46 protein-coding genes (2 of these 46 cut by a window edge) are annotated in these 57,671 nt (G+C 66.7%); 20 read left to right on the top strand and 26 right to left on the bottom strand.

The genetic code is table 11. The features are described from left to right. The 3 genes from acnA to QI450_RS05310 all read right to left on the bottom strand — a co-directional run. A protein-coding gene (gene acnA, locus QI450_RS05320) for an aconitate hydratase AcnA (protein ID WP_226773222.1) crosses the window boundary here: on the bottom strand, positions 1 to 2,717 show its 5' portion. Its footprint begins 109 nt before the window's first position; 2,717 of the gene's 2,826 nt are visible here — the first part of the coding sequence; it begins with the start codon at positions 2,715 to 2,717; its stop codon lies off the left edge, out of view. A 171-nt stretch (positions 2,718 to 2,888) separates the two neighbouring features. Beyond that, positions 2,889 to 4,262, bottom strand: a complete 1,374-nt coding sequence (locus tag QI450_RS05315; RefSeq protein ID WP_226773223.1) for a TRAM domain-containing protein — start codon at positions 4,260 to 4,262, stop codon at positions 2,889 to 2,891. Beyond that, positions 4,259 to 6,235, bottom strand: a complete 1,977-nt coding sequence (locus QI450_RS05310; protein ID WP_226773224.1) for an APC family permease — start codon at positions 6,233 to 6,235, stop codon at positions 4,259 to 4,261. Before QI450_RS05310 ends, QI450_RS05315 begins: the two co-directional genes overlap by 4 nt. A gap of 166 nt (positions 6,236 to 6,401) precedes the next feature. Here QI450_RS05310 and QI450_RS05305 point away from each other — a divergent pair, with 166 nt between their 5' ends. Then, complete coding sequence (locus QI450_RS05305; protein WP_226773225.1) at positions 6,402 to 7,073, top strand: TrkA family potassium uptake protein; 672 nt, start codon at positions 6,402 to 6,404, stop codon at positions 7,071 to 7,073. Next, positions 7,074 to 7,817 (top strand): TrkA family potassium uptake protein, encoded by a 744-nt coding sequence (locus QI450_RS05300; RefSeq protein ID WP_226773226.1) that lies wholly within the window; start codon positions 7,074 to 7,076, stop codon positions 7,815 to 7,817. A gap of 36 nt (positions 7,818 to 7,853) precedes the next feature. Here the strand turns inward: QI450_RS05300 and QI450_RS05295 are convergent, their stop codons facing one another. The 4 genes from QI450_RS05295 to dut all read right to left on the bottom strand — a co-directional run bounded on the left by QI450_RS05295 (position 7,854) and on the right by dut (position 10,390). Next, positions 7,854 to 8,603, bottom strand: coding sequence for a DUF3159 domain-containing protein (locus QI450_RS05295; RefSeq protein WP_226773227.1), 750 nt, complete (start codon positions 8,601 to 8,603; stop codon positions 7,854 to 7,856). Next, on the bottom strand, positions 8,600 to 9,010 hold the full coding sequence (locus QI450_RS05290; RefSeq protein ID WP_226773228.1) for a hypothetical protein: 411 nt from the start codon (positions 9,008 to 9,010) through the stop codon (positions 8,600 to 8,602). Before QI450_RS05290 ends, QI450_RS05295 begins: the two co-directional genes overlap by 4 nt. Next, positions 9,003 to 9,734, bottom strand: coding sequence for a DUF3710 domain-containing protein (locus QI450_RS05285; RefSeq protein ID WP_226773229.1), 732 nt, complete (start codon positions 9,732 to 9,734; stop codon positions 9,003 to 9,005). Before QI450_RS05285 ends, QI450_RS05290 begins: the two co-directional genes overlap by 8 nt. Before the next feature lie 167 nt (positions 9,735 to 9,901). Beyond that, on the bottom strand, positions 9,902 to 10,390 hold the full coding sequence (dut, locus tag QI450_RS05280) for a dUTP diphosphatase (RefSeq protein ID WP_226773249.1): 489 nt from the start codon (positions 10,388 to 10,390) through the stop codon (positions 9,902 to 9,904). Between the two features lie 170 nt (positions 10,391 to 10,560). On the opposite strand from dut, the gene QI450_RS05275 reads away from it, so the two are divergent. Together QI450_RS05275 and sepH are read left to right on the top strand one after the other, a co-directional pair. Then, the gene (locus tag QI450_RS05275; protein WP_226773230.1) at positions 10,561 to 11,046 is read left to right on the top strand and encodes a DUF3093 domain-containing protein; all 486 of its coding nucleotides are present in this window, start codon (positions 10,561 to 10,563) and stop codon (positions 11,044 to 11,046) included. Between the two features lie 161 nt (positions 11,047 to 11,207). Next, entirely contained in the window at positions 11,208 to 12,548 is a 1,341-nt protein-coding gene (gene sepH, locus QI450_RS05270) for a septation protein SepH (RefSeq protein ID WP_226773231.1), read from the top strand. Positions 12,549 to 12,598: 50 nt separating this feature from the next. Here sepH and QI450_RS05265 read toward each other — a convergent pair whose 3' ends face one another. The 3 genes from QI450_RS05265 to QI450_RS05255 all read right to left on the bottom strand — a co-directional run bounded on the left by QI450_RS05265 (position 12,599) and on the right by QI450_RS05255 (position 17,364). Then, positions 12,599 to 13,825, bottom strand: a complete 1,227-nt coding sequence (locus QI450_RS05265) for a nucleotide pyrophosphatase/phosphodiesterase family protein (protein WP_226773232.1) — start codon at positions 13,823 to 13,825, stop codon at positions 12,599 to 12,601. Position 13,826: 1 nt separating this feature from the next. Next, complete coding sequence (locus QI450_RS05260; protein WP_226773233.1) at positions 13,827 to 14,570, bottom strand: DUF5998 family protein; 744 nt, start codon at positions 14,568 to 14,570, stop codon at positions 13,827 to 13,829. Between the two features lie 103 nt (positions 14,571 to 14,673). Beyond that, complete coding sequence (locus tag QI450_RS05255) at positions 14,674 to 17,364, bottom strand: GNAT family N-acetyltransferase (protein WP_226773234.1); 2,691 nt, start codon at positions 17,362 to 17,364, stop codon at positions 14,674 to 14,676. A gap of 67 nt (positions 17,365 to 17,431) precedes the next feature. Here QI450_RS05255 and QI450_RS05250 point away from each other — a divergent pair, with 67 nt between their 5' ends. After that, positions 17,432 to 19,951 (top strand): DNA topoisomerase IV subunit A, encoded by a 2,520-nt coding sequence (locus QI450_RS05250; protein WP_226773235.1) that lies wholly within the window; start codon positions 17,432 to 17,434, stop codon positions 19,949 to 19,951. Positions 19,952 to 20,000: 49 nt separating this feature from the next. Then, positions 20,001 to 20,519, top strand: a complete 519-nt coding sequence (locus tag QI450_RS05245; protein WP_226773236.1) for a DinB family protein — start codon at positions 20,001 to 20,003, stop codon at positions 20,517 to 20,519. A gap of 43 nt (positions 20,520 to 20,562) precedes the next feature. Here the strand turns inward: QI450_RS05245 and QI450_RS05240 are convergent, their stop codons facing one another. The 4 genes from QI450_RS05240 to QI450_RS05225 are packed head-to-tail and all read right to left on the bottom strand — an operon-like array spanning position 20,563 to position 27,774. Next, positions 20,563 to 21,555, bottom strand: a complete 993-nt coding sequence (locus QI450_RS05240; protein WP_282359844.1) for a GNAT family N-acetyltransferase — start codon at positions 21,553 to 21,555, stop codon at positions 20,563 to 20,565. Between the two features lie 21 nt (positions 21,556 to 21,576). After that, a complete protein-coding gene (cydD, locus tag QI450_RS05235; RefSeq protein WP_226773237.1) occupies positions 21,577 to 25,092 on the bottom strand; it encodes a thiol reductant ABC exporter subunit CydD in 3,516 nt (1,171 codons plus the stop codon). Positions 25,093 to 25,098: 6 nt separating this feature from the next. Next, positions 25,099 to 26,148 (bottom strand): cytochrome d ubiquinol oxidase subunit II, encoded by a 1,050-nt coding sequence (cydB, locus tag QI450_RS05230; protein ID WP_226773238.1) that lies wholly within the window; start codon positions 26,146 to 26,148, stop codon positions 25,099 to 25,101. 36 nt (positions 26,149 to 26,184) lie between these two features. Beyond that, positions 26,185 to 27,774: a cytochrome ubiquinol oxidase subunit I gene (locus tag QI450_RS05225; RefSeq protein WP_226773239.1), complete on the bottom strand. Its 1,590-nt coding sequence runs from the start codon at positions 27,772 to 27,774 to the stop codon at positions 26,185 to 26,187. Between the two features lie 331 nt (positions 27,775 to 28,105). Here QI450_RS05225 and QI450_RS05220 point away from each other — a divergent pair, with 331 nt between their 5' ends. Further along, entirely contained in the window at positions 28,106 to 28,492 is a 387-nt protein-coding gene (locus tag QI450_RS05220) for a BlaI/MecI/CopY family transcriptional regulator (RefSeq protein WP_226773240.1), read from the top strand. A gap of 6 nt (positions 28,493 to 28,498) precedes the next feature. After that, the gene (locus QI450_RS05215) at positions 28,499 to 29,488 is read left to right on the top strand and encodes a M56 family metallopeptidase (RefSeq protein ID WP_226773241.1); all 990 of its coding nucleotides are present in this window, start codon (positions 28,499 to 28,501) and stop codon (positions 29,486 to 29,488) included. A gap of 57 nt (positions 29,489 to 29,545) precedes the next feature. On the opposite strand, the gene QI450_RS05210 is transcribed toward QI450_RS05215, so the two are convergent. Continuing rightward, positions 29,546 to 31,654, bottom strand: coding sequence for a DNA topoisomerase IV subunit B (locus tag QI450_RS05210; RefSeq protein WP_226773242.1), 2,109 nt, complete (start codon positions 31,652 to 31,654; stop codon positions 29,546 to 29,548). Between the two features lie 237 nt (positions 31,655 to 31,891). On the opposite strand from QI450_RS05210, the gene QI450_RS05205 reads away from it, so the two are divergent. Continuing rightward, on the top strand, positions 31,892 to 32,113 hold the full coding sequence (locus tag QI450_RS05205) for a hypothetical protein (RefSeq protein ID WP_160666415.1): 222 nt from the start codon (positions 31,892 to 31,894) through the stop codon (positions 32,111 to 32,113). 197 nt (positions 32,114 to 32,310) lie between these two features. Here the strand turns inward: QI450_RS05205 and QI450_RS05200 are convergent, their stop codons facing one another. The 4 genes from QI450_RS05200 to QI450_RS05185 form a co-directional block, all read right to left on the bottom strand. Further along, entirely contained in the window at positions 32,311 to 33,639 is a 1,329-nt protein-coding gene (locus QI450_RS05200) for an RNA polymerase sigma factor (protein WP_226773243.1), read from the bottom strand. A 327-nt stretch (positions 33,640 to 33,966) separates the two neighbouring features. Then, positions 33,967 to 35,286 carry a DUF4192 family protein gene (locus tag QI450_RS05195; protein WP_226773244.1) on the bottom strand — a complete coding sequence of 440 codons (1,320 nt, stop codon included), beginning with the start codon at positions 35,284 to 35,286 and terminating at the stop codon, positions 33,967 to 33,969. Positions 35,287 to 35,378: 92 nt separating this feature from the next. Continuing rightward, entirely contained in the window at positions 35,379 to 36,710 is a 1,332-nt protein-coding gene (locus tag QI450_RS05190; protein WP_226773245.1) for an MFS transporter, read from the bottom strand. Positions 36,711 to 36,745: 35 nt separating this feature from the next. After that, positions 36,746 to 37,684 carry a PAC2 family protein gene (locus QI450_RS05185; RefSeq protein WP_226773246.1) on the bottom strand — a complete coding sequence of 313 codons (939 nt, stop codon included), beginning with the start codon at positions 37,682 to 37,684 and terminating at the stop codon, positions 36,746 to 36,748. 292 nt (positions 37,685 to 37,976) lie between these two features. Between QI450_RS05185 and QI450_RS05180 the strand changes: the two genes are divergently transcribed. The 5 genes from QI450_RS05180 (at position 37,977) to QI450_RS05160 (ending at position 44,253) form a co-directional block, all read left to right on the top strand. Beyond that, positions 37,977 to 39,503 (top strand): leucyl aminopeptidase, encoded by a 1,527-nt coding sequence (locus QI450_RS05180; protein ID WP_226773247.1) that lies wholly within the window; start codon positions 37,977 to 37,979, stop codon positions 39,501 to 39,503. Positions 39,504 to 39,760: 257 nt separating this feature from the next. Further along, positions 39,761 to 41,146 (top strand): dihydrolipoyl dehydrogenase, encoded by a 1,386-nt coding sequence (lpdA, locus tag QI450_RS05175; protein ID WP_226773248.1) that lies wholly within the window; start codon positions 39,761 to 39,763, stop codon positions 41,144 to 41,146. Positions 41,147 to 41,272: 126 nt separating this feature from the next. Further along, on the top strand, positions 41,273 to 43,021 hold the full coding sequence (sucB, locus tag QI450_RS05170; protein WP_282468115.1) for a 2-oxoglutarate dehydrogenase, E2 component, dihydrolipoamide succinyltransferase: 1,749 nt from the start codon (positions 41,273 to 41,275) through the stop codon (positions 43,019 to 43,021). Positions 43,022 to 43,189: 168 nt separating this feature from the next. Continuing rightward, the gene (locus tag QI450_RS05165; protein WP_226773299.1) at positions 43,190 to 43,540 is read left to right on the top strand and encodes a hypothetical protein; all 351 of its coding nucleotides are present in this window, start codon (positions 43,190 to 43,192) and stop codon (positions 43,538 to 43,540) included. A gap of 284 nt (positions 43,541 to 43,824) precedes the next feature. After that, positions 43,825 to 44,253 carry an OsmC family protein gene (locus tag QI450_RS05160; protein WP_226773300.1) on the top strand — a complete coding sequence of 143 codons (429 nt, stop codon included), beginning with the start codon at positions 43,825 to 43,827 and terminating at the stop codon, positions 44,251 to 44,253. Positions 44,254 to 44,338: 85 nt separating this feature from the next. Here QI450_RS05160 and QI450_RS05155 read toward each other — a convergent pair whose 3' ends face one another. Then, the gene (locus QI450_RS05155) at positions 44,339 to 47,896 is read right to left on the bottom strand and encodes a S41 family peptidase (protein WP_226773301.1); all 3,558 of its coding nucleotides are present in this window, start codon (positions 47,894 to 47,896) and stop codon (positions 44,339 to 44,341) included. A 74-nt stretch (positions 47,897 to 47,970) separates the two neighbouring features. Between QI450_RS05155 and QI450_RS05150 the strand changes: the two genes are divergently transcribed. Further along, entirely contained in the window at positions 47,971 to 48,873 is a 903-nt protein-coding gene (locus QI450_RS05150; RefSeq protein ID WP_226773302.1) for a TIGR01777 family oxidoreductase, read from the top strand. Positions 48,874 to 48,887: 14 nt separating this feature from the next. Here the strand turns inward: QI450_RS05150 and QI450_RS05145 are convergent, their stop codons facing one another. Beyond that, positions 48,888 to 50,540 (bottom strand): serine/threonine-protein kinase, encoded by a 1,653-nt coding sequence (locus tag QI450_RS05145; protein WP_226773303.1) that lies wholly within the window; start codon positions 50,538 to 50,540, stop codon positions 48,888 to 48,890. A gap of 107 nt (positions 50,541 to 50,647) precedes the next feature. Between QI450_RS05145 and lipB the strand changes: the two genes are divergently transcribed. The 4 genes from lipB to QI450_RS05125 all read left to right on the top strand — a co-directional run bounded on the left by lipB (position 50,648) and on the right by QI450_RS05125 (position 53,665). Then, the gene (gene lipB, locus QI450_RS05140) at positions 50,648 to 51,316 is read left to right on the top strand and encodes a lipoyl(octanoyl) transferase LipB (RefSeq protein ID WP_226773304.1); all 669 of its coding nucleotides are present in this window, start codon (positions 50,648 to 50,650) and stop codon (positions 51,314 to 51,316) included. Next, positions 51,313 to 52,320 carry a lipoyl synthase gene (lipA, locus tag QI450_RS05135; protein ID WP_226773305.1) on the top strand — a complete coding sequence of 336 codons (1,008 nt, stop codon included), beginning with the start codon at positions 51,313 to 51,315 and terminating at the stop codon, positions 52,318 to 52,320. The genes lipB and lipA overlap by 4 nt, the downstream gene beginning before the upstream one ends. 89 nt (positions 52,321 to 52,409) lie before the next feature. Next, positions 52,410 to 53,171 (top strand): DUF4191 domain-containing protein, encoded by a 762-nt coding sequence (locus tag QI450_RS05130; protein WP_226773306.1) that lies wholly within the window; start codon positions 52,410 to 52,412, stop codon positions 53,169 to 53,171. Positions 53,172 to 53,302: 131 nt separating this feature from the next. Next, positions 53,303 to 53,665 (top strand): DUF3817 domain-containing protein, encoded by a 363-nt coding sequence (locus tag QI450_RS05125; protein WP_226773307.1) that lies wholly within the window; start codon positions 53,303 to 53,305, stop codon positions 53,663 to 53,665. A 93-nt stretch (positions 53,666 to 53,758) separates the two neighbouring features. Here the strand turns inward: QI450_RS05125 and QI450_RS05120 are convergent, their stop codons facing one another. Next, positions 53,759 to 54,196 (bottom strand): RDD family protein, encoded by a 438-nt coding sequence (locus QI450_RS05120; protein WP_226773308.1) that lies wholly within the window; start codon positions 54,194 to 54,196, stop codon positions 53,759 to 53,761. 297 nt (positions 54,197 to 54,493) lie between these two features. On the opposite strand from QI450_RS05120, the gene glnA reads away from it, so the two are divergent. Then, positions 54,494 to 55,918 carry a type I glutamate--ammonia ligase gene (gene glnA, locus QI450_RS05115; protein ID WP_226773309.1) on the top strand — a complete coding sequence of 475 codons (1,425 nt, stop codon included), beginning with the start codon at positions 54,494 to 54,496 and terminating at the stop codon, positions 55,916 to 55,918. 88 nt (positions 55,919 to 56,006) lie between these two features. Here glnA and QI450_RS05110 read toward each other — a convergent pair whose 3' ends face one another. From QI450_RS05110 to QI450_RS05095, 4 genes are all read right to left on the bottom strand, one after another. Continuing rightward, entirely contained in the window at positions 56,007 to 56,207 is a 201-nt protein-coding gene (locus QI450_RS05110; RefSeq protein ID WP_226773310.1) for an AsnC family protein, read from the bottom strand. Between the two features lie 74 nt (positions 56,208 to 56,281). Next, positions 56,282 to 56,797 carry a GNAT family N-acetyltransferase gene (locus QI450_RS05105; RefSeq protein WP_226773311.1) on the bottom strand — a complete coding sequence of 172 codons (516 nt, stop codon included), beginning with the start codon at positions 56,795 to 56,797 and terminating at the stop codon, positions 56,282 to 56,284. A 51-nt stretch (positions 56,798 to 56,848) separates the two neighbouring features. Further along, positions 56,849 to 57,265, bottom strand: coding sequence for a VOC family protein (locus QI450_RS05100; RefSeq protein WP_226773312.1), 417 nt, complete (start codon positions 57,263 to 57,265; stop codon positions 56,849 to 56,851). Positions 57,266 to 57,329: 64 nt separating this feature from the next. Further along, positions 57,330 to 57,671, bottom strand: partial view of an amino acid ABC transporter ATP-binding protein gene (locus QI450_RS05095; RefSeq protein ID WP_226773313.1) — the end only. Its footprint extends 408 nt past the window's final position; 342 of the gene's 750 nt are visible here — the last part of the coding sequence; the start codon falls outside the window, past its right edge; its stop codon occupies positions 57,330 to 57,332.

Below are 57,671 nucleotides of genomic sequence, written 5' to 3'. Positions count from 1 at the left end.
GTACCGTCCTCGGCCGTGGCAGTGACCTTCAGCGTCTTGGGTGTGGTGCCCTCGTTAAGGGCTGTGACGCCCTCAACGGCGAAGGTTTCCATGCCGGTCAACCCGAGGCTGGCCGCGTTCTGGCCGGCCGGGTACTGCAGGGGCAGGACGCCCATGCCGATCAGGTTGGAGCGGTGGATGCGCTCGTAGCTTTCGGCAACTACAGCCTTGACGCCCAGCAGCGCAGTTCCCTTGGCTGCCCAGTCACGCGACGAGCCGGAGCCATACTCCTTGCCGGCGAGGACCACCAGCGGGATGCCGGCCGCCTCGTAGTTCTGCGCGGCGTCGTAGACGTAGGCCTGCGGGCCGTCGGCCTGGGTGAAGTCACGGGTGAAGCCACCTTCGACGCCGTCCAGGATCTGGTTCTTGATCCGGATATTCGCGAACGTACCGCGGATCATCACCTCATGGTTGCCACGGCGTGAGCCGTAGGAGTTGAAGTCCTTGCGCTCCACACCGTTGGCCAGCAGGTACTGACCGGCAGGGGTGTCCGACTTGAAGGAACCCGCCGGTGAGATGTGGTCGGTGGTGACGGAATCGCCAAGCTTCAGCAGCACCCGGGCGCCGGTGATGTCCTTGACGGGCTCCGGCTCCGCCTTCATGCCGTCGAAGTACGGGGGCTTGCGGACGTAGGTGGACTTAGGGTCCCAGGCGAATGTGTCGCCGGCCGGCGTGGAGAGAGCTTTCCAGCGGTCGTCGCCGTCGAAGACGCCCTCGTAGCCGCGGGCGAACATTTCCTTGTCGATCGAGGAATCGATTACCTGCTGGACCTCAACCGGGTTCGGCCAGATGTCCTTCAGGAAAACGTCGTTGCCGGCCTCATCCTGGCCCAGCGGGTCAGCATCAAAATCGAAGTCCATGGTGCCGGCGAGGGCGTAGGCGATGACCAGCGGCGGGGACGCCAGGTAGTTCATCTTCACGTCCGGGTTGATCCGGCCCTCGAAGTTGCGGTTACCGGACAGCACAGCTGCAACGGAAAGATCGTTGGCCGCGATGGCCTCGGAGATTTCGGCGTCGAGCGGGCCGGAGTTTCCGATGCAGGTCGCGCAGCCGTAACCGACGATGTAGAAGCCGAGCTTCTCCAGGTAGGGGGTCAGGCCCGACTTGTTGTAGTAGTCGGTGACAACCTTGGAACCGGGAGCCACGGAGGTCTTGACCCACGGCTTCGAGGTCAGGCCCTTGTCGACGGCGTTGCGGGCCAAAAGCGCGGCGGCCAGCATCACGGACGGGTTGGACGTGTTGGTGCAGGAAGTGATCGAGGCGATCGACACTGCGCCGTGGTCCAGCTCGAACTCGCGGCCGTCAGCGGTCTTGACACTGACTTTCTTTGACGGCCGGCCGTTGGACTTCGGCCCGTGCGCGTGCGGGGCCTCGTCTGTCAGGTGCGTCTTGGTGGCGGTGAAGGACGGGGTATCGGACGCCGGGAAGCTCTCGTCAATGGCCTCATCGACGCTGCCGCCGACGAGGTCTTCCTTCACATAGTTGCGCAGGTCCTGGCGGAACTGGGCCTTGGACTCGGTGAGGATGATGCGGTCCTGGGGGCGCTTCGGGCCGGAAATCGACGGAACAACCGTCGACAGGTCCAGTTCGAGGTACTCGGAGAACTTGATCTCACGTGACGGATCGTGCCAGAGGCCCTGTTCCTTAGCGTAGGACTCCACCAAGGCGACGTTCTCGTCCGAGCGGCCGGTGAGGCGCAGGTAGTCCAAGGTAACGTCGTCGATCGGGAACATGGCGGCCGTGGAGCCGAACTCCGGGCTCATGTTGCCGATGGTGGCGCGGTTGGCCAGCGGCACGGCCGCAACGCCTTCGCCGTAGAACTCGACAAACTTGCCGACCACTCCGTGCTTGCGCAGCTGCTCGGTGATGGTCAGGACGACGTCGGTGGCGGTCGCGCCGGCCGGGATGGACCCGGTCAGCTTGAAGCCCACAACGCGCGGGATCAGCATGGAGACGGGCTGGCCAAGCATGGCTGCCTCGGCTTCGATGCCGCCAACGCCCCAGCCCAGCACACCCATGCCATTGACCATGGTGGTGTGCGAGTCGGTGCCGACGCAGGTGTCCGGGTAGGCCCGGACGACTGAGCCGGACTCGGTGTCGACCTCGCGGGTCATGACCGTGCGGGCCAGGTATTCGATGTTGACCTGGTGCACAATGCCGGTCCCCGGCGGGACAACCTTGAAGTCATCAAATGCGGTCTGGCCCCACCGCAGGAACTGGTACCGCTCGCCGTTGCGCTGGTACTCGATCTCCATGTTGCGCTCCAGTGCGCCGGAGTTGCCGAAGGCGTCGATCTGCACGGAGTGGTCAATCACCATCTCGGCGGGAGCCAACGGGTTGACCCGCTTGGGGTCCCCGCCAAGTTCCTTGACGGCCTCACGCATGGTGGCAAGGTCCACTACGCAGGGCACGCCAGTGAAGTCCTGCATGATCACGCGCGCCGGCGTGAACTGGATTTCAGTGTCGGGCTCGGCGCTGGGGTCCCAGCCGGCCAAAGCGCGGACGTGGTCGGCCGTAATGTTCGCGCCGTCCTCGGTCCTCAACAGGTTTTCAAGCAATACCTTGAGGCTGAACGGAAGGTTTTCTGCACCTTCGACGGAGTTCAACCGGAAAATTTCGTATTCGGTACCGGCAACATTAAGTTTGCCTTTTGAACCGAAGCTGTCCACAATGCTCATCACAGGACTCCTCTCGCAACAGTTTCATCTTTGTCGCGCCGCAGACCCCTTGCTAGTTAGGTGGCCCTAACTAATGCTTGGCCTTGCTCGCACAAGGATCGGTACAGGGTGCAGGAGGTCAGCCGTGGGTACGGAGCGCGACGTCGGACTACTTCGCCCATCCTAGTGGCCTCAGCCCCGCGGAGTCAGTAGCGCCACAGTCTCCATGTGGTGGGTATGCGGGTACAGGTCAAAGGCCCGCAGCCCTGCCAGCTCCCAGCCGGATTGCTGGAAGTAGCCGACATCGCGGGCAAAGGACGCCGGATCGCAGGACACGTAGGCAACGGCGCGGGGGCCGGCTCCGATCAGCTGGTTTACCACGGCCTTGCCGGCACCGGCCCGGGGCGGGTCCAGCAGGATCGCGTCGAAATTGCGCGCCTTTTCACGCAGGACGCGTTCCACCCGGCCCTGGACGATCTCAACCTGCGGTGCATCATGGAGGTTCTTGCGTGCGTCCCGGCTGGTCCCGGGAGCCCCTTCGACTGAGAGCACCGAACCCGTGGCGCCGACGGCGTCCGCGAGCGGGGCGGTGAACAGGCCCACCCCGGCGTAGAGATCCGCAACAACGGCCCCCGGTTCCAGGAACCCGCCGTTGTGCAGGAATCCGGTCACGGCCCCCACGAGGGCGGCGGGGGCCTCGCGGTGGATCTGCCAGAAGCCGTCGCCGGTCACACGGTAGTCGTGCCCCGCCGCGGTCTCCTGCACATAGGTGCGGCCGCGCAGCCGCAGTACCTCGCCTTTGACCGGATCAAAGCTCGCCACCGAAACATCGTCGGGCAGCTGGGCCAGGACCGCGCTGAGCCGCTTGGCCCGGGTGCCCGCGGCCGGGACCAGGAGCACCAGCGGCCGGGAGCCGTTCGCCGGTGCGGCGACCTCAATGCGTTCAATGCCCTGCAGGTCGATGTCCCAGAGCCGGAGGTTGTTGATGGCGTCAACGGCCAGCGGCATCTCCCGGACCGGAAGGACGGTATCGGAGCGGTGCGCGTGCATTCCAAGTTTGCCGGCCGGGGTCACGGCGAAACCGGCGCGGGTGCGCCAGCCCAGGCCGGCCGGCGCCGTCGTTCCCTCCTCCCCCACGGCTTCGACCAAGGAGCCTGCGGCGGTGTCCGTCCCTGCCAGCGGCAGTTCGACGCCGGCCAGGCGGTGCAGCTGCTCGGCCAGCACCTCGGCCTTGAGGCTGCGCTGGCGTGTCAGTGCGATGTGGCCGAGTTCTGCGCCTCCGACGGGCGGGTGACGGTGCGACCAGGAACGCGCGGAATCGGCCAGGTCCCAGAAGTGCGCCACCCGGTCCGGGGATGCGTCAAGGACTTCCACGACGTCGCCGCGCCAGAACTTGGCGTCCGCGCCGGACTCGGTGAGACGGACCTTGACTCTCTCGCCGGGAATGCCGTGCCGGACAAAGACCACCCGGCCCTCATGCCGGGCGACGCAGTGCCCGCCGTGGGCGACCGGCCCGACGTCGACGATGAGATCGGTGCGGTTTGGGGCCTGGGTGTCGGAGTTCATTGGATGTCCTGCAGTCTCTTGGCTTCTTCGGAGGATTTCAGCTGCCACGGCACACTGGCCACCATCACGCCGGGCTCGAAATGCAACCGGGTTTTGATGCGAAGTGCGGTCTGGTTGTGCACCAGTTGCTCCCACCACTTACCCACGACGTACTCGGGGATGTAGACCACAATCAGGTCGCGGGGCGAATCGCGCCGCATGTTCTTGATGTACTCCATGATGGGGGTGACCGTTTCACGGAACGGACTGGCCAGCACGGTCAACGGTACCGGGATTTCCAGTTTCTCCCAGTCCGCGACCGTCTGTTCGGTCTCTTCGCTGCTGATGTCCACGGTGATGGCGTCCAGCCGGGAGGGCCGTGACGCGCGTGCATAGGCGAGGGCGCGAAGGACCGGCTTGCGCACGTGGGAGACGAGGAGGACTGCGTGCACCCGGGTGGGCAGGGCCCGCGGCGAGGAATCCTCATCGACTGCGAGTTCCTTGGCCACGTTGTCATAGTGCGACCGGATGCTCCACATGATGAGGAACAGCGCGAACATTGCCAGCAGCGCGATCCACGCGCCCTGCTGGAACTTGGTGATCAGCACAATCACCAGGACCAGCGCGGTCATGCCGAAGCCGATCGTGTTGATGGTGCGCGACTTGAGCATACGCAGCTTGACGGCGGGGTCCTTCGCGAGCTTCAGTTCCCGGCCCCAGTGCCGGATCATGCCGAGCTGGCTGATCGTGAAGGAGATGAAAACACCCACAATGTAGAGCTGGATGAGCTTGGTGACGTCGGCGTTGAAGGCGATGATCAGCACCAACGCGCCGGCTGCCAGCGCCAGGACGCCATTGCTGAAGGCGAGCCGGTCCCCGCGGGTGCGCAGCTGCCGAGGCAGGTAACCGTCCTGGGCCAGGATCGAGCCAAGCACCGGGAAGCCGTTGAACGCCGTGTTGGAGGCGAAGACGAGGATCACGCCGGTGGCGGCGACCACAATGAAGAAGGGGATGGAGCCGGCTCCAAAAATGGTCTGCGCAATCTGGCTGATCGCCGGACTCTGGATATAGCCCTCCGCCAGCGGCTTGCCATCGAGCAGGAACTCGGTGGCAGGGTCCAGCACAATGTGCACCTTCGTGGCGTTGGCCAGGTAGATGATCCCGGCCAGCATGGACGCCGCGATCACGCCGAGCAGCAGCAGGGTGGTGGCCGCATTCTTGGACTTGGGCTTCTGGAAATTCGGCACACCGTTGCTGATGGCTTCAATCCCGGTCAGCGCCGCTGCGCCGGAAGAGAAGGCCCGGAGCAGCAGGAAGGCGCCGGCGAGGCCGACCATTCCCTCGTCGAAGCCCGCCGCAGGCACGATCGTGAAGGCTGCCGAGGGCGCTTCGCCCAGTTGGCCGGTGGCCGCCTGGAAGATGCCGATGGCCGTCATACCCAGGATGGAGGCCATAAAGATGTAGGTGGGGACGGCGAAGACGCTGCCGGCTTCCTTGATGCCTCGCAGGTTAACGAGGGCCAGGATCACGACGCCGATCACCGCGATGGCGGCCTGCTGGCCGTGCAGTGCGGGCACCGCGGAGGTCAGGTACGTCGCGGCCGAGGACATCGACACCGCAACGGTCAGCACGTAGTCGACCAGCAGCGCGGAGGCGACGGTGAGCCCGGCATATTTGCCCAGGTTCTCGTTTGCGATCTCGTAGTCGCCGCCGCCGGAGGGGTAGGCATGGACGTTTTGCCGGTAGGAGGCGACAACAGTCAGCAGCACCACCATGACGGCCAGCCCCACCCAGGGCGAGAACGCCACGGCGCTGACGCCGGCCAAGGCCAGGGTCAGGAGGATTTCGTCGGGCGCGTAGGCCACTGAGGACAGCGCGTCGGAGGCGAAGATGGGAAGCGCGATCCGCTTCGGCAGCAGGGTGTGGGCCAGGCTGTCGTTCCGGAAGGGCTTGCCTACCAGCACCCGCTTCACGGCATTGAATATTGTCGGCACTCCACAAAGCTAGTCGCATTCGGACCCGATGTCATGACGGCGACCGGGCGCCGCGCGGCGGCGGCTCCAGGTCGCCGGGGCGCGGCAGCGGCGGGGCTGGCTCCAGGTGGCGCCGTGGCCGGTAGAGTTTTCCGCAGTAGCAGTCACAAAGCTTGAGGAGGCACGGTTGGCGCACTTCGTGATTATGGGTTGCGGCCGCGTGGGGGCAACCCTCGCGCACACGCTCGAGGATGCGGGCCACTCCGTGGCCATCATCGACCAGGACGACCGCGCCTTCCGTCGGCTCCGAACGGGCTTCACCGGCCGCAAGGTCACCGGCGTCGGCTTTGACCGCGAGACCCTCAAGCAGGCCGGCGTTGCGGAGGCCTATGCCTTCGCGGCTGTCTCCAGCGGCGACAATTCAAATATCCTGGCCACCCGTGTGGCACGCGAAACCTTCCACGTCCCGCACGTGGTCGCCAGGATTTACGACCCGGGCCGGGCTGAGATCTACCAGCGGCTCGGCATCCCCACGGTCGCCGCAGTGCGCTGGAGCGCGGACCAGGTGCTCCGGCGGATCCTGCCCGAACAGCACCTGGCCGGCGACTATCGCGACCCCTCGGGCCGCCTTGTGCTCGCCGAAGTGGACCTGAACACCGCGTGGATCGGCCACCCGGTCACCTCGATCGAGAAGGCCGCCGGGATCCGCGTCGCGTACCTGACACGGTTCGGTGAGGGGATGCTGCCCGCGGCCGGAACCCTGTACCAGGATGGCGACACCGTGCACGCCATGCTGGGCGTGGACCGCAGCAGCGAAGTCGGCCATGTTCTTGCCCAGCCCCCCGCCAAGGAGTCCTAAGTGAAAGTCGTTATTGTCGGGGCGGGAAGCGTCGGTTCCTCGATCGCGCGCGAACTGCTGGCCCACAAACACGAGATCCTGCTGATCGACCTCAAGCCCGAGGTAATCGGGCGAAGCGGACTGCGGGGCGCCCACTGGCTGGTTGGCGATGCCTGCGAACTGAGCACCCTCCAGGACGCGAAACTGGAAGACGCCGACGTCGTGGTCTCAGCTACCGGTGACGACAAGGTCAACCTGGTGGTCTCGCTGCTGGCGAAGACCGAGTTCGGCGTCGGACGCACGGTAGGCCGGGTCAACAACCCCAAGAATGACTGGATGTTCGACGATTCCTGGGGCGTCGACGTTGCGGTGAACACCCCGCAGCTGATGACTGCCCTGGTCGAGGAGGCCGTGGAGATCGGCGACCTCGTCCGGCTGCTGACCCTGCAGACCGGGGTGTCATCGCTGGTCGAGTTCACGGTCCCGCACGATTCACACGTCGTCGGACTGACCGTGGGCGGCATCGAATGGCCCGAGGATTCGACCCTTGTGGCAATCCTGCGGGATCAGGCACCAATCACGCCGAGCCGGGATGACGTGATTGACGGCGGGGACGAGCTGTTTTTCGTCACGACAATCGCAGCAGAGGACGAGCTGCGTGCCCTGCTCTCGCCGGAGTCCCAGGGCGAGCTGCCGGCGGAACCGCAGGGCGAAGACTCGCACGCCCACGAAGTCTTCGACGGCTTCGACGGCTTCGACGGCTAACCGGCTGTTGCCGGCAACCCCCGGTTGCCGGCCGGTTCAGTTGGGGGTTGCGGCTGGGGCGGGCCGGGTCAGCAGCCAGGCAACCCAGATGCCCAGGATGTACAGCGGTGCTCCCATCAGCAACCGCGTTGTGGCGAGGGCCGCGAAGCCCGCCTCGCCCATAAAGTACAGCGGAAGCTGGACCAGCAGGCGAAGGGCCAGGACCCCGATGATCACCCAGGTGCCGATCCGGTAGGCCCTGACCCGGGCTGGCTGCTTCCGCCAGTCCAGTCCTTCGTTCCGGATGAAGCCGAAGAGCAGCCCCGCAAACGGCCAGCGAACGGCGATCGAGATCGCCATCACCACGATGTAGGCGGCGTTGGTGAAGAATCCGGGGACGTAGAAGTCCTCGGCCTTGCCCGTGGTGTTGGCCAGCCACGCGGACAGCCCGACGCCGGCAATTCCCGCCAGCGCCTGCGTCAGCGGCTTGCGCTGGATGAGTCGGGCGACGGTAAACGCCGCCGCCACGGCCAGCGCGGAGACCAGCGCCAGGGGCAGCTCGCGCGCGATGGTGAAAGCGACCAGGAAGACCAGGCCGGGGAGGATGCTCTCGGCAATGCCCTGAATGCCGCCCGCGCTCTTGAGCACGTCGATGTTGCCGTTGCCGGACCGGTGCAGACCGGCCTTGGCGGCGTAACCTTCGGCGAGCTGCGCCGCCGTTGGCTGAACTGCTGTTGGCTGAACTGCTGTTGGCAGCGGCTCAGCGGGTTCCCGCCCTGCCGCGCCGGGATTTTCGGGAACCGTCATTGCTCCTCCTGCGGGGAGAGTATTTCGTAGCGGGGATTGAACATGGTCGGCAGTCCGTCCCGGACTGTGACCATGCCCTGCAGGCGCAGTTCGGTGCCGGCATCGACACCGGGTATACGGCGGCGGCCCAGCCAGACCACCCGGAGCCGGTCCTTGGGAACGGCGGACCGCTGGCGCCATAGGCCGGAGGCCGGCGTGGCGGCTGCGGCGCCGGATGCCACGGGGACGGAGCGTTTTTTGACCGGCGGCACGTTGTGGTCGACGACGATCGCGGTAAAGGCAGCGACCTGGCTCGCCGGTGCGTAGGTGACCGATTCGATGAAGCCATGGCATAGCACGCGGCCGCGGTCCGGCAGTTCCCGGACGGAGACCGACGCAGCCGGGTCCTGGCGGGCAGCATCAGCCAATCTGGGTGGTCTCCGGTCCGCGTTCGGGGCGCTCGATGTCCGGGGCGGACTGTGGAGCGGGCACGGCGTTCTCCTTGGGCAAGTGCAGCTGCAGGAGGTCACGCGGGGGCATCGGGCTCTCGCCGCGCACCACCACGAGCTGCCGGAACAGTTCCTCGAGTCCGGCGGCCGCGTCGCGGTCTACAGCAGCCTCCCCGCCGAACACGCCGCGGAGGAACCAGCGCGGGCCGTCGACGCCGATAAAGCGGGCCACCCGGTAGCCGTGGCTGCCGTCGGCACCACCAGCGGGAAGCTTGGCGAGGAGTTCGGCGCCGAAGCCGCCCTGGACCTCCTCGACCTGGCCACCCTGGCTGCCGACGGACTGACCGATCTGCTCACGGATTTCCTCCCACAGGCCTTCGGAACGCGGAGCGGCGAACGCCTGGAGCTGAAGGCTTGAGCCGTTCAGGTCCATGGTGACGGCGACAACGCGCTGCGTGGCCTCTTCGACCTCAAGCCGGAGTTGCAGGCCTTCCGCCGGTGCAATCAGGAGGGCGCCGAGGTCCACGTAGCCGTCCTGGTCCTCGATCTCCGAGACGTCGAAGGGACCCGTGCCGCCGCGAAGCGGTGCGGCGGCTGCAGTCCCGGTCGAGTCATCGGCGGACGCTTCAGCAACTGCCCTCGGGGACTCCCCGGGTTCCGTCGCCTGTTCCTGCTTGGCTTTCTTGCCACGCCCAAAAACCATGGGGTCGTCTCCTTAATTGTGATCCTGTGCCGCCGCGCCACACTGCGCGTGCGGGGCTCCGGCTTTTATAGGCTGGCTGATGCAGCAAAAAAAGCCGGCTGGTACGTCCTGCAAACGGGTCCTGCTGACCAGTTCGCGGCATCCGTTCGGGCCCGGCAGGCCTTTGCTTAGACCGGCGCGCCAAAACCTCCGGTAGACCCGAAGCCTGCGCCGCCGCGGACCGAGCCACTAAGTTCCTGGACCGGCAGGAAGCGGGCGTACTCCACTCGTTGAATTACCATTTGTGCAATTCTATCGCCGCGCGAGAGTTCGATCGCCTGGTGCCGGTCGGTATTGAGCAGCGTCACCGCGATTTCTCCGCGGTAGCCGGCGTCGACGGTTCCTGGGGCGTTAACTACTGTCAGCCCGTGTTTGGTCGCCAGCCCGGACCGCGGGTGGATCAAGGCAACAAAGCCGTCGGGGAGGGCAATGGCAACCCCGGTAGGGACCAGTTTGCGCTCCCCCGGTTCCAGCACTACGTCCTCGCGGGTCCGCAGATCCGCACCGGCGTCGCCGGGGTGCGCATACGACGGCGGTTCCAATCCGTCGTCGAGCATCTTCAGCTGGACCGTAAGGGTGGTGGTTCCGTATTCGGGCGCAGGCTGCGTTTCCGGCAAATCTTCGGGCGTTGCGTCGGTGGCGTCCACGGCAGTCGTTTCTTCAGTCACAGTTCCTCACTCTAACGCCAGCGGCGACGATCGGCCACGCGGCGTCCGGCCGGCCGGGATACAGGACCTGCTGCCGCCGCCAAGGTGAAATAGCCCGGGAAAAGTGGAAAGCTGGCCTTATGCCCGAATCCAGCGCAGCCACGCCTGCCCCCATAAGCACCCCCAGCGACGCCACAGTTGTGTACAACGAGAAACTCTGGCCGAACGCTTGGATCTGGCTGGTGGCCGCGGGACTGTCGGGCGCCGGGATTCTGGTATTCGCCCCGATCAGCATGTTCGCAGGGATCACCGCTGCGGTGGTCCTCTTTACCATCATCTCGGTGTTGCTGGTCCTGTCGACCCCTTCCATTACGGTCACGGCCGCCACCTTGCGCGTCGGCCGGGCCACGATCGAGCGCGGCTTTGTTGGCAGCGCATCCGCGTTCCAGGGCAAGGAAGCGACGGCAGAACGCGGCACCCGCCTAAACGGCCTGGCGTTCCTGTGCATCCGTGGATGGATCGATCCAGTGGTCCGGGTCGAGATCACCGACCCCTCCGACCGGACCCCGTACTGGCTGGCCTCCACGCGGCACCCGGACCAACTCCTCGCCGCCCTGGCCTCCTAGCCCGCACAGTCCCGGCATTAAGGGAGCGAACGGGGCCGGCTGCGGACCGAAAAGCCCTGGAAAGTAGCGGAAAATTGCGGCGCGCCCTCCGTCCTCACCGGAATTCGCCCGCATCGATGGCAGAGTTTCGATTGTTAGTAATGCCAGGGTGGAGGATTTGTATGCAGGATCTACGGCTTGTAGGCGTCCACGACGACGGGGAGCATCTCCTGTTGAGCGGCACCGGCGGCGAGATGTTCCAGCTGCCGATCGATGAGGCGCTTCGTGTGGCGGCCAGCAGGACCGCGGCTAAGGCCGCCTCCGGCGCTGCGCCCATTGCCATGTCTCCGCGCGATATCCAGGCGCGGATCCGCAGCGGCTCGACGGCGGCCGAGGTGGCTGAGCTCTCCGGCATTCCGCTCGCGAAAGTGCAGCGCTACGAGGGCCCGGTCCTGGCCGAGCGCGAGCACGTGGCTGCGCAGGCCCAAAAGGTGGAAGTCGCTGCCCCGGCCCCAGGCCATGACGTGTACCGCTCCGTGTTTGGCGACCAGCCGGCACTGCTTGGCGACATGGTGGCCCACCGGCTTAGCGCGCACGGCATCGATGCCTCCACTGTGGAGTGGGACTCATGGCGGCGCCCCGACGGCAGCTGGAACGTGGTGGCCCGGTTTGAGGCGAAGGCCGGCGGACCCGCTGGCATCGGCGAGGAACCCCCTGCCATGTGGACCTTCAGCCCGGCCCGGAAGTCCCTGCAGAACGCGAACCGCTGGGCGCAGCAGCTCAGTGAACTTGAGCCCCTCGACGGTCCGGTCCCGGCCCGTCGGCTCGCTGCCGTCTCCGACCGGCCCTTCGATTTTGAAACCGACGCCGATGCCGCCGCGCGGACCGCCACCGCACAGCTCCAGGTCGTCCAGCAGCTCCAATTGCAGCAGGAGCAAGAGTCCGACGGACTGCTTGACATGCTGCGCTCCCGCCGCGGCCAGCGCCTCGGTGTGGACGAGGACGCCGACGACGCCCTGGCCACGCTGCTGACGAACGGGGTCCCCGCCGCCCACCCGCGGCCCTCCGAAGTCCCTGCCGAGGTCTCCGCCGAACCGGAACCCGCCGGGACCGGGGGCAACACTCCGGAACCGGAAGACACCGAACAGCCGGTTCCTGCCGCGAATCCCTGGGAACGACGCCGCGACGGCCGGCCCTCGATCATGTCCAGGCTCACCTTGGCGCCCCGGCACCAGGACGCACCGGATGACGCCCTGCGGCTGCACGACGGCGTCAGCACCGAAACGCGCGAGATCACGATCGCGGCGTCACAGCTGCGTCCGGTCGGCAAGCAGGGGCCCGTTTCCAGCCCGGGGCTCGATGAGCTCCTCGGCGGCGGAACGTCCCGGCGCCAGCAACGGGAACCCGCAGCGGCGGCCCGCGATGACCGCGACGCCGAGCAACCGGAGCGCCAGCCGGCAAAGCCAAAACGCTCCAGCATCCCGAGCTGGGATGACATCGTCTTCGGTGCCCGCGGGGACTAGGCCTTCTCCGGAAGATCCGGTGCCCCCGGCGCGGGGCCCTGGCCGCGCAGTCAGCCGCGGTGGGCCCTTCGTCCGTCCGCCTGGAAACACAGCAGCGGGACTTCACGTTCGGCTTTTGTCAGCGAACCGTGCTGGCCCACCACCTCAAGGGCCGTTGGCCGGACCCGCCGGGTGTCATAAAAGGCCACGGCGTCCCTGGCCGCGATCATCACGTCCCCGATCCGCGGAACAACCTCGGCCCGGACCTCACCAAAGAGTCCCGCGGCGATGCCTTCCGCCCGGGTAAACGCCCAGATCCGCTCTCCGAAGCGTGCCCGCCAGGCCTCAACCAGCCGCAACCGGCCGGCGTCGCCCACCTGGTCGTCCAGGTACAGGTGGACCATCCGCGGCTCCCCCGCCGTGTGCCGGACACCGGCCACAAGTTCGGGGTCGGCGGAATAATCGATTCGCTGCGACTGCGGCACGTCAAGCATGCCGTGGTCCGCCGTGAGCACAATGGTGGTGCCTGCCGGCAGGGTGGCGCTCAGCCGTTTGACGGTGGCATCGAGTTCCTCCAGCTGGTGCTCCCACTGCGCTGACTGGCAGCCGTAGCGGTGCCCGGCCTTGTCCAGTTCGTTGACGTAGAAGTACATCAGGGACCGTCCCGATCCGGCCATCGCCTCGGCGGCGGCAGCGGTCCTGGCCTGCGCGGTGGTGGCAGTGACGTAGCGGCCGCCACGCAAGGCAGCGCGGGTCATGGCCGAGTCACTGAACTTCGGGAGGCTGACTGTGGTGACGTCCACATGGTCCGCGGACTGCTCGAACACCGTCGGGAACGGCTGCCACCGCTGCGGGTCGACGCCGGCGTCCCAGCCGCCAAGCATATTGACCACCCGGTCCTGATCCGGGTCCAGCACGTCGTAGCCCACCATGCCGTGCTGCCCGGCGGCCAGGCCGGTGCCGAAGCTGGCCAGCGACGCCGCGGTGGTGGACGGAAATGCGGAGTCCAGCCAGACCGGCACCTCGCCTTGCCCGGACTGCATGACGGAGCGCAGGAACGGTGTGTGCGCCGACTTCTGCTTCAGCAGGTTTCGGCCCAGCCCGTCGGCGAGAACAACGCAAACACGCTGCGCAGCCGGCAACTTGAGCCGGTTCTCGAAACCCGGCACGCCCAGGCTGGCGGCGGCACTTGTGAGCACTTCGGCGATGGAACGCTCACCGAACGCCGGGGCCGCGGGCAGGTTCTGCGCAAGGGCCGCGGCGGAGGACAGGGGTTGGGGGGTGCCGGCCGGTGCCATCTCAGCGCTGGTGGCCGCGGCTGGTGCGGCTGCCGAACACGCCCATACGCGGGCGCGGCGGAAGTCCCGAACCGGTGTGCGGGACCGGGGCCGTGGACCCGGTATTCACGGCGCGAAGGGCACGGGCGAACAGCTTGGCGTCCTGGACAGCCTGCAGGCCGTCGGCCTCGGCGCTGATCCGGAGGACAATGTCTTCCTGGGCGATGGTGCCGCTGTAGCCATGGTCGGACTCGCACTGCGGGTCGCCGCAGCTCGCCGGTCCCATGTCGAGGCGCTGGCCGCCGGACCAGGCGATGGACAGGGTCAACTCCCGCACGGGATCCGACGGTTTGTAGTCCTGGGGCTGGGCGTACACATAACTGAGCAGCACGGAACGGATCTGTGTCACCGGAACGGATTCGGTGGAGACCTGGGCCACGATCTGTTCCCCGGCCTCGTCCAGCTGCTGGTCATCCACATGGGTGATGACGAGCATGTCCTCGGTCAGGACCAGCACGGAAATGTGGCGCCGCACTTCGGCGCGGTCGAAGTGCGTCTCCAGGTGCACCAGGTGGGCCACGCAGTCACGGCCGTCAAGTGCATCGGCGACGACGTCGGCCACCAGCCGGGGGTAGAAACCGGCCTGCTGCAGTGCCCCTTCCAGGCTTTGACCCTGCGCGCTGTGATCATGCAGGCCTTGATGGTGCGCGCCCGGACGTCCGGATACTGCCGCCTGGGGCTTGGGTGTCGGAGACTGAAAGCTCATGGTCCCCATTTTCACAGATCGGCTGGGGACATGCTAACCCGTTGCCGGCCGGGCGCCGCCGCCGCCGTGGCGCCGGCACTCCCCCGCACCGGCTCCCGGGCCGTCAGCTGCGCATGGCCCGCCGGGCGCTGTCGGTGCGCTGGGCAGCATTCGCGATCCGGACGTCGGCAGCGAGGATGGCCGCGCCGTCCGGCCCGGCGAGCACGGGGTTGAAGTCCACCAAGGCGATTTCCGGGTGGTTGTCCTTGAGCTTGGTCAGCCGCGCCGCGAGGTCCTCCAGGGACCGCGCATCCACGGCCGGCAATCCCTGGTAGCCGAAGAGCTTGCGCGAGGCACGGGGGGACCGGATGAAATCATGCAGGTCGGAGCCGGAGAGCGGAGGCACCCGGTGGGCCCAGTCGTCCAGCAGGTTGACCGCATCGCCGGCCAGGCCAAAGGAAACCACGGGGCCCAGCAGCGGGTCCTCGATGGCGCGGAAGGTGCACGCCTGGCCTACCGGCGCCATGGTCTGCACCTCCAGCGACGGCGAGCCGTAGCGTTCCAGCGACTTGCGCATCTCCAGTACGTTGCGGCGCAGCGAGTCCGCATCCTGGATGTCCAGGCGCACCCCGCCCAGGTCCAGCCGGTGCCGCAGCGCAGGGTCGGTTGTTTTCAGGGCCACCGGCCAGCCAAGCCGGTCCGCGGCCGCGAGGGCCTGTTCGACGGTGTCGAAGCCGACCGACGGCACCACCCGGATACCGTAGCGGGCCAGCAGGCTGGCGGCCGTGTCCGGGTCCAGCCGGAGCAGTTGCTCACCGCCCACCCCGTCCAGCAGGCGTTCGAGCTCCTCGTGGGTGCCTTCGGGGTCGCAGCCCTCCGGCTCCGTGAACAATCCCTGGTCCCGGTCGAGCCACTGGGCGTAACGGACCACGGCACTAAGCGCCGCCACTGCCGTCCCGGGGTTGGAGAAGCAGGGAACCGCCGCCGGACCCGCGTCGGCTCCGACCATCCCTTCAACGTAGATCGAGGGGTCAAGGAGCCCGCTGAACGCCGCGACCACGGGTTTGCCCGCCGCCACCGAACATTCGGCCAGCACTTCGGCGATCTTCTCGACGGTCAGGCCGTGGGCCGGGAGCAGGGCGACCATCACGGTGTGGACGGTGTCCGCCGTGAGGATCTCCTGCAGGCTGTGCCGCAGCGCGGGCAGCGCCACGGACATCCCGGCGTCGAGGTCGACGTCGGTAACGATCCGCTCCACACCGAGGCCCTGGGCCGCGGCACTGTCAGCAACGACCTTGCCAAGGGCCCGCGAATTGCTGAAGACGGCGATACCCGGCCCCTTCGGCAGCGGCTGGCTCGAGACGATCTGCGCGACGTCCATAAGTTGCTCGATCGTCTCAACGCGGATCACCCCGGCCTGGCGCATCATCGCGTCAAGTGCCTCGGGCGGGGCCAGGGTGGTGCGGACCGCGTGGCCGGGAGGCAGGCCCAGGCCCGTCGCGTCGGATTTGGCCACGATGACCGGCTTGGTCCTGGCCAGGCGCCGGGCCAGGCGAGAAAATTTGCGCGGGTTGCCGATCGATTCCAGATAGAGCCCAACGGCGGTGGTGTCGGCGTCGTCCTCCCAGAACTGCATCATGTCGTTGCCGGAGACGTCGGCCCGGTTCCCGGCCGAGAGGAACGTGGAGATCCCGACGCGGCGCCGGCTGGAGGCGGCGTAGAGCGAGACACCGATCGCCGCTGACTGGCTGAACAGGCCCAGGCCGCCGCGGCCGGCCAGCGTGGGCGCCATCGAGGCGTTCAGTGATACAGCAGGGTTGGTGTTCACAATGCCCAGCGAGGCCGGCCCGATTACCCGCATGCCGTTGGCACGGGCCTGCCGGACGAGTTCGCGCTGCCGGGCCAGGCCGCGTTCGCCGTCGTCGGCATAGCCGGAGGTAGCCACCACAATTCCCTTGACCCCGGCGGCGCCGCACTCCGCCACGATTTTGGGGACCTCGGCATAGGGGACTGCGATGATGGCCAACTTAACCGGGCCCGGCACTTCGGCGAGCCGGGCAAAGGAGAGCATGCCGGCCAGCTCAAAGGCTTCCGGGTTGATGGCATAGACCGGGCCGGTGAAGCCGCCCTCGATGATGTGCTCCAGCAACTGGTAGCCCACGGTGCCCCATTTGCGGCTGGCCCCGATCACGGCGACAGAGGACGGCGCAAGCAGTTCCTGGATGCTGCGGGCCTCGGCGCGGTGTTCCCGTGACTCCATCACGGCGCGCGACTTGTCGGTGGGGTCGATATTGAATTCGAGGCTGACCACACCGTCGTCGAAATGGCGTTTGACGTCGTAGCCGGCATCTGAGAAGACCATCAGCATCTTGCGGTTTTCCGGGAGGACCTCGGCGCTGAATTTCCGGATCCCGTTTTCGCGGGCGGCGGCGGCGAGGTGTTCAAGCAGAATGGACCCGATGCCGCGGCCCTGGTGCGCGTCGGCGATGTTAAAGGCCACCTCGGCGTCGGCGGGGTCATCGAGCCGGTCATAGCGGCCGATGCCCATGATTTCCCCGCCTACTGTGATGACCAGGGCCACGCGGTCCTTGTAGTCCACTTCGGTGAACCGTTTGAGTTCCTTGGCGGACAGCTTGGACTTAAAGGCAAAGAACCGCATGTAGATGGACTTCTGCGACTGTCCCACGTGGAAAGCCTGGACAGCGTCCGAGTCGGACGGGTGGATCGGGCGCAGATGGGCCGTCCCGCCGTCACGCAGGACAACATCGGCTTCCCAATATTCCGGATATACGCCTTCCGCGGGCTGATCCACCATAGGCTTAGCCTAGTCATAAAGTTACGCAGCGCACGCTCAGCACCCCGCAGAAGGACCCACCAGCCTCATGGCCCGCCGCCAAAGCCCGTCCCCGGCAGGGGAAAGCAGCCAGGATTTCGTCGAGAACATCGTCGACATCGATGTCACCTCGGAGATGGAAGGATCGTTCCTCGAGTACGCCTATTCGGTGATTTACTCGCGGGCCCTTCCGGATGCCCGCGACGGGCTGAAACCTGTGCAGCGGCGCATCCTGTACATGATGAGCGAAATGGGCCTCCGGCCGGACCGCGGCCACGTCAAGAGCGCCCGCGTGGTGGGCGAGGTGATGGGTAAGCTTCACCCCCACGGTGACACCGCCATTTACGACGCGATGGTGCGCATGGCGCAGGACTTCTCGCTGCGGCTGCCGCTTATCGACGGCCACGGCAACTTCGGCTCGCTCGACGACGGACCCGCCGCACCCCGGTACACCGAGGCCCGGCTCGCGGCGGCGGCATTAACGCTGACCGACCACCTCGACGAGGACGTGGTGGACTTCGTCCCCAACTACGACAACCAGCTGACCCAGCCGGACGTGCTGCCGGCGGCGTTCCCGAATCTGCTGGTCAACGGCGCCACGGGCATCGCCGTCGGGATGGCCACGAACATGGCCCCGCACAACCTGGTCGAAGTGATTGCCGCCGCGCGGCACCTGATCGAGTACCCGGAGGCCACGCTCGAGGACATCATGAAGTTCGTCCCCGGCCCTGACCTGCCCACCGGCGGACGGATCGTGGGCCTGGACGGCATCCGCGACGCGTACGCGACCGGCCGCGGCTCCTTCAAGACCCGCGCCAAGGTGGAGGTCGAGCAGCTCTCGGCCCGCCGCACCGGTCTGGTGGTCACTGAACTGCCGTACATGGTGGGACCGGAAAAGGTGATCGAGAAGATCAAGGACGCCGTTAACGGCAAGAAGCTGACCGGTATCAGCGACATCGTGGACCTCACGGACCGCAAGCACGGCCTGCGCCTCGTGATCGAACTGAAGAACGGCTTTAACCCCGCTGCCGTGCTCCAACAGCTCTACCGCTACTCGCCGATGGAGGATTCCTTCGGCATCAACAACGTCACACTCGTCGACGGCCAGCCGCAGACCCTGGGCCTGCTGCAGTTGCTCTCCGTCTACGTGGAACACCGCATCATCGTGGTGCGCCGGCGAACCGCTTACCGGCTCGGCAAGAAGAAGGACCGCCTGCACCTGGTCGAGGGCCTCCTGATCGCCATCGTGGACATAGACGAGGTCATCCAGATCATCCGGTCCTCGGACGAGGCGGCCGCGGCCCGGACCCGGCTGATGTCCATCTACGATCTCTCGGAGATCCAGGCCAACTACATCCTGGAACTCCGGCTCCGGCAGCTGACCAAGTACTCCCGAATCGAGTTGGAGAAGGAACAGGACGAGTTGCGCCGCGAGATTGCCGAGCTCGAGGCCATCCTCGGCTCCAGCGAGCGGCTCCGCGGCTTGGTGTCCGCCGAGCTGGCAGAGATCGCGGAAAAATATGGAACACCCCGCCGCACCGTGCTGCTGGAATCCGAGGCCGTCTCCCCCACTGTCGCCGCGCTGGCCGCCGCGACGGGTACCCGGGGCAAGGCTGCGCCGCTGGCCCTCGAAATCCCGGATGACCCCTGCTGGGCGATCCTGACGGTGTCCGGGCAAATTGCGCGGACCACCAACCGGGACAGCCTCGCCGAATCGGGTCCGCGGACCAGGCACGATGTGTTCGCCTCGGTGGTGAAGTCCTCGGCGCGCGGCGAGATCGCCGCCGTCACCTCCCAGGGCCGTATGCTTCGGCTCCAGGTGATGGACATGCCGGTATTGCCGCCGACTTCCGGTACACCGAACATGGCCGGCGGCGTCCCGGCCAAGGACTTCATCACCCTGCTCAAGGGCGAGTCGCTTGTGGCGTTCGCGCCGCTGGATGAGGTGCTCGCCATCGGCACTGCCCAGGGCGTCGTGAAACGTGTCCAGCCCGACTACCCGCTGAACCGCGAGGACTGGGAAGCCATCGCGCTCAAGGACAAGGACACCGTGGTGGGGGTGGCTCCCGCCGGGTCCGACGACGTCGACCTCGTTTTTGTGACCCGGCAGTCCCAGCTGCTGCGCTTCGCCGCCTCCGCTGTCCGTCCGCAAGGCAGGACCGCCGGCGGCATGGCAGGGATCAAGCTGGCCGCCGGGGACCGGGTGATGTTCTTCGGCGCCGCGAGCCCGGACGACAGCGCCGCAGTTGTCGTGACCATCGCGGGCACGGAGGGGGCCCTGCCGGGCACGGCCCCTGGTGCCGCCAAGGTCACGGCGCTGGCCGAATACCCTGCCAAGGGCCGCGCCACCGCCGGGGTCCGGGCACACCGTTTCCTCAAGGGTGAGGACACCCTGCTCCTCGCGTGGGCAGGCCACGGCCCGGCAAAGGCCTCTTCGCTGGCCGGTGTGGCGCGTTCCCTTCCCGGTGAACACGGCCGCCGCGACGGGTCCGGCATTCCGCTCTCGCAGGCAATCGACGCGATCGGTCCGAGTATGTCCTGGCAGCCGGAACCCGGTGCGGATTCCTAAGCCGGCAACGGCGCATGCCGCGGCGGGACAATACGCTTAGACTGCTCCCATGCCTATCATCGCGGACAACAAGGACTGGACCTGGGTGCTGTCGCAGCCTTGTCCGGAATGCGGTTTCGACGTCACAGCAAGCACCCCGGCGACGGTGCCGGGGCAGCTGGCAAGCATGCTTCCCCGCTGGCGGGCGGCACTGCGTCGCCCGGAGGCGGCGGAACGCCCGGACGTAAACACTTGGTCGGTGCTGGAGTACGCCTGCCATGTCCGGGACGTCTTCAGCCTGTTCGATTACCGGCTGGATCTGATGGTCAGCGGCGAGGACGCCCGGTTCGCAGATTGGGACCAGGACCTCACCGCCGTCGAGAAGGACTATGCCAGCGCCGATCCGGCCAAGGTCAGCGCGGAACTTACCGCTGAGGGCGAGCAGATCGCGGCGTCCTTCGGCCGGGTCCCGGAGGACCAATGGGACCGCAAGGGCACCCGGAGCAACGGCTCGGAGTTCACCGTCCTGACGTTCTCGCAGTACTTCCTGCACGACGTGATCCACCATCTCCACGATGTGGATGCCTAACCCGCCGACAGCTGGCTGGTGAACTACCAGCGGGTCCGGGCCGCTACAGTTCCTTGTCCCAGGCCATGCTGCGGCTGACGGCCACATAGCCCATCTTGGTATAGAGGGCCAAGGCACCGGTCGGGTTCTCCGAGTCGACGTCGAGGGAGGCCTGGTCCATCCCGGCCGCGGCGAAACGGCGCATCGCGTCGGTCAGCAGGGCTTGTGCCACGCCGCGGCCGCGGAACTCCCGCCGGACGCCCAGCAGGTCCGTGTAACCCTCCGTGTAGCCCCTGGACCCAGCGATGGCAGCGTCATGGCTGGCGAGCTGGTAGCCGGCGACCCTCCCGGTGGCCCGTTCCAGCACCACAGCGCTGAGATCCGGCCGGGCCAGCGGGTCGTTCAGCACAAAGCCCCACGCCTCATGGTCCCGGGGCTCGCTGCCCCAGTGGTCCTGGAATGCTTCATTGTGCGCAAGCCGCACCGGCTCGTGCAGCTCGGGGCCAAAGGTCACCAGCTCCAAGGCGGCGTCAAGCACAACCTCGGGGACGCCATCCTTTAGCGGGCGGTGCATCTCGTTAAAGTAGCGGACAATCCGGTAGCCGGCGGCCTGGAACAGCGCCGCCTGGTGCGTGTGCTGCTCTTCCGCCTGGAGCCGCAGCTTGGGCCTGGCTCCCGGCATTGCGTCCACGGCAAAACGCTGCCGGGTCACGGATTCCATCCAGCCCAGCAACCCGGTGCCGATCCCGGTTCCCTGCCATCCGGGATCGACGGCGCCGTAGCCGATCGCCTTCTCGCCTTCCGGGTTCTTGGTGATCCGGCCGTAAGCCCGGGCCACGCCCTCCCCGTCGATGCCGAGGATGGTATTTGCGGCAGCAGGATTCATTGTCGAGGCGAGGACCTGTTCCAGGTCCGCACGGCGTTCGAACCAGGCCGGCTGTTCGACGCCGGCGGTCCGGGCGATCAGCGCGGCCCAGCCATCCAGGTCCGCGGGCCGGCCGGCCCGCCACTGTAGGCGGTGGTCCAGGCTGGTTCGGGGATCGGCGTGTCCGTGCATGGCAACAGGTTAACCTGCGGTCTACCCCCGCGCCAGCGACGGCGTTGGCGCCCCGGAACGCAGCTCATGGCCGGCGGCCGCGTGGTCCAGATCCAGGCGGGTGTCCGCATCGGCAATATCCGCCGGGTTGTGAGTCACCAGCACTACTGTGCGGTCCCGCAGGCCGCGCCGGAGCTGCGCCAGCATCAGCCGGCCGGACTCCGCGTCAAGGTGCGCCGTGGGTTCGTCCAGCAGGATGATATCCGCCCCGGTCAGGAGCGTGCGGGCAACGGCCAGCCGCTGCCGTTCGCCGCCGCTGAGGAACGCACCCCCGGGCCCGATCCGTGTGTCCAATCCGTGCTCCAGCCGCCCGATCAGCGGAGCGAGGCCCACGTCAGCCAGGGCAGCGCGCAGCAGCTCTTCCTGTCCCCGGCGCCGGTCTTCGGGGAGCCCGAGGAGCAGGTTGCCGCGGATGGTCGAGTCGAACAGATGCGCCTCCTGCGGGCACCACGCCGCCCGCCCACCCAACAGGACGTGGCCGCCTGCTGCCGGCAGGAAACCCAGGATCACGGCAAGCAGGGTGGATTTTCCGGAGCCGGAAGCCCCGGTCACAGACAGCCAGCGGCCGGGTTCGGCCGTGGCCGTGAGCGCAGTGAAGACCGGCAGCCCGCCGGGCCAGGCGGCGGCCAGGTCCTGGAGTTCGATGCCCGGCCGGCCGCCTGCCCTGGCCCCGACCGGCACCAGCCCGCCGGAAGTCTTTGCGTCGTGGTCATCGAGGACGCCCGCTTCGCCGATTCGCTCAAGCACGGCCCGCAACGCCGGGTACTGCCGGACGGCCGTTGTGATTCCCGCGTAGGGCTCCACCAGCGCGAGTTGGAGCAGTACAACGACGGCGGCAGTGGAGGCTGCGACGGCACCGCTGAGGACCGAGGGAGCCGCCAGCACCGCGCTGGCGAGGGCTGCGCTTCCGCAAGCCAGCACGGTCAGGCCCTGCCCGAGCCCCTCGGCCCAGGCCGAGCGCTGGGAAGCAGCAGTCGCCGCGCCGTCGGCGCCGGTGATGGCGTCGAGCACCGGTGCGCATACGCCGTTGGCGTGGAGCTCGGCGCGGGCATCGAGGGCCGCCGCCACTTGGCGGAGGACCCCGGAGCGGAGGCTTTGTTCGGTGCCGGCGGACATCCGGTCCGCGGCCAGGGCCAGCGCCGGGGCTGCCACCAGGCTTAGCAGGGCGGCGGCAATCACGGCCGGGAGCGCTGCCGGCACCAGCAGCGCGATGCCGGTAACGGCGGCGGCAGCGACGGCCAGGGCCGTCAGCGGCGGCAGGACCACACGGGGCAGGAGCTCACGTATCGTGTCGACGTCGTCCACCACGGTACCCAGGACGTTGCCGCCCTGCAGCAGCCGGCGCAGCGAGAGGGCGCGCCGGCTCAGCGATTCCCAGAGCCGGCCGCGGAGCCGTGTCAGGGCAGCAAAGACAGCATCGTGCAACAGCAGGCGTTCAAGGTACCGCAGCGCCGCCCGGCCGATGCCGAAGAAACGTACACCCACGATTGCGGTGAGCAGGTACAAGATGGGCGGCTGCTCGCTGGCGCGAATGATCAGCCAGCCGGAGAGCCCGGAGAGTGCGACGGCAAAGAGTGCGGCAAGGGTGCCGACAGCACCGGCCGCGGCGAACGCGAACTGGACCGGTGCGAGCAGCCGGCGGAGCCGCGCCGCCGTCGAACCGTGGCCGGCCGGCGCTCCAAGCGCGCCCCGGTGTTCCGGGCCCTCACCCATTCCCGGCTCCGCAGGCACGGGCCCGGACAGCTGCACTCCGGACAGCTGCACATTGGACGGCCGGGATGCGGCGGCAGGGGAAACGGCCGCCGCGGCGGCCGCCGCCACCGAGCTGCCGGCACCGATTGCCGGCGCTGCACCGATTGCCGGCGCTCGCCCGGGGGCCACCGCCACCAGCTCATCGGCAAGCTCCCGGGTCGCCTGGTCGTGAGCCACCAACACGATGGTGACCTTTCCCCGCAGCCCGGCAACGGCGCGGCTGACCGCTGTTGCTGAGGCACGGTCCAGGTGTGCCGTAGGTTCATCGAGCAGCAGCACCGTAGCGCCCGCTTCCACTCGGGCCAGGCCGCGCGCCAGTGCGACGCGGCGCAGCTCCCCCGGGCTGAGTTCGGCCGGGTGTTTCGCGGCGAGGTGCTCCGCGGCGCAGGCACGCAGGCAACGCAGGGCCGTGGCCGCGCCGGCGCCGGACGCGGCTCCGTCCGGTGCGGCGCCCAGATAGAGCCGCACCTCGTCCAGCACTGTCGGTGCAACCATCACGGGATGCTGCGGTACCCAGGCCAGGTCGGCCGGGGTGAATCCTTCTAACCGACCGGTGACGGTGGTTTTTCCGCCGGTGCCGATGGTGCCGGCCAGGACGCCGAGTACTGTGCTCTTGCCGGCACCGCTGGCTCCGTCGAGGGCGGTGATCCGGCCCGCGCCGGCGGTGAAGCTGAGCGGTCCGACGGCGGAGTCCAGGCTGCCTCGGTAGCTGACGACCAGCCCGACCACTGCCACGGCAGGGGGGCCGGCGGCCGGGCCTGCCGTGCCGGCAACCGCGGCAGCGGATGGCGGGACGGGGCGAAGGGGCGTGGATTCGGGTGCCTCGAGGACTGCGGTGGTTTCGGCGAGCGCGGCGCGGCCGTCGTCACTGGCGTGGTGGGCAGTGCCCAGTTCCCGCAACGGCAGGTAACAGTCAGGGGCGAGGATCAGGGCCAGCAGCCCGGCTTCCAGTGCCATGTCACCGTGCACCAGCCGGACGCCGATAAAGACCGCGACGACGGCCACAGAGATGGTGGCGATGAGCTCCAGCGCGAGCGCGGACAGGAAGGCGGTCCGCAACGTCCCCATGGTCCGCCGTCGATACTCCTCCGAGAGGTCCTCAAGGGCCTTGCGCTGGGCAGTGGCGCGGCCGAGCCCAACGAGCACGGGCAGGCCCTTGGCGAGTTCCAGCATGTGGCCGGAGAGCCGCGACAGCGCCGACCGGGCTTCCCGGACGCGCTCATCGGTGTACCGGCCGATCAGGACCATAAACACCGGCACCAGCGGGACGGTCAGCACAATCACAACGGCACTGATCCAGTCGGCGAACAGAATGCGGGCTCCCAGCAGCAGCGGGAGCGCAGCGCAGTTCACCAGGGCCGGGAGGTACTGGGTGTAGTAGCTGTCCAAGGCATCCAGTCCCCTGGTCGCGAGAATGGCAAGGCCGCCGTCGGCGGGCCCGGCGGACCGGGTGCCGCTGCGCAGCGCACGCGCCAGCAGCTGCGAACGCAGTTCCTCCTTCACACCCAGTGCAGCGCGGCGCGACGCTGCCGCCTGCGCCCAGACGGTCAGGGAGCGCAGCACCACCCCGGCAACCCCCCAGTACAGCTGAGCGTTCCAGGCCGGGTCGCCGGCCATCAGGCCGGCCAGCATGGATGCCACCGCCTGGCCGACCAGCACGAGGGACAAGGCCTTCAGGGCCGCGAGCAGGCCCAGCAGGTACAGGGCTGTGCGGTTGGCGCGCCCCCGGGGGAACTGCGGTCTCATCAGGTGCTAGTCCTTGGGTGCCAGTGCTTTGGCTGCGATAGCCGGGAGGAAGCTGTGGGCCGCCGGGATGTGCGCGTCGCTTACCCGGCGCCGGAACACCCAGTACGTCCATGCCTGGTAGGCGAGCACCAGCGGCAGCCCGATGCAGGCGACGACGGTCATCAGCCCCAGGGTGTAGTCCGAGGAGGAGGCATTTGAGATTGTCAGGTTGAAGTCCGGGTTCAGCGTGGACGGCAGTACCACGGGAAAGGCTGCGCCAAAGATTGATGCGCTGCCCAGCAGCAGGAAGGCGCCCAGCGACACAAACGCCCGTCCCTCGGCACCCTTGCGGGCAAAGGTCCAGGCCAGGACTGCTGCCACCACTGCGGCAACGACGGCCAGCACGGTCCAGATCTCGCCGCTGAGCAGCTGCAGGCTCACGGCCCAGCCCGCGATCGGAAGCAGCAGCACGGGCAGCAGCCGGACGAACCACCGGCGGGCGCGGTGCCGGATCTCGCCGTCGGTCTTCAAGGCCAGGAAGGCGAGCCCGTGGAGCAGGGAGAAGCCGACGACGGCAAGGCCGCCGAGCACGGCGTAGGCACTGAACCACGCGAAGGGGCCGCCTTCACGGTCGCCGTTGGCGTTCAACGGGAGTCCGGTGGTGGTCAGTGCGAGGGCGGCTCCTACGCCGAAGGCCGCCACGAGGGAGCCGAGCGAGATGGCCCAGTCCCAGCGGGCACGCCATCGCGGGTCGTCCACCTTGCCGCGGTATTCAAAGGCCACGGCGCGGAAGATAAGGGCCACCAGGACCAGCAGCAGCGGCAGGTAGAGGGCGGAGAACAAGGAGGCGTACCAGAACGGGAAGGCCGCGAAGGTAGCACCCCCGGCCGTCAGCAGCCAGACCTCGTTGCCGTCCCAGACCGGTCCTACGGTGTTGAGCAAGACGCGGCGTTCGGTATTGTTCCGGGCGAAGCCCTTCATCAGCATGCCGACGCCGAGGTCAAAGCCTTCGAGAAAGAGATAGCCCGTCCACAGCACCGCGATGGCGATGAACCAGATGGTGGGAAGCAGTTCCATGCTGAGTATCCTCTGCGTTTCTTGGGGAGCGAAGGCTTAGTAGGCGAAAGCCAGGACGTCGTCGGCATCCCCGGGCGTGCCCGGGCCGCCCGGCGCCGAGTCATGGTCATCGGGAACGTGGGCGAGCTCGGGCATGGCCGAGACCACCCCGCCCCGGATATACGTGACCAGCAGCTTGACTTCCACCACCAGCAACACCGCGTACACGGCGGTCAGCACCACAAGCGAGGTCAGGAGCTCACCGGCAGAGACGCCCGGTGAGACGGCCGCGGCCGTGAACATAAAGACCTGGTCGATCCCGCTGGGATCCGGGTTGGGGGCGACAACAAAAGGCTGGCGGCCCATTTCGGTGAAGATCCAGCCGGCGGCGTTGGCCCCGAATGGTGCCAGGATCCCGAACACGGCAAGCCGCATCAGGCCGCGGGAGGCGGGCACTGTCCCTTTGCGGGTGATCCACAGTGCAGCGAGGGCGGCCAGGGCCGCCGCTCCGCCGAAACCGATCATCATCCGGAAGCCCCAGTAGGTAACCTCCATGACCGGAACGTACTGGATCTCCTGGCCGGCGCGGTCCCCATAGATCGGGTTGTCCGGCAAATTGGTCCCGTAGTCGGCCTTGTACTGGTCAAGCAGGCTGTTTACGCCCTTGACCTCGGTGGTGAAGTCCCCCTTGGCGAGGAAGGACAGGATTCCGGGGACCTCGATCACGGCGACTACGTCATCGCAGTTTTTGGAGCCGACGTTTCCGACGCTGAGGATGGAGAACCCGGTGCCGTCGTGGCAGGCCGCCTCGGCGGCGGCCATCTTCATGGGCTGCTGCTCGAACATCAGCTTCCCCTGCAGATCTCCGGTGATGGCGGTGCCGGCGAAGGAAATCATGGCGACGACGGCGCCGATCCGCAATGAACGGATCCAGACGGCGTGGTCGGTGCGGTCCCGGCCGGGGATGGCGGCCTCGCCGGGAATCACCCTTCCATCGGCATCGACGGCGTCGATCCCATCGTGGCGGCGGCGCCACAAGTGGTACCAGGCGATGCCCAGCAGGAAAGCCCCGGCGACGGCCAGGGCGCCGAAGAGGGTGTGCGGGACAGCAACCAGGGCGGTGTTGTTGGTAAAGACCGCCCAGGCGTCGGTCATCACCGGACGGCCGTTGATCATCTCCACGCCGACCGGGTGCTGCATCCAACTGTTCGCCACGATGATGAAATAGGCGGAGAAGACCGATCCGATCACGGCGATCCAGAGGCAGGCAAGGTGCACGGCGGGCTTGAGTTGCTTCCAGCCAAAGATCCACAGGCCCAGGAACGTCGATTCCACAAAAAACGCCAGCAGGGCTTCGAGGGCCAGCGGTGCGCCGAAAACGTCGCCCACAAAGCGGCTGTACTCACTCCACGCCATGCCGAACTGGAATTCCTGCACAATGCCGGTGGCGACGCCCATGATGAAGTTGATCAGGAAGAGCTTGCCCCAGAACTTGGTCATCCGGAGGTACTCCGGTTTGCCGGTCCGGTGCCACATCGTCTGGATCACGGCGACCACAAGGCCCAGCCCGATCGTCAGCGGCACCATCATAAAGTGGTAGACAGTGGTGATTCCGAATTGCCAGCGTGCGATTTCCAAAGCGTCCAAGGCAGTCCCTAACTGTGCTGAGCGGGCAACTTCTACATGATGTAGAAAACTTCTTCTACAAAGTGTAGAACAAATCATCAGCTCGCTGCACCCAGCGTTGCACGCCACGGAACGAGCCGCAATGGAGCCTGAGCACGGGAAACGCCGCGCCTGCGGTGTCCCCGGCTGCGCCGGATGGCCCCTGATCGACTCCGGCCTGCGACACGCCCGGCCGAAGTCTTCTACCTCATGTAGAAACTATCCGCAAAACACGGTAAATTTAAGACCACAGCATTGATGGAACGCCCTGCAGGCTGGATCGCCGCAGCGGCACTGACAAAGGACGTACGGAATGGCTAGTCTCGGTGAACTGGAACGGGCAGTGATGGACCTGCTCTGGGCGGGCCACGAGGCTGCCACAGCAAACACCCTGCGGGATCTGCTGGCACAAAGCACACGCGCCGAAAACGGCGCCAGGGGGCACGAGGGCAAGGATCTGGCCGTTACGACGGTTCTGACAGTACTTTCCCGGCTGGAGCGCAAGGGCCTTGTCGAGCGGGAACGCGGCACCCGTCCGCACCGCTACCAGGCCGTCTCCAGCCGCGAGGACCACACCGCTGAGCTGATGCACGAGGTTCTGGGGTCCGCGCCGGACCGCGAGGCCGTGCTCGCCAGGTTTATTGGTTCGGTCACGGACACCGAGGCAGAAACGCTGCGCAAGCTGCTGGGGCTCAGCTAGCGCCCGATGTTCTGGACCTCATGGTTTCTGGCGGTCCTTGCGATAGTGCTGGCCTGGCCGGTGCCTATCCTGCTCTCGCACGCCCAGTGGCCGGCGCGCTCCCCGTTCACGGCCATGCTGCTCTGGCAGACCATCGCACTGGCGGGCGGCCTGTCGATGATCGGAGCCATGCTGGTTTACGGGCTGGAGCCGGTCGGAGACAATCTATTGGCCGGCCTGAGGGCTCTGGCCCGGATCGTCTTCAACAACGCGCCGACAACGGCGTTGGGGTTTTGGCACATTTTTGCGCTCTCGGCAGCGGCCCTGCTCTCGGCGCACCTTGTGTTCACGCTGCTGCTGACCTACTACAAAATCCAGCGCCAGCGGCGCCGGCACCGCGAACTGCTGGAGTTGCTGGCCTCACCTTCCGTTGACGGTCCGCGGACCATGGTGATCAATGTCGACTCCCCCGTTGCGTATTGCCTGCCGGGCGGGGCCCGCTCGGTCACCGTCCTCTCCGACGGATTGATGGCGGCTTTGGAGCCGGCGGAGTTGCGTGCGGTCCTGAACCACGAGAACGCCCATCTGGACCAGCGCCACCACCTGCTGCTCTGGGCCTTTGCGGCCTGGCGGCAGGCCCTTCCCTGGCTGCCTACCACCCGTCTGGCGCAGGAAGCGGTCAGTTCCCTGATCGAGATGCTTGCCGACGACGTCGCGCTGAAGACCGAGAGCAGGGCGACCCTGATCAAGGCCATCGCGATTGTGGCCAGCGGGTCACCCGGCGCCGCAGGCGGCCGGTTGGCTTTTAGCGAACCGGAGCTCTCCGACGTCGAAACCGGGCAGCCCGGTGCCACCGGAGGCGCCGGTTCCGCCCGGGCAACGGCGTCCCGAGTCAGCCGGTTGCTTGCGCCGCAGCCGCCCCTGCCGCAACCGCTGCGGGCCGGCGTCCTGGCAATCTGCCTGGTGCTGCTGACGGCGCCGACAGCGTTGCTGATTGTCCCCGGCCTGCTGGGCTGACCACCGCGGTTGACCGTGGCCGCTCCGCCGCCGGGCTGTTGTACGCCGGCAGGGGCGTCAGGCGTCGATGCGCTCCCGGTCCAGGCTCGCAGCGCCGGCAATGATGAAGTCCTTACGGGGCGCGACGTCGGATCCCATCAGCAGGTCGAAGGTTTCCTCAGCGTGCTTGGCGTTCTCGATTCCCACCTTGCGCAGGGTGCGGTGCCGCGGGTCCATAGTGGTCTCCGCCAACTGCTCCGCGTCCATCTCGCCCAGGCCCTTGTACCGCTGGATCGGCTCCTTGTAGCGTTTGCCTTCCTTGGCGAGCCGGGCCAGCAGGGAATGCAGCTCGGCTTCGGAGTAGGTGTAGATCATCTCGTTCGCCTTCTGGCCGGCGTTGATGACCTCCACCCGGTGCAGCGGCGGGACGGCGGCGAACACGCGGCCCTCATCGATCATCGGGCGCATGTAGCGGAAGAACAGGGTCAGCAGGAGGGTCCGGATGTGCGCACCGTCGACGTCGGCGTCGGTCATCAGAATGACCTTGCCATAGCGGGCGGCGCTGATGTCGAAGCTGCGGCCGGAGCCTGCACCGACCACCTGGATGAGGGCCGCGCATTCGGCGTTGGAGAGCATATCACCCACCGAGGCCTTTTGAACGTTGAGGATCTTGCCGCGGATGGGGAGCAGCGCCTGGAAGTCGGAGGACCTGGCCAGCTTGGCGGTTCCGAGTGCCGAATCGCCTTCCACGATAAAGAGCTCGGAACGTGCGACGTCGTCCGTGCGGCAGTCCGCCAGCTTGGTGGGCATGGAGGAGGTTTCCAGGGCGTTCTTGCGGCGCTGGGTTTCCTTGTGCACCCGCGCGGAGATCCGCGATTTCATCTCGCTGACGACTTTTTCCAGCAGCAGCGCTGACTGGGCCTTGTCATTGCGCTGGGACGAGGTGAGCTTGGCGTTGATCTCCTGCTCCACGACTTTGGCGACGATCGCGCGCACGGCGGAGGTGCCCAGGATCTCCTTGGTCTGGCCCTCGAACTGCGGCTCTGCCAGCCTGACCGTCAGGACGGCGGTTAGACCGGCGAAAATGTCGTCCTTCTCGATCTTGTCGTTGCCGGCCTTAAGCTTCCGGGCGTTGGATTCTACGGCCTTCCGGAAGGTTTTGAGCAGCGCCTGCTCGAAGCCCGACTGGTGGGTGCCGCCCTTGGGTGTGGAGATGATGTTGACGAAAGTGCGCACGGTACTGTCGTAACCGATGCCCCACCGGAGGGCGACATCGACTTCGCAGTCCCGTTCGACCTCGGTGAGCTGACTATGGCCCTTCTCATCAATGACCGGGACCGTTTCCTTGAATTTGCCGGCACCGTGCAGCCGCCAGACGTCGGTGACGGCGGGGTCCGCGGCGAGGAATTCGACGAATTCGGAGAGGCCGCCGTCGTGGTGGAAGACTTCCTCATGTGCGCCGGACTCCCCCGGGGTGCCGGGGACTTTGCGCTCGTCCCGGACGGTGAGCTTGAGCCCGGGGACCAGGAAGGACGTCTGGCGGGCGCGGTCCGCAAGTTCGTCGTAGGAGAATTTGGCGTCCGGGGTGAAGATCTGCCGGTCCGCCCAGTAGCGGATCCGGGTGCCCGTGACGCCGCGCTTGGCTTTGCCCACAACGTCCAGGACGGAGCCATCAAGGAATGGCGCGAAGACGGACGCCGGATCGAGCCTGCTGCCGTTGTCTTTAAAGCGGCCCGGCTCACCCCGGCGGAAGGACATCTTGTAGGTCTTGCCGCCGCGGTCGACTTCCACGTCCAGCCGGGACGAAAGGGCATTTACCACTGACGCGCCGACGCCGTGCAATCCGCCGGACGCGGTGTAGGACCCGCCGCCGAATTTTCCGCCGGCGTGCAGCTTGGTAAACACAACTTCAACGCCACTGAGTCCGGTCTTCGGTTCGATATCCACCGGCACGCCGCGTCCGTCGTCGTGGATCTCCACGGAGTTGTCCGCGTGCAGGATGATTTTGATGTCGTGGCCGAAGCCGGCAAGTGCCTCGTCGACGGAGTTGTCGATGATTTCCCACAGGCAGTGCATCAATCCGCGGGAGTCTGTCGAACCGATATACATGCCGGGGCGCTTTCGAACCGCTTCCAGGCCCTCCAGCACGGACAAATGCCTGGCGGTGTAGTCAGAACTTGGTGCCACGGGGCGGGGACTCCTTCAGGGACGGGACCGTCGCCGTCGGACGGGCAAAGCTGTTAGACGCTCTTGCTAGCCTAGCCGGAGTGCCCTCCGCCGGCGTGCTGCCACTCCCAACAGCCCGAAGCTCCGACGGGCGTTACCGAGACGTGATACGCGTACAGCGAAAGTGTGCCATCCAAGCCATGGATTCGCTGCGAATGCTGGTTATATAGGTATACCGATCTACCAAGGAGGCCGAACATGACAACAGCAGTTGCGGACCGCACACTGAGCACCGTTGACCGGTGCGATCGTTGCGGAGCACAGGCATATGTCCGGGTTGTTCTCGGCGCCTCCGGGGGTGAGCTGCTTTTCTGCGGCCACCACGCCCGCGCCGTGGAGCCGACGCTACGGCCGCTCAGCTCAGACTGGCACGATGAGACCGGCCGCCTTCACGAGAAGCCGCCGGTCCCCGTCGACTAGACCAGCACCCGGTCGACTAGACCAGCAAGAAATGGCCCCTCCGGATTCGGAGGGGCCATTTTGGTCTTAGCGTTCGTCGCGGCAGAGACCACCACGCGCTCAACGACCACTAAGCTTAACGATCAACGCGGAGCCGCGTCCGGCCCCATCCTGGTGGATGCCGGGCCGGGTGCGACTCCGCGTTGCTGCGTTTGTCCTTAGTCCAGGTAGTCCCGGAGGACCTGGGACCGGGACGGGTGCCGTAGCTTGGACATCGTCTTGGATTCAATCTGTCGGATCCGCTCACGCGTGACGCCGTAGACCTTTCCGATCTCGTCTAAAGTCTTCGGCTGTCCGTCGGTGAGGCCAAAGCGCATCGCCACCACACCGGCCTCGCGCTCGGAGAGGGTGTCCAGTACCGAGTGGAGCTGTTCCTGCAGGAGGGTGAAGCTGACCGCGTCGGCGGGGACGACTGCCTCGGAGTCCTCGATGAGGTCCCCGAATTCCGAATCGCCGTCTTCGCCCAGCGGTGTGTGCAGGGAGATCGGCTCGCGGCCGTACTTCTGGACTTCAACAACCTTCTCGGGTGTCATGTCCAGTTCCAGGGCCAGCTCTTCCGGAGTTGGTTCGCGGCCGAGGTCCTGCAGCATCTGGCGCTGCACGCGGGCCAGTTTGTTGATGACTTCCACCATGTGCACCGGGATGCGGATGGTGCGGGCCTGGTCGGCCATGGCCCGGGTAATCGCCTGGCGGATCCACCAGGTGGCGTAGGTGGAGAACTTAAAGCCCTTGGTGTAGTCGAACTTCTCGACTGCGCGGATCAAGCCCAGGTTGCCTTCCTGGATCAGGTCCAGAAACAGCATGCCGCGGCCGGTGTAGCGTTTGGCCAGCGATACCACGAGGCGGAGGTTTGCCTCCAGCAGGTGGTTCTTGGCCCGCTTGCCGTCGTGGATGACGAATTCGAACTCGCGCTTGAGTTTCGGATCCATGCTTCCGTCGTCGGCGTTGATCTTTTCCTCGGCAAAGAGGCCAGCCTCGATGCGCAGGGCCAGGTCGACTTCCTGCTCGGCGTTCAGCAGGGCGACCTTGCCGATCTGCTTCAGGTAGTCCTTAACGGGGTCGGCGGTGGCGCCGGCAGACATAACCTGCTGCACGGGTGCGTCGTCGTCGTCGGCGTCGGAGTAGACAAAGCCGGAGCCGGTAGCGGCTGCTGCCTTGGCCGGGATCTCCTCGCCGTCTTCACCGATCTCAACGGCCTCGACCGCGGCGTCGTCGAGGTCTACCTCGGCGTCCTCATCATCGTCGCCGTTCGCGGCTTTGCCGGCGGCTTGGGCCGCGGCCTTAGCGCCGGGCTTGGGCCCGCGCTTTTTGGGCTCAGGCTTGGCGACTGCCGACTCGGTGCTGTCGCCATCGGCCGAGGCGGCGTCTTTGACAGCCTTGTTGGCGGCGCGGGTGGCGGCGCGCTTGGCGCTCGTCGCCGCCTTCTTCTCCTCGGGAGACAATACGGCCTGGTCGGCGGGTTCCTTCTTCGCGGAAGACGGGGTCACAGAAAACCTTTCTAGCGGCGGTCTGTGGAATCACCATACGGGCAACACCACTATGACCCTGTCAAGTCCGTGTTTGACATCAGATGCGATCACGTCCAGCAGAGCCACTGAGTAGAACTCCTGGAGCGACCGTAATGTTCCCTGTTTCCAAGGTCCATAACGAGCACCTAATACACGGACCCAACCGGGTCTCGGCAACCATTGTCTCACGAATTTCGAAATCGGCACGGACCCGCAGGGCACCCGGAATGGTTTTCTGCCGCCGGTACCGTGCCACTGTCACAGCCGGAGCCTCGGTTTCGCCCCGGTGCCCGGTACCGGCGGGCCTCAGGTGCCGTCCGGCGCGAAACGCTGCCAGGCTGTCTCCCGTCGTCCCGCCCAGCCACACAGCGTTCCGCGGCGGACAAGTTCCGCCAGTAGTTCCGCCAGGCGGTATCCGGGATGTTCCTCGGTGGCCCGGCTGAAAAGCGCATCGGCAAAGGACCCTTTGCCTCGGCACCATTCAATCCAGCCCTGCCCGGTGAGTGCGGCGGCGGCGGCTTCGCCTCCGCCCGCAGCCAGCTGCTCCAGGACCCGGTCCAGGCCTGCCATCGCGGCCCAGTCGGGCAGCTGGGGTGCCAGCCCAAGGAGGATCTCGCCGTAGCCTGGCAGCTCCTGCAGTTGCTGCGCGGGACGCTCACGGCCGGCTCCCCCGCCGCGGCTTTCCTGGTCCGGCCGCTGTCCACCGTCGGGTTCCGGCCTCCGGCTTTGTCGTTCGCCGGGAAAGCCTTCCAGCGGTGGCAAGGGCGCCGGCGCCCGCGTCGCACACAGGGTTGCCGGCGGAGAGCAGGCCGCCGCGGCCGCAAAAACACCGAAGTCCTCGGCACCGCGTTCCGCGGCCGCCTGCCCTGCCGCCGCCATTACCAGCACCGCGTCACGCCAGGACGGAACGCACAGGGAGGCGCGGAGGTAGCCGGTGAGCCCCGCCGCGAGTGTGGGCCCGGGCGCCGGGGCGGCTATCACCTGCGTCCACACTGCCAGGACCTGGCTGAACTGGAGCTTGTCCCGGGTGCGGGCGGCGAACTGCCGCGCCCAGCCACGCTGGGCTTCCAGCACCGCAGGGTCAGGCGCGCCCGTCCGCGACCGGGATGAGGTGGTGCCGGGCGCCGGGCCGACGGTACTGCCGCGGAAGACCATCTCGGCGTTAAGCCGGCTGTTCCTGATTTCCTCCACGGGACGTCCCGGTGGTGCGCAGCACAACGGGTCGAGGCAGTAGGCGTTGCGCCAGTAACCGGAACCGACCAGCCAGGCATCCCGTACCGGCATTCCGGCGCCGGCCAGCGCGTCCTCCAGTTCAGCCAGCAGCGGAGCCCACCGCGCGCCGTCGCCGTCCGTTTCGGTAAAGAACGCAAGCAGCGAGCCGTCCGCCGCGTCGTCGGCCGCCAGGTAGGACGCCACGGTCCGGGCAAAGGCCACCGGGCGGACAGGGCCGGACCTGCCGGGGCCGCCGGCGCTCCCGGGGAGGTCTACCCGCAGCGTTGCTCCGAGCCTTTTGCCCTGCATTGTTATGGCGACGAGGCTGTGGGCTGGCCAGTAGCCAAGGGAATGCGGGATAAACCCGAGGATGTCCTCCGGGCCGGATATTTTCAGGTCATCGGGTGCTTTCATCCAACCAGCCTCGCGGTACGCGCGGTCCCGCGTTAGTGGCGCCTGCCCGTATGTGGACAACCCGCACGGGCGAACCGCGCAGCTGCTGGCGGTCAGGGTGTGCGGCGACGCTCCGCGCTGAGCCTGCGCTGCTCGGCGAGTGCCCGCAGCAGCGGCCGGACCACAACGCCCTGTGCCGCCATCTGCCTGCGCACCTTGCGGCGGATGATCACAATGGCGCCTGCCCCGCCTGCCAGCAGCAGGAACTGCACGCTCAAGGCGATCCGGAAGGGATCGAGCCCGTACAGCTCGCCGCGGGAGAATCCGGTCGCGTACAGGACGTCAAGGATCAAGCCAATCAAGTAGATCGCAATCAGGGAGGCGATAAAGCCGCCCACATTCACGATCCCGGTGGCGGTGCCGATCCGGTGCGCCGGGTTGAACGTGCGGGCGAAGTCGAAGCCAATCATGGAACCGGGGCCGCCGATGGCGAGTACCACCACCAGTCCGGCCAGCAGCCACAACGGGGAGCGCCCCGGGATCAGCAGCACAGCTGCCCAAGCCGCAGCAGTGGCCGCGGAAATCAGCAGCACCATGGTGGACCGCCGCAGCGGGTGGCGGGCAACGAAGCTGCCCATCACCGGTCCGGCGGCGATGGCCGCTGCCACGTAGAGGGTCAGCAGCGCCGACACTGTCGGGGTTTCCAGGCCCTGGGCAGAGATCAGGAACGGGTAGCCCCAGGTCATGGCGAAGACGGTACCGCTGAACTGGACGGTGAAGTGGCTCCAGAGGCCCAACCGGGTGCCGGGCTGCCGCCACGCGTGCGACAGGCTGACCCCCGTGGCGCGCAGGCCCTGGCTCGGCTGCGGTGCGGGGTGCCCGGGTGGCAGGTCCTGAAGCAGGACCAGCACAAGCACCGTGGCGAGTGCTGACATGGACGCCAGCGTCAGGAATGCGGGGGTCCAGCCGGCGAGGTGCAGGATCATAGCGAACGGCACCACACTGAACAGCTGGCCAAGCTGGCCTGACATTCCGGTCAGCTGGGTGAGCAGCGGGACGCGGGTGGGCGGAAACCAGATCGGGATCAACCGGATCACCGAGATGAACGTCATCGCGTCCCCGGCGCCGACCAGTACCCGGCCCAGCACCCCTCCCGGGATGTTCTCGGCAAACGCCAACTGAAGCTGGCCGAGCCCCATCAGGACTGCGCCGCCGGCGATCATGGCCCGCGACCCGAAGCGGTCCACAAGAATGCCAACAGGTATCTGCAGGACTGCGTAGACGAGCAGCTGCAGCACGGTGAAAAAGGAAATTTCGGCAGCGCTGGCATGGAAGCGCTCGGTCGCTTCCAGCCCCACAACGCCGAAGGAGGTGCGCTGGCTGACCGCCACGAGGTACGCGAAGACACCAACGATCCAGATCAGCCAAGCGCGGGGTGAGGTCACTCCTCCATTATGCCCAGTCTACGGAGAAATCGTATTTATTCTCCGGGTTCTTTACGGGCCAGGTAGGCCTCAACGGCGGCGCCAAGGGCATCTGCGTTGGGCAGCTGGTCATTCTCGTCGGCGAGCAGGGAACGCCGTACGGTACCTTCGGCATTCTCGTCATAGCGGGTCTCGAGCCGGGACACCACCTGCTGCACCTCCGTGGAAGCGTCAATCTGCTGGGCGATCTGGCGTCCGACTTCGCGCCCGGCTTCCCGAAGCCGGTCAGCCGGCAGCATCAGCGAGGTGGCCGCCCCCAGGTATTCGAGTCCGGCGACGGCGGCCGTGGGGTATTCGGCTTCGGCGAGGTAGTGCGGGACGTGCATCACGTAGCCGGCGACGTTGCGCCCGGCTTCCGTCAGCCGAAGTTCCAGGAGGTGGCCGATGGCGGCCGGCACCTCGACGGTGGGCTTCCACACCGAGATGCCCTCGATGAGCTCCGGCCGGTTGCCGTGCACCGTGACGCCGACCGGCCGGGTGTGGGGTACGGGCATGGGAATGGAATGGATCCAGGTGACGAGGTTGACATCAAGCGCCTCGACGATGCCAATGACGGCCCGTGCAAACCGCTCCCATTGCAGGTCAGGCTCGAATCCGGCAAGGAACAGGAATGGGCTGCCCAGCCCGTCGACCAGCCGATAGAGGGCAAGGCGCGGGGCCTGATAGTCCTGCAGGTGGTCCTCGACGAAGCTGATCTGCGGGCGGCGGCTCCGGTAGTCCATCAGTTGGTCGGCGTCGAATTCGGCGACAACGCCGGAATCCAGGGTGTCCAGCAGTTCCCCGGTGATCTGGCTGACGACGTGACCCGCATCGGCAAATCCGGTGAAGCCCATCACGAGGTTCAGTCCGCGCAGTTCCGGGCTGTGGAACAGCGCGTCATCACGCAGATAAAGCGATTCGGGGTCCAGCAGGGAGCCAGAGATCCGTTCAAACACGGCATGTTCCTTTCCTCGTAGTCTGTGGGAGCGGCCGGACACGCCAAGAGGGCGTCGGCGCTGTTATCCGGTACAACACGCCCTGGCACGTACTCATTCCTGTCCGCGGTGTGCCGCAGCTCTCATTCAATTGAACACCCGCGCCGGGGAGAGACTACGATCGGAGCTGGCCTTATGACGGCTTGGCGACACCCGGGTTACGTCGCAAACCGACAACGGCCAGGTTCCATGGCAGGACGGAAGAACATGCGGTTCCTGCCCACAAAAACTCAAAGAATTGAGGACTGTCCTCGTGGTCAAGAATAGTGAAGTCAAACTTAGTGCGGTTGCAGGGGACCTGAAGAAGTCCCCCAGCGATGCCCTGGTAATCGGAGTGGGGCAGGGCGCCGACGGTCCCGTCCTGTTGAGCAACCCCCTGACCGCCAAGGCCGCCGAAGCCCTCGCGGACTCACTGAGTGTTCTTGGCATCACCGGCGCAGCGGACCAGGCCCACCGCCTCCCGGGCCTGGGCGAGGCAGGGGCGAAAGTCCTCGTGCTCGCCGGCGTCGGAAAAGTGTCCGCAGCGCAGCCGCTCACCGAGGAAGCCCTCCGCCGCGCCGCCGGCTCGGCGGTCCGCCAACTGGCGGGACTCGGCACGGTCACAGTGGCGTTTCCGACGACCTCGCTCGGCGATGTTGCCGCCGTCGCCGAGGGCGCAGCGATGGGCGCCTACTCCTTCTCCGAATACCGTTCATCCACGGACGGCCTGAACGAACCGGTGAAAAACGTTCTGATAGCCACGGATTTTGCCGCAGACAAGGGTCTCAAGGCGGTCCTGGAACGCGCGGCCCTGATCGGCAAGGCCGTCAACGCGACCCGCTCGCTGGTTAACCAGCCGCCGAGCCACCTCTTCCCCGAGTCCTTTGCGGAAGCAGCCAAGGACCTGTCCAAGGGCCTGCCGGTCAAGGTGACCGTCTGGGACGAGAAGCGCCTGGAAAAGGACGGGTTCGGCGGAATCCTCGGCGTCGGCAAGGGCTCCACCCGGCAGCCCCGCCTGGTCAAGGTCGAATACTCCCCCGCCAGGGCCACCGCCAAAATCGCCCTTGTGGGCAAGGGTATTACCTTTGACACCGGCGGAATCTCACTCAAGCCGCACCTTGGCATGGGTGACATGAAGTCCGACATGGCGGGCGCCGCCGTCGTACTGAACACCGTCCTGGCCATCGCGGGCCTCGGCCTGCCGGTCAAGGCCACCGCCTGGCTCTGCATCGCGGAGAACATGCCCTCCGGCGCTGCGCAGCGTCCCGCCGACGTCCTGACCATCTTCGGCGGCAAGACCGTCGAAGTCCTGAACACCGATGCCGAGGGCCGTCTGGTCATGGCGGACGGCATCGTCGCCGCCAGCCAGGAATACCCGGACGCCATCATCGATGTCGCCACACTCACCGGGGCGCAGCTCATCGCCCTCGGTGACCGCACCGCCGGCGTGATGGGCTCCGAGTCCGTCACCGGCGCGCTCAAGACCGCAGCTGACCGCGCCGGCGAGCTCGTCTGGCCGATGCCGCTTCCCGAAGAACTGCGCCCGAGCCTTGAGTCACAGGTCGCCGACATTGCCAACATCGGCGAACGCCACGGCGGCATGATGACCGCGGCCGTCTTCCTGCGCGAATTCGTCGGCAAGGGCAAGGACGGCGAGCAGATTCCGTGGGCCCACATCGACATCGCCGGGCCGTCATTCAACAACGGCAGCCCCTACGGCTATAACCACAAACAGGGCACCGGCTCTACCGTGCGCACCCTGGTGGCCTACGTCGAGGACATCCTCGCCAAGTCCAGCTAGGCACCGGACGCAGCGCCGGGCGGGCACACGCCCTGGTGAGCAGGGCGTGGCGCCCCGCTCACCAGGGCGCGTGAGTCTGGACACAAGCCCTCCACAAACGCCATGGCAAGGTGGAGCATGTATAAGTGGTTCGCTAAGGTGAACTGCGGTAGTCACAAATGAAAGGGAACGGCCCCGCTGGCATAATCGCAGCAGGGACATTCCAAGACCAGATGATGCGTACTCCCGTGTCATCGTTCACGCGAGGGAGCGTTTTAGTGGCCGATCAGGCAACTGCGCAAGAATTCGACATCCTGGTACTCGGCGGCGGCAGCGGCGGCTACGCCACTGCCCTGCGTGCCGTTCAGCTCGGCCTTACCGTTGGCCTGATCGAAAAGGGCAAGCTCGGCGGGACCTGCCTGCACAACGGCTGTATCCCCACCAAGGCCCTGCTGCACTCCGCGGAACTGGCAGACCACGCCCGCGATTCGGCAAAGTACGGCGTCAACGTCACGCTCGACAGCATCGACATCACAGCTGTGAACGCCTACAAGGACGGCATCATCGCGGGCAAGTACAAGGGCCTGCAGGGTCTGATCAAGTCCAAGAAGGCCATCACCGTCATCGAAGGCGAGGGCAAGCTCCAGGGCACCGACACCGTCGTGGTGAACGGGACCGCCTACAAGGGCAAGAACATCGTCCTCGCGACCGGGTCCTACTCCCGTTCCCTGCCGGGGCTGGAAATCGGCGGCAAGGTAATCACCTCCGACGAAGCCCTCACCATGGACTACATCCCTAAGAGCGCGATCATTCTGGGCGGCGGCGTGATCGGCGTCGAGTTCGCTTCCGTCTGGAAGTCCTTCGGCGTCGACGTCACCATCATCGAAGGCCTGCCCTCGCTGGTTCCCAACGAGGACGCCACGATCGTCAAGGCCTTCGAGCGTGCCTTCAAGAAGCGCGGCATCAAGTTCTCCACCGGCACCTTCTTCCAGGGCGTCGAGCAGAACGACGACGGCGTGAAGGTCACCCTCGTGGACGGCAAGACCTTCGAGGCGGACCTTATGCTCGTGGCCGTCGGACGCGGACCCGTCACGGCCAACCTCGGCTACGAGGAAGCCGGGCTGAACATCGACCGCGGCTTTGTTATCACCAACGAGCGCCTGCACACCGGTGTAGGCAACGTCTATGCCGTCGGTGACATTGTCCCGGGCGTGCAGCTGGCGCACCGCGGCTACCAGCAGGGCATTTTTGTTGCCGAGGAAATCGCCGGCCTGAAGCCGGTAGTCGTCGAGGACGTCAACATCCCCAAGGTCACCTACTCCGAGCCGGAAATCGCGACTGTCGGCTACACCGAGAAGGCCGCAAAGGCCAAGTTCGGTGACGACCAGGTCCAGATCCAGGAATACAACCTCGCCGGCAACGGCAAGAGCTCCATCCTGGGCACCAGCGGACTAGTGAAGCTGGTCCGCCAGAAGGACGGCCCCGTCGTCGGCGTTCACATGATCGGCTCCCGCATGGGCGAGCAGATCGGCGAGGCCCAGCTGATCGTGAACTGGGAAGCTTACCCGGAGGACGTGGCCCAGCTGGTCCACGCCCACCCGACCCAGAACGAGGCCCTGGGCGAAGCCCACCTGGCTCTGGCCGGCAAGCCCCTGCACGGCTGACAGTTCCGCCCGCATCACCGCAAGAACCTCGGGCGAAGTGCACCCGGCACAAAATGCCGGGTGCACTAAGCTCGACCAAGGCAGCAATCATCCGCACTAAAGATCAATAAGGAGAACGGGGACGACATGTCTGAATCCGTTAACTTGCCCGCCCTCGGTGAGAGTGTCACCGAAGGAACCGTCACCCGCTGGCTCAAGCAGGTAGGTGACCGGGTGGAGGTGGACGAGCCGCTGCTCGAGGTTTCCACCGACAAAGTAGACACCGAGATCCCCTCTCCGATCGCCGGCGTGATCGAGGAAATCCTCGTCGCCGAGGACGAGACCGCCGAAGTCGGCGCACCGCTCGTGCGCATCGGCGACGGTTCCGGTTCGTCGGGTTCGGGCGAAGCGCCCGCCGCGGCCCCCGCCGATGAAGCCCCGGCCCCCGCCGCGGCCCCCGAGTCCCCCGCGGCAGCCGAAGCGCCGGCCCCCGAGGCTGAAGCACCCGCCGCGGCCCCCGCTCCCGACGGCGAAGGCCACGAAGTCACCCTTCCCGCCCTGGGCGAGAGCGTCACCGAAGGCACCGTGACCCGCTGGCTCAAGAGCATCGGCGACGCAGTGGAGGTCGACGAACCGCTGCTGGAAGTTTCCACTGACAAGGTCGATACCGAGATCCCGTCACCAGTGGCCGGCGTCCTGCAGGAAATCCGTGTCGCCGAGGACGAAACGGCCGAGGTCGGTTCCGTCCTGGCCGTGATCGGCTCCGCTGCAGCAGCCCCGGCAGCGGCCGCTCCGCAGGCGGCCGCGCCCAAGCAGGAAGCTCCCAAGCAGGAAGCACCGGCTGCCGCGCCCAAGCAGGAAGCTCCCAAGCAGGAAGCACCGGCTGCCGCGCCCAAGCAGGAAGCACCGGCTGCCGCGCCCAAGCAGGAAGCACCGGCTGCCGCGCCCAAGCAGGAAGCACCGGCTGCCTCATCCGCGGAGTCCGGCTACGTCACCCCGCTCGTCCGCAAGCTGGCCAACCAGCACGGCGTGGACATCTCGGCGTTGACCGGGACCGGCGTCGGCGGCCGCATCCGCAAGCAGGACGTGCTGGCGGCAGCAGAAGCCAAGTCAACGCCGGCCCCGGCCCCCGCCGCCGCTCCGGCGGCACGCCCGTCGGCCGAACTGTCCTCGCTGCGCGGCACCGTGCAGAAGGCACCGCGCATCCGCCAGGTCATTGCCCGCCGCATGCGTGAGTCGCTGGATATCTCCACTCAGCTGACCCAGGTCCACGAAGTGGATATGACCAAGGTCGCCAAGCTGCGCACCAAGGCCAAAAACTCCTTCCAGGCCCAGAACGGCTCCAAGCTGACCTTCCTGCCCTTCATCGCCAAGGCTGTCGCCGAGGCCCTGAAGCAGCACCCGAAGGTCAACGCCTCCTATGACGAGGACAAGCAGGAGATTACCTACCACAACGCCGAGCACCTGGCGATTGCAGTAGACACGGACAAGGGCCTGCTGGTTCCGGTGATTGCCGACGCCGGCAACCTGAACCTTGCCGGCCTGGCCGGCAAAATCGCCGACGTCGCGGATCGCACCCGCAACGGCAAGATCGGCCCGGACGAACTCTCCGGCGGGACCTTCAGCATCACCAACATCGGTTCCGTGGGCGCCCTGTTTGACACTCCGATCATCAACCAGCCGCAGGTAGCCATCCTGGGCACCGGCGCGATCGTCAAGCGGGCCGTTGTGGTCTCCGATGCGAACGGCGATGATTCGCTGGCCATCCGCTCGATGATGTACCTCTCGCTGACGTACGACCACCGACTGGTGGACGGCGCTGACGCGGGGCGCTTCCTGCAGACGCTCAAGGCGCGTCTTGAAGAAGGCGCCTTCGAAGCGGACCTGGGTCTTTAGCAGCCACCAGGCCTAAGGCCACCAACGGCGACGGCGGTGCGGGCAGCGATGGGAAACCACCGCTCCCCTGCGCCGCCGTCGCCGTCTTCGATTCCACCGCCGGCCGCGCGGCGCTCCGGCGGATGGGCCTTACTACACTCGGTAGAATCCTCTGGCTACACTGGTCCCATGAATATCGTTTATAACATCATGGTCTTCCTGCACATCATTGGCGCGGCCATGATCGTTGGTATCTGGATCGGCCAGATGAAAAAACCCACGGTACATCCCCGCCAGTTCGACGGCGCACTCCTGCAGCTGGTCACGGGCATCGTGATGCTGGGCCTGATCCCGGCCCTGGACATGGACGCAAACTACTTCAAGCTCGGCATCAAGTTCGCCATTGCCCTCGCCGTGGGCGTCCTGGCCTTTATGGGCAGGCGCCAGTACAAAAAGGGCGAACAGGTCAGCAAGGGACTCGCCCACGGCGTCGGCGGTCTTGCGCTGCTTAACGTGGCCATTGCCACCCTCTGGCAGTAGGCAGTAGGCAGTAGGCAGTAGGCAGTAGGCAGTAGGCAGTAGGCAACATACGCCACGACGGCGACGGACCCGCAAGGGTGCGTCGCCGTCCTCGTTAACCCACTCCTCAGCGGGGCACCCCTCGTGGGACGCTGGACGCGCCGGGCCCATTGCCCCCAAATGCGGTCACAATCCTCTGAGAGCGGACACCGGTGCGTCGTCAGCGCCGACTCCCTAGGATGGGAGACGGCACAATCCGGCTCTTCGCCGGTTCTGTGGGAAAAGAACAATCTGGAGGAGTGGACATGGCAGCAACACGCACCGCACACACTGTATGGAACGGCGACTTGATGACCGGCGCCGGCAACACAACGCTGGACAGCTCCGGTCTTGGCAACTTCGACGTCACCTGGAAGGCGCGCGCGGAGGCCTCTGAGGGCAAGACAAGCCCGGAAGAGCTCATCGCCGCAGCCCATTCAGCCTGTTTCTCCATGGCCTTCAGCCTCGCCGTCGCGCAGGCCGGCCACACACCGGAGGAAGTCAACACCAAGGCGGATGTCACGTTTGTCCCCGGGACCGGGATCACAGGCAGCCATCTGACCCTCAGCGCCCGGATCCCCGGCATCTCCGAGGACGAGTTCCAGCGCCTCGCCGAGGACGCCAAGACCGGTTGCCCCGTCTCGGCCGCCCTCACCGGCATCAAGATCACCCTGGACGCCAGCCTGGCCTCCTAGCACGAACAACGGCGAAGGCCCCCGTTCCCCAGCCAGGGAAACGGGGGCCTTCGCCGTCGGGCGCTGGACGACCCGGGCGTGCCGCCTAGTGGCCCGACCCACGGGCCGGCAGCGGGGCCGGCCGGAGAAGGCGGTAGCCCTCGCGCAGCGGCGGGCGGTCGGTCGGCAGCTCCTGGACCATTTCTTTCAGAGCGCCAATGCCGTATTCCAGTTGCGGGTCGTTTCCGGCGGCATACGCGTGCGGCGGGAAGGTCACCTCGATGTCAGGCGCGACGCCGAAGTTCTCGACCCCCCACCCCACACCGCCGGAGAACCAATTGGCGTAGCGTGGCTGGGTTACTCCGGTGCCGTCGGCCAGGGCGAAGCGGTTGTCGATACCAACGACGCCGCCCCAGGTCCGGGTGCCGATGACCGGACCGATCCCCCGCAGTTTGGCAACCTGGGTGATGATGTCCCCGTCGGAGCCGGCAAATTCATCGGCCAGGATGATCACGGGTCCGCGCGGCGCGTGGTGCGGGTAGGTCCGCGGCTTCTCCCCGCGCGGCATGCTCCAGCCGGTTACTTTACGGCCAATGAGTTCGGCGACAAGCTGGGAGGTGTGTCCGCCACGGTTGCGGCGGACGTCGACGATCAGCCCGTCGAGCGCCGTTTCGGTATCAAGGTCCCGGTGCAGCTGGGCCCAGCCGTTGGCCATCATGTCCGGAATGTGCAGGTAGCCGAAAGTTCCCTGCGAGGCCTGCCGGACGGTCCGGCGGTTGGCGCTCACCCATTCCTGGTAGCGCAGCCTTTCCTCGTCCCGGACCGGGACCACAGCCACCCTCCGCTGCTGCCCGGCCCGGTCGCCGTGCCCGGCGCCGTTGCGCAGGGTGAGTTCAACGGCGCGTCCGGCGGCGCCGACCAATTCCATGGCGGGGGTTCGTTCCCCGGTGAGTTCGACGCCGTCGATCGCGAGCAGCACGTCGCCGGCTTTCGCGTCAGCTCCCGGGCGGGTCAGCGGCGAGGTGGCGAGCGGGTCGGAGGACTCCCCCGCAAGAATTCGCGTGATCTGCCAGCCCGCGCCGGTGAATGCGAGGTCGGCGCCGAGGCGGCCCTGGCCGTTGCTGCCGTTCTCGGTGACGGCCACCGGCCGGACGTAAGCGTGCGAGGTGCCCAACTCGCCGTGGAGCTCCCAGAGCAGATCCACGAGGTCATCGTGTGAGCCGAGCCGGTCCACGATCGGGCGGTAGCGGGCGTGCACCGAGTCCCAGTCCTGGCCGGCCATGTCTTCGGTCCAGAAGAAGTCGCGCTGCAGCCGCCAGGCTTCGTCGAACGCCTGACCCCAGACACTGAGCGGATCAAGCTTCACCCGGATGCGGCTGAGGTCCACCTTGACCAATTGGCCCGACTCCTCGTCAGCCTTGGCGTTGGCAGGCGAAACGCGGATCTGCTTCTCGTGCAGGACCACCACCTTCTCCCCGTCGCCGGAGAGCCGGTAACTGTCCAGGGCTTCCACGATGACGGTGGTTTTGCGGCGCGCGAAGTCGAAGCGGACAAGGCTGGGTGCAGCGTTCTTGTCCTCCAGGCTGGCGCGTCCCTCGCCTGTCACGCCGGAGAGTTTGCTGTCAAGCCAGAGCAGGGCACCCTCCGTGGCGGACAGGTGGGAGTAGTTTCCCTGCGGCACCGGCACGCTGATAACGCGGTGCGCGAGCCCGTCCGGGTCGACCCGGACGGCCGGAACCACGTCTTTGGCGGCACTTTCATCGGCGTCGGCCGGGCCTGCAACGCTGCTCTCCGGCAGGTCAACGCTAGGTCCAAAGGGCGAGGCGGTCTCCGCGGCAAGGGCCACAAGGTACGGCTTGATCGGGCTTGGGAAGGACAAGTCAAAGGAGTGTCCGTCATAAACCGGGTCGAAGCTGCGGTTAGAGAGGAAGGCGAGGTACTTCCCGTCGGGGGTAAACGACGGCGACTCGTCGCAGAAACGCCCGTCGGTGACATCGATGATGGCGTTTGTGCCATCCGCTGCGGCGTTGGTGACTGCTGTGATGCGCAGCCGGCTGCGGGAGCCGAAGGAGGTGACCGGCTCGGACCAGGCCAGCCAGGCCGAGTCCGCGGACCAGCTGAATCCTTCGATGCTGCCTTCACCGATACTGCTCACGAGTGCGAGCGTGCCGGTCCGCGTGTCGGCAAGGTAGACATCGCCGAAAGCAGTGCCGACGGCGAGCCAGCTGCCGTCCGGGCTGGCTTCAATGGCGCAGGCGCGGGTCGCTTTGGGGAAGTCGAGCCTGGTCAGCCGGGGGGCGGGTTCCTGCTGCCTTGCGCCGGCTCCGTCGACCACTGCTGGGGTGTCCTCGGAGCTGTTGTCGGCTGGGCCCTCCGCCGCTCCTGCCGGAACGGTTGCCGTTGCCACGGCGTCGGGTCGGGTGAGTGCTGCCGCGGAAACGGGCCGGGGCAGGGCAGGGCCGGCGTCGGGTTCCCCGCCAGTTCCGGCTTTCTCCTGCGGCGCGGCGGCAGGCAAATGTCCCGCAGGCTGCTGCGAGCCGGAAACGGTGCCGCCGTCCGGCGTACCCGCGTTCAAGGGCGCCGCGATGGCCGTCAGGTACAGGGCTTCAACGCCATTGTGGTCGGCCACGTAGGCGATCCGGCCGGCGCCGAAGGGGCGCGGCAGGCGGGCCCGGACGCCGGGGGTGGCTTCCAGGACACGCGACGGGCCGTCCTTGTGACGCAGCCAGTGCAGCGTGCCGTGGGCCTCTACGGCGCTGGAGCTGCCGGTGCGGTCCGGAACCACGTCACCGAGGTGCCGTGATGGCTTCAGCGGCACACCGCGGCGCGCCTGTGAGGCTGAACCGAGGGAGATCTCGAGTTTAACAGCGTCCGCGCCGAGGTCCGGCAGCAGCCAGAGCTCACCGGCCGATTCGAAGACAACCCGCCGGCCGTCGGTGGCAGCGTGGCGGACGTAGAAGTCCTCGTGGTCAGTGTGGCGGCGCAGATCGGAACCGTTTGGCAGCACGGAGTAGAGGTTTCCGTAGCCCTCGTGGTCGGACAGGAAGGCGATCCTGCCGTCGACCCACAGCGGGTCCGTGAGGTTGCCGTCCAGCTCTGCGGCCAGGCGTTCGAATTCGCCGTTTCCGTCGGCGTCGATCCACAATTTGCCGGCCGCGCCGCCCCGGTAGCGCTTCCACCAGGCCGGTTCCCGGGAGAGCACGCTGGCCAGGACCACGGGGCGTTCGTCGCCGACGACCGGGCCGAAGGCGACGGATTCCACCGGGCCCAGCGGGAGTTCAGTGGCCCAGCCGCCGGTGACGGGAAGGCTGTAAGCGTGTGTGTGGCGGCTGTCAGCCTGCCGGAACGCGCTCGTGACCAGGACGTCGCCCTCGGGGGTGAAGCCCTTAACCCGGGTTGTGGCGTGGCCGAAGTAGCTCAATTGGCGGTAGCCGCCGCCGTCGACCTCCGCGGTGACGACTTCCGGTGACGTTCCCTGCACAACCGTCCACACCAGCCGTTTGCCGTCCGGGGTGAAGCGGGGGTTGCGGGCGGGCAGCTGCAACGCGGAAACGCGCCAGGCTCGGCCCCCGCCGAGGGGCGCAACCCAAACGTCGTCTTCGGCCACGAAGGTGACCAGGTCGCCATGCAGATGCGGGAAACGGAAGTAACTCGAGGAAGTCATCGTTCGATCATAGTCAAGACCTGCCCGCAAGCCGGGCAGGTATCCCCGCTGCGCCGGACGTGGTGAGATGGATCATGCGAATCATTATTGCCGGAGCCTCGGGGCTGATCGGAACAGCGGTTTCCCACACCCTGCGCAGTGCCGGGCACAACGTCGGCACGCTGGTCAGGCGTCCGCCGGACTCGCCGTCCGAGTTCCAATGGAACCCCGGCGAAGGCCGTATTGATGACACCGCGCTGAAAGGCGCCGACGCCGTCATCAATCTCTCCGGTGCCGGCATCGGCGACCGGCCCTGGACCCGGTCGCGCATCAACGAACTCCGCAGCTCGCGGCTGGGGGCCACCAGGACACTGACTGCGGCCATGGGCCGCCTTGACACTCCCCCGGCGGTCTTCCTGAGCCAGTCGGCCTCCGGCTATTACGGCAACGCGGGACCGGCTGTGCTCCGGGAGAACGCCCCCGCCGGCAGCGGAGTGCTCGCCCGCATCTGCGTCGACTGGGAGGCAGCGGCGCACGAGGCTCCGGCTGGCGTCCGGGTGCTCACGCCACGCACCGGCGTCGTTTTGAGCCGTTCGGGTGGAGCCCTGGGCAGGCTTATGCCGCTGCTGCGCCTGGGCGTGGGTGGACCGCTGGGCAACGGCCGGCAGTACTGGCCTTGGGTGACGCTCCCGGATGTTGCCGGCGCCTATGCGTTCCTGCTGGACAGCCCGCTGTCCGGGCCGGTGAACCTGTGCGCCCCGGAGAGCGCGGATGTAAACTCGCTGATCGCGCAACTGGCTGCGGCCCTGCACCGCCCCGCGTTGCTCCGCGTCCCCGCGCCGGTGCTGCGCCTGGTCATGGGCCAACTCGCCGACGAACTGCTGCTCGCCAGCCAGCGGATGGAACCGGCGGCTCTGAGCGAGGCCGGTTTTGCCTGGCAGCATCCCTCGTTGGCCCAGGCCGCAGCCTGGGTGGCAGGATCGGGCCGCACGTCCTGACGAGCGGACGCACGCTAGCCGGATCCGTCGAGGACATCCTGCAGACGCCAGTGTCCGGCCACCGGCGCGAGTACCAGCCGAAGCCGTTGCTCCGGCCCGGCGCCGGCCTCGACCAGGACCGCGCCGTCGGGGCCGCGCTCCTGGTAGGGGGGTGTACTCGCGGTGACTGCCACCACCGCACGGGCGGAGCCGCTGCCTGATTCCGTGGCCACCCGGGTCAGGACGGTGCTGAACCCGGCCAGCACCCGGCCCGATTCCTTAAGCCGGGCACTGATCCGGATATCCGCCACGGCCGCTGTCGATCCCGGCACATTGACCTGCTCCAGCAGCAGGAAGTCGCCCGAGCTGAACGCCAGCGAGCGGAGCCTCGCCAGCCCCAGGACGGCGACTCCGGGATCCGGCGAAGCGAGCTGTGCCGTCACATCCGGGGGAACCGCAGCAGTTCCCCCGTCCGCCGCGGCGGATGCAGGCGCCGGGTCCCGGACCACCCCGGCATCTGAACGGGGAAACCCGGGAATCGGAGCCCAAAGCCCGGCGAAACCCCACGCTCCGGCCAGGGCCGCGGCGACGGCCAGTACCGCGGCGACGGCCAGTACCGCGGCGGCGGTCCGGAAGACTCTTCCCCGAGACGCACGGCCGCCAGAGGCGCGGCCCCCGGGCGCACGTCCCCCGGGTGCGCGGCGTGCCGCGTGCCGCGCGGCCGGATAAGTCGCGGCGAGAGGTGCGCGGCGGAAGCGGCCCGGCAGGGACCGGAACTGTTCCACGCGGCGCTCCCGTGCCGTGCCGGGCAGGGTGCGGCGGGTCAGCAGCTGGGGAAGGACCGTGGGGTGGACCGAGACCGAGAGGTCCACCGGCGCCGCCCCGGCGCTGCGATGAACGGCGGCCGCCAGTTCGCCGGCGGAGGGCCGAAGCCTGCGGTCCTCGTGAAGTCCGGATTCCAGCGCTGCTGCCAGCGCCGGCGGAACCCCGGGAACAAGCAACGGAAGCGGCGGCCGCTGCGGTCCGGGCTGGGGCGGGTGCCCGGTCAGGCAGTACCAGCCCAGGGCGGCGAGCGAATAGACGTCGCGCCCCGGCTGCAGTCCGGCCCGGACGGCGTCAACCGGCGCCGGGTCGCTGAAGCCCGCGGTCCCGGCCCCGGCCACAGCCCTCGCGTCGGCAACCATACGCGCTACCCCCAGATCAGCCAGCAGCGGTTTACCGTGCGCCGTGAACAGCACGTTGCCCGGTGAAACATCACCGTGGGTGAAACCAAGACCGTGCAGGTAGGCGAGGGCCTGGGCAATCGGCGTCAGCACCGTCACAGTCTCCCCCGGCCCCAGCGTTCCCCGTCCGGCCACAAGCTGCCCCAGTGAGCCGCCCGCCGCGTAGTCCATCGTCAGCCCCAGGCTGCCGTCCGCCGCGCCGTCCAGCCGGACAACACCGTGTGCCTTCACCAGGTGCCCGTGATCCAGGACGGAGAGTATCCGGATCTCGCGCCGGACCGCGTCCTCCATCTCACTTGGGCCAAGGCCGTCGCCGGCATTAAAGCACTTCAGAGCGAACTCGCGTCCGGTGGACTGTTCATTGACCAGCCACACCGTGGCATTGCCCCCGCGCCCCAGGCAGCGGCCGACGTCGTATCCGGGAACCGCCGGGGCACACGTGCCAGACCAGGTGTGATCTTCCATAGTCTAGGAATAGCGCAGACCGCAGAATCCTGCAGAAGTTATCCACAGGAGCGAGAGATTCGACACAGAATCGGCGCCCGGGGCGGCCGGGGTCTAAGCTGGATGCCATGGCTCTTGAGTTCTCCCGCCTGGGTTTCGCCCCGGAATTCGTCGAATATGCCCGAGGCTGGGACATCCAGCGCAACCTCCATCAGCGGGTCCTCGCCGGAACCGCACCCAGTACGGTCCTGTTGCTTGAACACGCCGCCGTTTATACCGCGGGTAAACGCACCGAAGACCACGAACGCCCGTTTGACGGCACCCCGGTGGTTCCCGTGGACCGTGGCGGCAAGCTCACCTGGCACGGGCCCGGGCAGCTCATCGGCTACCCCGTTATCAAACTCAGGAACAAAGCCGGCATCCGCGATTATGTGGAACGGCTGGAGGCTGTGATCATCGCCGTCCTGGCCGACTACGGAATCAATGCCGTCCGGATCAAGGGCCGCGCCGGGGTCTGGATCGAGCAGGACCGGAACGGACCGGCGCGCAAAATCGCGGCGATCGGCATCCGTGTCCACGAGGGCGTCACGATGCACGGCTTCGCCATCAACTGCAATAACGATCTCGCCCCCTACGGCCAGATCGTTGCCTGCGGCATCAGCGACGCCGGCGTCACCACGATCTCGCAGGAGACGGGCCGGGACGTCTCCCCCGCCGACCTCGTGTCGCGGATCATCGAAGAACTGCGCAACAATGAAGAAGCGCTAGTTGCAACCCATGAAGGAGCTCTACTGTGACCCTGGCACCAGAAGGCCGGAAAATGCTGCGTATCGAGCAGCGCAATGCGGCCACCCCGGTGGAACGCAAGCCGGAATGGATCAAGGCCAAGGTCCAGATGGGCCCGGAGTTTGTGCAGCTCAAGAAGCTCGTCAAAAAGGAAGGCCTCCACACCGTGTGTGAAGAGGCCGGCTGCCCCAACATCTTCGAGTGCTGGGAAGACAAAGAAGCAACTTTCCTGATCGGTGGCTCCGAGTGCACCAGGCGCTGCGACTTCTGCCAGATCGACACCGGCAAGCCCTCCCCTGTGGATGTTTTCGAACCAACCAAGGTGGCCCGCTCGGTCCTGGCGATGCAGCTCCGCTATGCCACCGTCACGGGGGTGGCCCGCGATGACCTCGCCGATGAGGGCGTCTGGCTCTACGCCGAAACGGTCCGCAAGATCCACGAACTCAACCCGGGCACCGGCGTCGAACTCCTGATCCCGGATTTCTCCGGCAAGCCCGAGCACATTGCTGCGATCTGTGACTCCAAGCCAGAGGTGTTTGCCCACAACGTTGAGACCGTCCCGCGGATTTTCAAGCGCATCCGTCCGGCTTTCCGCTACGAACGCTCGCTGGATGTCATCACGCAGGGCCGCAAGCTCGGCATGGTGACGAAGTCCAACCTGATCCTGGGCATGGGCGAGACCCGCGAGGAGATCTCCGAGGCGCTGCGTGACCTGCACGATGCCGGCTGCGACCTGATCACCATCACCCAGTACCTGCGCCCGTCCGAACGGCACCTCCCGGTGGACCGGTGGGTCAAGCCGCAGGAGTTCGTGGACCTGCAGCAGGAGGCCGACGAGATCGGTTTCCTCGGTGTGATGAGTGGACCGCTGGTGCGTTCCTCGTACCGGGCCGGCCGGCTCTGGGCCACCGCGATGCGCAAAAAGGGCTGGGAAATCCCGGCCGCGCTCGCCCACATCGAGAGCTCCGGCAGCACCCGCCAGGAAGCCAGCTCGCTGCTCGCGGCGCATTCCTGAGCCAGCGCCGACGAAGGCCGTTCACGGCCGGCACCGGGGAAATCCGGCGTCCGGCCCTCCGGCGCAGATCACGTAGAATGTAAGGCACTATGGCGAATTCCCCTGATCCCAGCAACTCCACTCCGGCTTCCGACACCCCGAAGCGTGGCCTTTTTTCGCGTAAGCCCAAAGTGGCCAAGGTCAAGAAGCCGAGCCGCCTGAAGCAAATCGGCGAGGTCTTCCAGATGACCCGCCAGCACGATCCGATGGTCCAGTGGCTGATGCTCCTGGCATTCCTCGGCGTCATCGCTGTCAGCTTTTTTGTCGGGTTCCTGCTGGATAACTGGATTACCGGGCTGATCATCGGCATCCCGCTGGGCGTCCTCGCGGCCACCCTCATCCTCTCGCGCCGCGCCGAACGTGCCGCGTTCGCGCGGATCGAAAACCAGCCAGGTGCCTCGGGCGCGGCAATGGGCACGCTCAAGCGCGGCTGGATCGTCGAAGAGCAGCCTGTTGCGGTTAACCCCCGCACCCAGGACGCCGTCTTCCGCGCCATCGGCCGTCCCGGTGTTGTACTCGTCAGCGAGGGCCCCAGCGCCCGCGTCAAGCCCCTGCTCGACGCCGAACGCAAGCGCCTGGGCCGCATCCTGCCCAACGTCACCATCCACGTTATTGAAAGCGGCCGCGGCGAAGGCCAGGTTCCGATCAGCCAGGTCGCCAAGAAGATGACCAAGATGAAGAGCGAACTGACGAAGCTCGAGGTCAGCACGGTCTCCAAGCGCATCTCGTCGCTGGGCAGCCGCCTGCCGATCCCCAAGGGCATTGATCCCTACAAGGCCCGCCCGGACCGCAAGGCATCCCGCGGACGCTAAGCCACACGCCAAAGACCAGGGACGCCCCGGTAACCGCCGTTAAGGCCGGCCGCCGGGGCTTTTCCGTTTTACCAGACTTCCCTGACCAGACTTTCCCCTGTCCCGCCGGGACCGAACCTGGAGACTCCGCCATGAAACTGCCCTCCACTCCTGCCGTGATCCGCCTCTTCCGGGCACTGGCCATCGCCGAAGCTTTTAGCTGGGCCGCTCTGCTGATAGGCATGTTCCTCAAGTGGGTCACCCGGACCACTGAGCTCGGTGTGGAGATCGCGGGTCCGATCCACGGTGCCTTCTTCATCGGCTACGGAATCTCAGCGCTGACGCTATGGAAGATGCAGCGGTGGCCGTTCCGGGCGGCCCTGTTCGCCGGGTTGTCCGCGGTGTTCCCTTTCGCCACGATCGGCTTTGAGCGCTGGGCCGGACGCCACGGTTACCTGGACGTGCCCGCCGGTAAAGGCACACCGACGCCGGCACGCCAGACGGCCGGCACGTAGCCTTACTCCCCCGTCCGCTCCGTCGCTCGCGGGTTAGGGGCGTCGAGTCCGCACGGAAGCCGCGAGCCGTCAGCCGCAGCGTCCCGCAGATGGCTACATCCGGACCAGGACTGTGTTCATGGCCTTGTCGTGGAGTCCGCGGTGGTCAGGGTCGAAGATGACAGCCGGGATCACCAGGCACAGGAGGACGCTTCGGGCCAGGGCGGCCAAGGGGCCTGCGGGGCCGCCGCCGAGCCGGATCACATGGATCCCCACGATGCGGTGGCCGATGCTGTAACCAAGGGCGCCCACCAGCAGCGCCTGCTCGATCGCGAAGACGGCAAGCGTAGCCCAGGAATCCCCGGCGAACGCGAAGTTGCTGATCAGCAACGCGATTCCCCAGTCAAGGCAGATGGCCAGAATGCGTCGGCCGGCGCGGGCAATCGACCCCGGTCCGGACTCGGGCAGGCCCAGTCGCTCCCCCGGGTACTTCGAAATGCCGGAGGTGTCCGGCCCGCTGAGCCATGAGCCTATGTCTTTACGATCAACCACGCTCCAAGCCTATCGGCATTGGGCGGCCGCGCCGCTCTGTTCAGAGTGTGGACCTTCCGAGGCCACACTCTGGTCACGGATAGGCCACGTTGTGGACAGCGACTACCGTTTACCTGTCAGGGCATTCTGTAACGTGCCGGAAACAAAGCGGACACCATGGGGAAATCCCGTGTCCTTAGGGTGGTAACAGTTGCCGGCGGCACAGGAGCGGGGCACACCATTGTGTTTTCCCCGCTGCCGGACTGCGCTGGACCACGCGGCCTATGGCCGGATCTTTCACATGCATAAGGAGCATAGATGTTCAAGACTGCGGACGAAGTCCTCAAGTTCATCAAAGACGAAGACGTAAAGTTCGTCGATATTCGCTTCACCGACCTCCCCGGCGTTCAGCAGCACTTTAATGTGCCGGCCAAGAGTGTCGACGCGGACTTCTTCGTCAATGGCCAACTCTTCGACGGTTCGTCGATCCGTGGCTTCCAGGGCATCGCCGAGTCGGACATGCAGCTCATCCCGGACGTTACGACGGCGTTCCTGGACACGTTCCGCATGGAGAAGACTCTTGCGTTGAACTTCTCGATCGTCAACCCACGCACGGGTGACCCGTACCACCGCGATCCCCGCGGCGTGGCTGAGAAAGCGGAGGCCTACCTGGCTTCCACCGGCATCGCCGACACCGCCTTCTTTGCGCCGGAGGCTGAGTTCTTCGTCTTCGACAACGTCCAGTACCAGTCTTCTCCGCAGGGCAGCTTCTACAAGATCGACTCCGAGGAAGCTCACTGGAACACCGGCCGCGAGGAAGAGGGCGGAAACCTCGGGTACAAGACCCCGATCAAGGGCGGCTACTTCCCGGTCTCCCCCACCGACAAGCAGGCCGACCTCCGCGATGCCATGTGCATCGCCCTGGACGAAGCCGGCCTTGAGGTTGAGCGCAGCCACCACGAGGTCGGTTCCGCCGGCCAGGCTGAGATCAACTACAAGTTCACCACCCTGACCCACGCAGCTGATGACCTGCAGAAGTTCAAGTACGTCATCAAAAACACTGCCGATGCCTGGGGCAAGTCGGTCACCTTTATGCCGAAGCCGGTTTTTGGTGACAACGGTTCGGGCATGCACTGCCACCAGTCGCTGTGGACCGGTGGCGAGCCGCTGTTCTACGACGAAAAGGGTTATGCGGGACTCTCGGACATGGCGCGCTGGTACATCGGCGGCCTGCTCAAGCACTCCTCTGCCGTGCTCGCGTTCACCAACCCGACGGTGAACTCCTACCGCCGCCTGGTCAAGGGTTTCGAAGCCCCGGTCAACATGGTTTACTCGCAGGGCAACCGCTCAGCCGGTATCCGGATCCCGATCACGGGCTCCAACCCCAAGGCCAAGCGCATCGAGTTCCGCGCACCGGACCCCTCCTCCAACCCGTACCTGGCCTTCGCGGCCCAGCTGATGGCCGGCATCGATGGCATCCGCAACCGCATCGAGCCGCCCGCTCCGATCGACAAGGACCTTTACGAGCTCCCCGCCGAGGAAGCCAAGGACATCCCGAAGGCGCCCGGCACGCTCGAAGAGGCCTTGGATGCCCTGGCCGATGACAACGAGTTCCTCCAGGCCGGCGGCGTCTTCACCCAGGACCTGATCGACACCTGGATCGAATACAAGTACGAGAACGAGATCCGTCCGCTCTCGCTGCGACCGAACCCCTACGAGTTCGAGCTGTACTACGGCGTCTAGGGCTTCCCGGCTTTCCGCAGTCCAGACGACGGCCCCCACCTTCCGGTGGGGGCCGTCGTTGTTTAATCAATTGCCGCCCGTTTGTCGGTCAGCGCTTGCCGTACTTCCTGTGCACTGCCTGCTTGCTCACGCCAAGGCAGGTTGCTATGGCTTCCCACGAGAGTCCCGCCCGGCGGGCGCGCAATACCGTTTCCGTCTCGGTGCGTGCCACCTCCTTGCGAAGTTCGGCCACAGCGTACAGCGCCTCCGCCGGACCCTTGCCGTCCATTGAACCGATCAGTGTTTCCATCAGACACCTCCTGGCGTCGAAGTTAGTTGACGAAGGCCCAAAAGTCAATGAAAGTTGACAAGAGGCTGCGACCATCAGAACGATCGGTAGAAGGTCCGCTGCGGTCCCGCGTCGCCGCCCAGATACTGGCCGTGGTCCGTGAAACCCGCGTTGCGGTAGGCGGCCCGGCCTGCGGGGTTAGCGTTGTTGACGGACAGCACCACGCCGGCCTGCGCGCCGCCGAGGGTGGCGGTGAGATGAGCTGCCGCCCGGACGGCCGCCGCAGCCGCCGCGGTGCCCAGGCCGCGGCCCTGCCGGTAGCGGTCGATCAGGAAACCGCGCAGCAGCCAAACGGAGTCGTCGTCGGCCCAGCCAGCCAGGGTCGCGGCCCCGCTCTGCAGCGTCAGGACCCCGACGGCGGCTCCGTTCCAGTCAATCGCGTACGGGTGCCGGGAGTCCTCTTCGAGCGCGATCAGCACCATCCGCAGCGGGTCACCAACGAACCTCTGCTGCTCTTCGGTGACGTTCAGTTCGGCGATTTCGCCCAATTTGATGGCGCGCGCGTCGTCGTCGAGGTTCTTCAGTGGCAGCAGCCACACAAGTTCAGGCATACCAAAAGCGTACCCACCCTGGCCGGATAGCAGCCGGGAGCCCGGATCGCCTCAGAGCGCCGCATCCTTGGGCGGCCCGGCCGGGTCCATCCAGAAGACCTCCCAGAGGTGGCCATCCGGGTCCTGGAAGCTGTGGGTGTACATAAAGCCGTAGTCCTGGGCTTCTTCGGACGGGGTTCCGCCGGCAGTCAGGGCGGTCCTGACCAGCTCGTCCACGGCCTCGCGGCTGGCCAGGGAAAAGGACATAATGGCCTCGGTGGCGCTGCGGGCATCAGCGACGGGCTTGGCGGTAAAGGTCTTGAAGTATGCCTCGACGAGCAGCATCACAAAGGCATCGTCGTTGACAATCATGCACGTGGCGTTTTCGTCGGTGAAGTCAGGGTTGAAGGAAAAACCCAGTGCGCTGAAGAATGCGACCGACTTTTCCAGGTCCCTGACGGGGAGGTTGAGGAACATTTGCTTGGCCATGGCCCAAAATTAGCACCGTCACCCGGCGCCTGCCAGCCCCAACGCTCCCCCTCAGGAGCGTGGGTCAGAGCACCTTGGAGAGGAAATCCCGGGTCCGCTGCTGCTGGGGGTTACCGAAGAGCTCCTCCGGGGCCCCCTCTTCACAAATGACACCGTCCGCCATAAAGAGGACCCGGTCCGCTACTTCGCGGGCGAAGCCCATCTCGTGGGTGACAAGCACCATTGTCATGCCCTCGGCCGCCAGGTCCTTGATGACCTGGAGCACTTCGCCGACCATCTCAGGGTCCAAGGCCGAGGTCGCCTCATCGAAGAGCATAATGTCCGGATTCATCGCCAAGGCACGGGCGATTGCCACCCGCTGCTTCTGGCCACCGGAAAGTGACACCGGCCGGGCATCCGCTTTCTC

Source organism: Arthrobacter sp. EM1, from assembly GCF_029964055.1.
Lineage (GTDB): Bacteria > Actinomycetota > Actinomycetes > Actinomycetales > Micrococcaceae > Arthrobacter.
The sequence above is the reverse complement of the archived record's forward strand: the minus strand, read 5'-3'. Positions and strand labels throughout refer to the sequence as shown.

Bases quoted from the DNA above. Each gene is read 5' to 3' on its own strand.
- QI450_RS05315 (WP_226773223.1), bottom strand. From the start codon at position 4,262: ATGAACTCCGACACCCAGGCCCCAAACCGCACCGATCTCATCGTCGAC.
- QI450_RS05295 (WP_226773227.1), bottom strand. From the start codon at position 8,603: ATGACGGTTCCCGAAAATCCCGGCGCGGCAGGGCGGGAACCCGCTGAG.
- QI450_RS05285 (WP_226773229.1), bottom strand. From the start codon at position 9,734: ATGGTTTTTGGGCGTGGCAAGAAAGCCAAGCAGGAACAGGCGACGGAA.
- QI450_RS05275 (WP_226773230.1), top strand. From the start codon at position 10,561: ATGCCCGAATCCAGCGCAGCCACGCCTGCCCCCATAAGCACCCCCAGC.
- sepH (WP_226773231.1), top strand. From the start codon at position 11,208: ATGCAGGATCTACGGCTTGTAGGCGTCCACGACGACGGGGAGCATCTC.
- QI450_RS05265 (WP_226773232.1), bottom strand. From the start codon at position 13,825: ATGGCACCGGCCGGCACCCCCCAACCCCTGTCCTCCGCCGCGGCCCTT.
- QI450_RS05260 (WP_226773233.1), bottom strand. From the start codon at position 14,570: ATGAGCTTTCAGTCTCCGACACCCAAGCCCCAGGCGGCAGTATCCGGA.
- QI450_RS05255 (WP_226773234.1), bottom strand. From the start codon at position 17,364: ATGGTGGATCAGCCCGCGGAAGGCGTATATCCGGAATATTGGGAAGCC.
- QI450_RS05250 (WP_226773235.1), top strand. From the start codon at position 17,432: ATGGCCCGCCGCCAAAGCCCGTCCCCGGCAGGGGAAAGCAGCCAGGAT.
- QI450_RS05245 (WP_226773236.1), top strand. From the start codon at position 20,001: ATGCCTATCATCGCGGACAACAAGGACTGGACCTGGGTGCTGTCGCAG.
- QI450_RS05240 (WP_282359844.1), bottom strand. From the start codon at position 21,555: ATGCACGGACACGCCGATCCCCGAACCAGCCTGGACCACCGCCTACAG.
- cydD (WP_226773237.1), bottom strand. From the start codon at position 25,092: ATGAGACCGCAGTTCCCCCGGGGGCGCGCCAACCGCACAGCCCTGTAC.
- cydB (WP_226773238.1), bottom strand. From the start codon at position 26,148: ATGGAACTGCTTCCCACCATCTGGTTCATCGCCATCGCGGTGCTGTGG.
- QI450_RS05220 (WP_226773240.1), top strand. From the start codon at position 28,106: ATGGCTAGTCTCGGTGAACTGGAACGGGCAGTGATGGACCTGCTCTGG.
- QI450_RS05215 (WP_226773241.1), top strand. From the start codon at position 28,499: ATGTTCTGGACCTCATGGTTTCTGGCGGTCCTTGCGATAGTGCTGGCC.
- QI450_RS05205 (WP_160666415.1), top strand. From the start codon at position 31,892: ATGACAACAGCAGTTGCGGACCGCACACTGAGCACCGTTGACCGGTGC.
- QI450_RS05195 (WP_226773244.1), bottom strand. From the start codon at position 35,286: ATGAAAGCACCCGATGACCTGAAAATATCCGGCCCGGAGGACATCCTC.
- sucB (WP_282468115.1), top strand. From the start codon at position 41,273: ATGTCTGAATCCGTTAACTTGCCCGCCCTCGGTGAGAGTGTCACCGAA.
- QI450_RS05165 (WP_226773299.1), top strand. From the start codon at position 43,190: ATGAATATCGTTTATAACATCATGGTCTTCCTGCACATCATTGGCGCG.
- QI450_RS05160 (WP_226773300.1), top strand. From the start codon at position 43,825: ATGGCAGCAACACGCACCGCACACACTGTATGGAACGGCGACTTGATG.
- QI450_RS05155 (WP_226773301.1), bottom strand. From the start codon at position 47,896: ATGACTTCCTCGAGTTACTTCCGTTTCCCGCATCTGCATGGCGACCTG.
- QI450_RS05150 (WP_226773302.1), top strand. From the start codon at position 47,971: ATGCGAATCATTATTGCCGGAGCCTCGGGGCTGATCGGAACAGCGGTT.
- QI450_RS05145 (WP_226773303.1), bottom strand. From the start codon at position 50,540: ATGGAAGATCACACCTGGTCTGGCACGTGTGCCCCGGCGGTTCCCGGA.
- lipB (WP_226773304.1), top strand. From the start codon at position 50,648: ATGGCTCTTGAGTTCTCCCGCCTGGGTTTCGCCCCGGAATTCGTCGAA.
- QI450_RS05130 (WP_226773306.1), top strand. From the start codon at position 52,410: ATGGCGAATTCCCCTGATCCCAGCAACTCCACTCCGGCTTCCGACACC.
- QI450_RS05125 (WP_226773307.1), top strand. From the start codon at position 53,303: ATGAAACTGCCCTCCACTCCTGCCGTGATCCGCCTCTTCCGGGCACTG.
- glnA (WP_226773309.1), top strand. From the start codon at position 54,494: ATGTTCAAGACTGCGGACGAAGTCCTCAAGTTCATCAAAGACGAAGAC.
- QI450_RS05110 (WP_226773310.1), bottom strand. From the start codon at position 56,207: ATGGAAACACTGATCGGTTCAATGGACGGCAAGGGTCCGGCGGAGGCG.
- QI450_RS05105 (WP_226773311.1), bottom strand. From the start codon at position 56,797: ATGCCTGAACTTGTGTGGCTGCTGCCACTGAAGAACCTCGACGACGAC.
- QI450_RS05100 (WP_226773312.1), bottom strand. From the start codon at position 57,265: ATGGCCAAGCAAATGTTCCTCAACCTCCCCGTCAGGGACCTGGAAAAG.